The sequence below is a fragment of the Anaerococcus sp. NML200537 genome (assembly GCF_026131715.1).
GTDB classification, from domain to species: domain Bacteria; phylum Bacillota; class Clostridia; order Tissierellales; family Peptoniphilaceae; genus Anaerococcus; species Anaerococcus kampingae.
Window position 1 is genome coordinate 1 of record NZ_JAMXSL010000011.1, and the last position, 57,671, is coordinate 57,671.

The following is a 57,671-nucleotide window of genomic DNA, read 5'->3' on the forward strand; positions in this document are numbered from 1 at the left end:
ATTTAATTATTGTTTTAATGGGTTTTTATAAAAGATTTATTTTAAATTTTTATATGACTTAATTTCTATTATAGTAGACTCTTTTTTATCATTAGCATAAGAAGTACTAACGTTTAGTGTTAATAATATTGCAATTAGAAGTAATATATTTTTTTTCATAAAGCAACTCCTTTTAATATCGTTTGTAATATTATATAGTTGAATTAATTATAAAAAAGTGACATGGATGTCACTTTGAATATTTTAATTTGCTTGTAAAGTTTATATGCAAATTATTTGAATAGTAAAGGAGAAACTTATGAAAAATAAAAAAACAAAATATTTTGCCTGCTTATTAAGTGCTAGCATATTAGCTAGCCCAATTGGCCAAGCTTTTGCTAGCCAATGTAATATTGGAATGAATAAAGATGATATAAAAATCAATTCGATAACTCAAAGCTCAACAAAAGTTACAAACCAGAGTATATTAAATAATATAGAAATTAAAGATGAAGGTGATAAAAGAATCGTAACAATAACTGATAGTAAAACTGGAGAAAAAAATCAATTAATTGCGAATTTTAAAGATAATACCCTCTATTCTACAATCACCAATAAAACAATAGATTTGCCAGCTGATTTATCATTTTATAGGGTAGAAACAACTTATGAGACAAAAAGGCTTACCTATAAGCAGATAAGTGATTCCCTAGGTGATAAGATTGATGTTGCTAGCCTAGTTGGTCTTGTTATGTCTTATGTACCAGGACTAGAAGGAGCTGGTGGTGTAACTGTTGTGATTAGTGAAATTGTAAGGTATTATAATAATCATCTGGCCAATAAGTCAACTGAGCATGGTCTTATATTTAAGATAAAAAAGGTAAGACATATAAGGCGTAGGGGATCAAAACATAATGTAGCGTATAGAACTTCAAAAACAATTGTGGGTGTGACTAAGTTCTAAAAAGTAAATATTTATACGGAGCAAAATTATGCAAGAAAATACAAATAAATTAAAGATAGTCAACATAATATCTATAGCATTAACAGCACTTATTCTTTTATCTATATTTGATATATTTAAATTAAAAGAGTATAGGTCAGTTTTTGTAGGAGCTTTTTTAGTGACGTTATTTTTAAAAATCTTATTGTCTGATTTAAACAAAAAGGAGAAAATTTATTCACTGGTAGCTTTAGTGATAATAGCAATAATTTTTGTTTTTATATTTGTTAAGTTTTCCTATCTATGGGTTTTGTAAAATAAGGGGATTTATAGATTTAATAGTTACTATATAAATGCATGTTGCTTGAGCTTGTAGTAAATAAGGATCAATTTTACTAAGTTAAGAAGCTCTATGATTAGGTGAATACTCTAAAATAGGTGATGATAAAAAGCTTATAAGAGAAATTTAAGGAGACCTCGGATAAAATGAGGTCTTTTTATATGACTAATTTTAATGTAGCTATCAAGTTAAGGTGGTATGATATAAGTCAAAACGAAAGGAGGTTCTATGTCTATATATAAATTTGGAAATGACCTTACAAAAATCAGGGAAAACAAAAGAATTAGCCAGGAAGACTTGGCATTTTTATCAGGAATCAGCCGCAGGTCCATATCAAGGATAGAAAATGGCCTAATAAAGGAACCGAGCATTGACACTCTCCTAAAATTATCAGCAAGTCTTGATGCTGACATAGTTGATTTATACATAAAAGATATCTATGAATCCCAATATTTATATAGGGAACTTCTATCAAGTTTTGACATTCTTTCTAGCTTTAAATCCAGGGAGGAAATCCTATTATTAGAAAAGAAAGTCGATATTTTAGAAAAGGATCATAATTTTAAGGGAAAAGACTATGAACTAGCCTTAATGAAGCTTTTTATAAAATCCTTAAAAACTCCAATTTTACTTAGTTTAACAGAGGAGTTTGAGGATATCACGAGCGCTAGGATAAATAAAAACAATATACTAACTAGAGATTTGAGCTTTTTAGAAGCAAGACTTCTTATAAATGTTTGTAATAATAAAGCTTATTTTAAAAATATTGATAGGAAAGAGATTTTATCATCCATAATAGATAAAAACGACGAAAGTCTTATAAAATTAATTGCCTACTACTCACTTGTTAATGTCATGGATATAGAGAGGGATTCTCTTAATGGCTTAGAAAAAATTAACGAAGCTATATCTTTTGCAAAATATTCTAATCATAGCGAGATGTTTGCATTTTTATATTATCTGAAATTTTTATGCCAACATGAATTGGGAGATGAAAACTATAGAAATTCAATAAAATTATCGAGAATTTTTGCAAGCCACCTTGACAAAGATGGGGCACTAAAGTCAATAAATCAAGGCATAGGAGATGTTTTGGGAAATAATTAAAATTGGGACAGCCATGTCCCTTTTTAATTTACTAGACTTAAGTATATTGACCCTATATAAAAATAAAGGAGGTAGCCTATGTTGAGATTTTTTTATTTGACTGATAAGAAAGAATTTGTAAAACTTTTGATAATTAGGCTAATAGTAATCGGTTTGGGATTGTTAATTCCTATTAATACTGCCAGGGCCATTGACTTTGCGATTGCTAAGGACTTGGACCAGACCCTTAAGCATATTGGGATTATGGTTTTACTTGATATTGGCATCCATATTTTTTATGTCCTAGAAGATTATTTTTTTGGGAAAAACGACGCCAAGGCCTACCTTAATCAATTTCAAAGGCTTGATCAGGCGCTAAAATCCTATGACAGTAAGGTTTATAATATCGACCAGGCTAGGATAAACCAAGAACTTGGCCAAAATTTTGAAATAGTCCAGCCCTTTATCTACAAAAATACCTTGAGAATATTTTTAAACGCCCTAAAGTTTGTGGCAATTTGTATAATTGTATTTTTTATCTCACCTTATCTTTTGATAGCCTTTGTGATTATTGCTCCAATTGCAGCCCTTGTCTCCTACAAGAGTGAGGAGAAGATTTCGGATTATTCCTCAAATCATTTGGATGATATGAAAAATATCAAGGGTTATTTGCTTGATTCTAATAGTCTTAGCAAGGAAGAGAGGTTTTTGGAGGAAAAGCAATTACCGGAAATTAGGGATTTCTTTAAGGGATTTTTTAAAAATCTAATAACAAAGGTTCGATATGAAAGTGTGATTTATAATATTTTTGTCTATGGAACCCTAAATATGGCCATCACCCTTACAACCATTATTTCAATTATCCTTATCATAAAGGGCAAGATGACCCAGGCTCTTATGCTGCGGTGTCAATCTACATCAGCTCCCTTTGGGATCCTATGCTTGATACCTTTAACACAAGAAGGGAATATGTCTCAGGTAAGCCTGCCATGGACTCTTTTTATGAATTTATAAATATGACCCCTGTAAAATTTGATAAGGCAAAGATAAAATCTTTAGAAATAAAAGATTACATAAGCTTAGGAAGCAAGGGAGAAAGGCTCCATTTGCCTTTTAGCCAAAATATAGAAAAGGGGAAAATAAACCTCATTGTAGGGGATAATGGCATAGGAAAAACTACTCTAGTAGAGGCCATAATGAACCTAACGAGAAGATATGAGGGAGAAATATTAATAAATGGAAAACCTGTAGATAAGTCATCAGGTATATTATTTGACGATTTAGTTTATATCCCGGCCAACCCTCTTATAAGCGAGTATGGCAATTTAAAAGATAAGCTTAAGGGCTCATCAGGCCAGAAGAAACTCTCCCAATTAAAACACGCCATAAAGACTGACAAGTCCCTATACATTTTTGACGAACCAACAAATTTCCTAGACAAGGAAGTAAAAGGCAAGGTTTTAGACCTAATTATGGACCTTAATAGGGAAGGAAAATTGGTCATAGTTATAAGCCATGATGAGATATTTATGAAAAATTCTAATTTTAATATTATTAGGATTAAAAAATAAAGACTAAACAAAAAGACCTCGGCTGAGCTCTTTTGTATGATTTAAAGCACCCCAGCTAGGGCTGGGGTGTAGAGAACGTAATCTTTTTCAACGAACGCTCCTATACGTCGCGTTCTTATGAAAAAATTACATAAGGTTTCTCATCAATCTATCTTCACACTTCGTGTTTGATATATTGTGAGAACCGCAAAAAAATCGCTTACGATATAAAATCCCCGGCTAAGGCCGGGGTTAAGGAACGTAATGTTTTTAGAATCAATGCTCGTATTCCTCGCATCGCTTCTAAAAAATTACATAAGGTTCTTCATCAATTTCTACTTCGGTGCTTCGCACCTTGAGAAATTGTGAAGACCGCAAAAAAATCGCTTACGATTTTTTTGCTACCATTAGTATCCAGGTTTACCTAGTAGTTTAAACATTGCTTTCTTATATGCTTCTACTCCTGGTTGGTCGAATGGGTTTACTCCTAGCATGTAGCCTGATACTCCTACTGCTATTTCGAAGAAGTAGAAGAGTTCTGCTAGAGTTCTTTCGTTTACCTTGTCTAGTTTAATCCTAATATTTGGTACATTTCCTTCTACATGGGCCATTGCTGTACCTTCCATGGCTTGTTTGTTGACGAAGGACATTTTTTTGCCTGCTAGGTAGTTTAGGCCATCTAGGTTGTCGGCATCTGTTTTGATTTTTATGTCTTTGTCTACATTTTCGACTTCTATTACTGTTTCAAATAGGTTTCTCTTTCCGTCTTGGATCATTTGGCCTACAGAGTGGAGGTCTGTTGTGTTATTTACACTTGCTGGGAAGATTCCCTTGCCATCTTTTCCTTCGCTTTCGCCATAAAGTTGTTTCCACCATTCAGCTACATATTTTAGCTTTGGTTCGTAATTTACAAGGACTTCGATGTCTTTGCCAGATTCATGGAGCATATTTCTTACTGCTGCATATTTTATAGCATCATTTTCCATGGATTTAAGAGTGTATTTTTCTCTACCATCAGCAAAACCTGCCATAAATTCGTCTATATCAATTCCTGCTACAGCTAGTGGGAGTAGGCCTACAGCAGATATTACAGAAAATCTTCCACCTATATCATCTGGCACTACAAAGGTTTCGTAGCCTTCTTTTGTAGCTAGGTCTTTTAAGGCACCCTTGGCCCTGTCTGTTGTGGCAAAAATTCTTTCTCTTGCACCATCCTTGCCATATTTTTCCTCAATAGCTTCTTTTAGGAATCTAAAAGCTATGGCTGGCTCTGTGGTTGTACCTGATTTTGATATTACATTAAGGCTGTAGTCCTTATCCTTGAGGTAGTCAAGAAGTTCTACCATGTATTGGCCAGAAATTTGGTTGCCTGCATAGATTATTTGAGTTTTTCTATTTGAGTTAAAATAAGAATCGCAAGCCACATCCACAGCCTTGATACCTAGGTAGGATCCACCTATACCAATGGATACAAGAACATCTGAATTTGCTCTAATTTTTTCGGCTGCCTTTTTGATTCTTTCAAATTCTTCCTTGTCATAGTTAACTGGTCTATCAATCCAGCCTAGAAAGTCGTTGCCCTTGCCTGACTTATTAATAAGAGTATCGAAAGCATCAAGAGCTCTTTCTTCATAGTCTTTTAAATTTTCTAAGTTAACATTTTTTAAATCTAATTTCATGTTTCCTCCTATCCTTCTTTATATGATTATACCCTTAAAGGAAATTTCTTATAACAAATTATATTTCCTATAAAACACTTTAATCACTAGTTTGCATAATATTTCAAAATGAAAATCATTATCAATATCATAAGGGTAGAATCAATTATAAATACAATTCTTCTGCTTACATCTAGTCAATCTATGGAAATATGTATTTTAAAAGAATTTTGGAATTAATGCCTGCAAGTGATAATGATTATACATATCATACTTAGAAAGAATAAAACTTTAGAATCATTCTTGACATTTGTATAATTAATAATATAGTATGAATAACAGATGATATGAAGTCACAAAAAATATAAAGGAGATTATTATGGCAGAATTAAAAGGAACAAAAACAGCACAAAACTTAATCACATCATTCGTTGGTGAATCACAAGCTAACATGAGATATACATATGCTGCAAAAACTGCAGAAAAAGAAGGTTATAGACAAATCGCAGCTATCTTTAGAGAAACAGCAATGAACGAAAGAGAACACGCTGCAAGATTCTATAAATTCCTAAAAGAAGAATACAAACTAGAAACAATCGAACTAACAGAAGGTTATACAGCTTGGCCAGTAATTTGGCATGACACATTAACAAACCTACAAGGTGCTATCGATGGTGAAAACGAAGAATGCGAAGATATGTATCCAGCATTTGCTGACGTAGCAGAAGAAGAAGGATTTGACGAAATCGCTAGAGCATTCAGAAACATAGCAAAAGCTGAAGGAGCTCACAGAGATAGATACCAAAAACTACACGACAATGTAGAAAATGGCACAGTATTTGAAAAAGAAGAATCAGTAATCTGGAAATGTGGAAACTGTGGCTTCCTATATGAAGGCAAAAAAGCACCAAAAATCTGCCCAGCATGCCACCACCCACAAGAATGGTTCGAAGTAGCAGCATTTAACTATTAATAAAAATTTCGTAAGCGAAATTTTTATGGTTTTCACAATATAACCGAGTGCGTAGCACGAAGGTTAGATTGATGAAAAAATTTATGTAATTTTTTATTTATGATGCGACGAATAGGAGCATTATAAATAAAAAGATTACGTTCCTCACAAAATTTAACTTGTTAAATTTTGCAATATTAGCAATACTAATAAAAACACCAAACCTGGCCTCGGTCGGGTTTTTAATTGCGAAATTTTTATGGTTTTCACAATATAACCGAGTGCGTAGCACGAAGGTTAGATTGATGAAAAAATTTATGTAATTTTAAGCAAGCCTGCCCGGCTCTTTGAGGACATGCGACGAATATAATGGTAGTAAAAAAATCGTAAGCGATTTTTGCGATTCTCACAGTTTTTCAAGCAAGCACAGCTTGCGAAGTTAAAACTGATGAGAAACCTTATGTGACTTTTTATTTTAATTACGACGAATAGGAGTAATTTAAATAAAAATCACTGAGCATTATAAATAAAAAGATTACGTTCCTTATGAAGACCTATCACAATCCGATGAAATCGGATTGCATGAAGGTCTGATGCTTTAGCACAAAATTTAACTTGTTAAATTTTGCAATATTAGCAAGACTAAAATAAATATCAAACCCGGCCTCGGTCGGGTTTTTTATTTTGCCTATGATGGTAAAAATATTTAAAATGGGTATCTATATAACTATAAGGAAAGTAAGGCTTCCAGTTCGTTTTTCTTTGCACTTCGTGCTTGAAAAACTGTGAGAACCATAAAAATTTTATCTATAAAATTTTTATTACCATTAAAGGAGTTATATATGAAAGTTATAGTATGCAAAGATTATGATGATATGAGCAAGAAGGCTAGTGAGCTTGTTATTAGCAATATGATTGAAAAGCCTCAAATAAAGTTTGGTTTTGCGACAGGTTCTAGTCCTATCGGTCTTTACAAAAACCTGATAGCTGCCCAAAAAGAAGGGGAGATTTCTTTTAAATATGCAAAAAGTGTTAACCTAGATGAATATGTTGGCATAGATCCAGCAAATGACCAATCTTATTCTTACTTTATGCACGAAAATCTTTTTGATCATGTAAATATCAAGAAGGAAAATATTCACTTACCTTCTGCTCCAGAGGCAGATGACAAATATGCGAAAGAATATAGAAAGCTTCTTGAGGATTTTGGTCAAAGAGATATCCAAATTCTAGGCCTTGGTGTAAATGGCCATATAGCCTTTAATGAACCAGCTGATAAGCTTAATAAATACGCATCTATAGTTGAGCTTGAAAAATCTACTATCGAAGCTAATGCTAGATTTTTTGAAAGTGAGGAAGATGTTCCAAAACACGCCCTATCAATGGGTCTTGCAGAAGTTTTTGATGCAAGGATGATTATTGTCCTAGCTAATGGAAAGAGCAAACACGAGGCTGTTAAGAGGATACTAAATGATGAAAGCATCTCAACTGAGCTTCCATGCGGCCTTCTAAATCTTCATCCAAATGTTTATCTATTTGTAGATGAAGAAGCCTACAATGGTTAAAATTTCATAGAATTATAATAAAAAATCGCCTCTAAGAGCTTATGCTTATATTTTCATTTGCTAATAGGGGCGTTTTTATTTATGATTTTTAGATTATTTTTACTACTGGTTAGTTTTTCTGTAGGAACTTGGGCTTAGGCCTGTGAAATCCTTGAAGGCTCTGGTAAAGTTGGATGGATTTTTGAAATTAAGGTCATTGCTTATTTCAATAATGCTTAAGTTACTTTTTAGAAGTAGTTCTTGGGCCTTTATCAATCTTAGTCTTTGTATATATTTCATAGGTGTGTATTGAAAGGTTTTGCTAAATTTATCATTTAGACTTGATTTTGAAATTTTAAATTTCTTAGAGATTTCTTCTAGGCTTATATCATTATCAAGATTTTCTCTCATATATATTTCGATTTCATTAACGAGTTCAGTGTGATTTATCTTAAAATAGTTCATCTTATTTGGATTCATTCCTATTTTTCCAATCCTATAAATTAGCTCTAGGGTTAGCAATTTTATTAGTAAAAAATCTTCACTTTTTAGGGCTAGAATTAAGTTGTCGGCAAGATTTATTAGGCTTTTTTCTCTCATTACATAACCCATATTCTTTATATTTTTAAAGTTATAGAGGAATTTGCCAATGTAAGGGAAGAGCTTGGAGTTTTTATCTAGGACTTTATCTAAGATTATAATATTAAAGGCCCTAGTTCTGTGGCTAGTTGTGAAGGAAAATTTCGATTCTGGTATAGATCTTCCTATAAAGAGTTCATTTGTTGTTATTAAGACCTTTGAATCTTTTATATGGGTAAAGTAGTTTCCTTCATAGCAATAGCCTATCCTATAGCCTAAGTTGCCTTTAGAGGTTGAATTTTTGGCTTCATATTTTTTATTAAAGTTAATATATAAGACAAAGACACCGGGTATAAGCTCATAAGAAGTCATCTTATTTTCAGTATTTTCTATGCCCATGTAATTTATAACCCTAGGATCACTTGTTGGGAAGGATTCAAAACCCCAAGATTTTAATCTAGTATCTTTCATTTATAAACTCCACTATATTTTCGTCAGTATTTTTTTATAAATTCATAATCGTGACTTATGATTATTATAGTTTTTCCAGCATGTTTCATTTGCTTTATTATTTCAATAAGCCTTTGCATATTTTCATAGCAAAGACCAGATGTTGGTTCGTCTAGGATGACTATTTCTTTGGGACTTGCCATAGCAAGACCTAGGGCGAGTCTTTGTTTTTCTCCGCCAGATAGCCTTTGGGGATGGCAGTCTTTTTTGTCGGCTAAGTTTAAAGCTAATAGGCTTTTTTCTATTAGACTCTTATCATCGCTTACAATTGCCATCTCCATTTCAACTGATTCTGTAAAAAGCTGATAGTTTACATCTTGCATGACAAGGGAAATATAGGCTCCATGATTTTTTATAAGCTTATTTTTATAATAGATTTTTCCATTTTGTTTTTTATTTAGACCGCATAAGTTTCTAATAAATGAGCTTTTGCCTATACCATTAGCCCCAATTATAAAATATATGCCAGGCTCAAAACTAATGGAAAAATCAAAAATTTGGGGAGTGTCTTTGTAAGCACAAGAAAAATCCTTGCATAATAGACCTTGTGTATTATCGCAATTTTTGTCAAAGAGATTTTTTATTTGGTACTTATCAGACTTTAGGTCTTCTTTTCTTATTTCATCAAGAGTCCTTAATTTGTGGTCTTTTATGACTTTAGGAGTCAGTTGGTTTTTCGTGTATGTGATGGACTTTTTATTTTCTATTACTATTAGCTTATCCAAAATGTTTTTAAGATAATATAGCCTATGTTCAGCTATGATTATAATTTTGCCCATGCTTTTTAGGACCTCTAAGCATGAGGAAAGTTTTTTTATCGACTCTTTATCAAGGGATGCTGAAGGCTCATCAAAGATATAGACCTCATTATCCATAACAGCTACAGAAGTTATTGCAATTAGCTGTTTCTGACCTCCTGATAGGGTGAATAAATCTTTATCAAGTAGGCTATCACTTGAAAGAAGCTTGCTATAGTAAGAAATCTTCTTATATATATTATCCCTAGGCTCATTTCTATTTTCCAGAGCAAAGGCTATTTCATCAAGAGAATTAACAGCATAAAACTGGTTTTTAGGATTTTGAAAAACTGTTGCTATGAAATTTGATCTACTACTTATATCCTTGTCCAAAAGTGACTTGCCATTTAAGAGTAAGTCTCCAGCAATTTTTGCCTTATCAATTTCTGGTATTATTCCATTTATGCTTTTAATTAATGAGGATTTGCCAGCACCTGATTTTCCGGTGATGATGTTTATTGTTCCTTTTTCAAATTTAATATTTATTTGTTCGAGTATCTTATTTTCCTTGCCATTTTCACTAAAGCTTAGGGAAAAATTTTTAAATTCTAGCATAATTTTATCCTTATAAATAAGCTTATTATAAATATTCCAAAGGCAAGAAGTATATAGTCTATGCTTCTTAGCTGAGCACTTGAAATTGATGATCTCTCGCCATCTACTTTCATTCCCCTGGTCATGGCTGATATAGCGACATTGTCGGCAGTTTGGGATGTAATCATAAGCAGCGGAACAAACTTGTATTCGATAAACCTTGATGGGTTTTTGAAAAAACTTTTTAGGGTTAAATCGTGCATATACATGGCTTCTCCTATGATTTTGTAATCTTGCTTGATGGAGTAGAAAAACCTAAACATGACAGAAATGGGGATTATGATTGTATTTGGAAATTTTATCTTTTGAAGGGAGTAAACAAGGTCACTCATCTTTGTGGTGGTCATAGTATAATAACCCATAATAACTCCTGGTAGTATCTTAATTACTATGCCGGCATAGAGATTTAAAATCATTGCCCAAAAGCTATTTGGGAATTTTTCCATGATATTTTGCCCAAGAAAGGCCAAGCCAGTATAAAAAATACCCTTGGAGACAAGGGATATTTTTCTATCATATAGGGCAAAAAGATAGGGAAGGAGCGCTAGGAAGATACCCAGATAGTAGTATCTCCTAGCTAGTGAGCCTTCCATAGTGCTTATACCTATTATTAAGGTCAAAAAGAACTTGGTCCTAAAATCAATTTTCATTAAGCCATACCTGCTTTTTTGAAATGTTTATTTAATACCTTTATTCCTATGGTGCAACCCAGATAGCCACCAATCATTCCTAAGATTACAACAGGTAGGAAGGACCATGTAGGCATTACTGAGAGTAATTTTTCTACATAAGCTTCTCCATATCCTTGGTCTATTAGGGATTTAGCATAAGAATCTCTAGCTAGATACATAGGAATTAGATTTGCGGCTGCAAACATCATAAAGACTGTATAGGTAACTCTTGCGGTTTTGATTGACTTATAGGAGCCAGTTTTTAAGATAAATTCACAGATTATTGATAAGATAATTATGGCTGGTAGAACAATTGCACCATGGCCAGACATAGAAAATACAAGGCCAAAAATTATACCCATAATCAAAACCATGCCAAACTTATTTATCTTTGTAGAATAAAGCATAAAGATAGGACCTGAGACTAAGCCACAAGCAAAAGGGACAAGAGGCATTAAGACTGGCACAAAGCCAATCATACCTCCGCACCAAGTGGCCATTACAGTAAGTAGTGAAAAGACTCCTGCATTTACTAAATCACGTATTCCAAATTTATTCATTATTTCCTCCTAGTAGATAAATTCTTCTGATTTTTTGGAAGATTCAATCATTTTTTTATAAGTTTTGCTGTTTTTAAGAAGGTCATCGTGCTTGCCGAAGGCTTCTATTTTGCCATCATTCATAACAATTATCTGATCGACATTTTCTATTGATTTCATCCTGTGAGATATAATTATTACTGTTTTATTTTTTGTCAATTTGTTAAGGGATTCTTGGATATATTTTTCATTTTCCACATCAAGGCTTGCTGCTATTTCATCTAAAAGAATTATTTCTGCGTTTTTTAGAAAGGCTCTAGCTATTGATATTCTTTGCCTTTCTCCTCCAGATAGCTTGCTGCCATTTTCTCCTATTTCTGTTTGGTAACCATCCTTAAGCTTGTTTACAAATTCATCACAATTTGCAAGCTTAGCGGCTTTTAATACTTCTTCATCACTAGCATCAGCTTTTCCTATTCTAATATTATCCATGACAGAACCATTAAAGAGAATTACATCTTGAAAGACCATGGAAATATGCTTGAATAAATCAGCTGTATCTGTAGTTTTTATATCCTTATCACCAATAGAAATTATTCCTTTATCATAGTCGTAGAGTCTAGCTATTAGCTTTATTAGGGTAGATTTACCACAACCAGATGGGCCAACTAGGGCGCTTGTCTTATCTTGAAGGGCCTTAAAGGAAATCTTATCTATTACCTTTTTATCATCAAGGTAGGAAAATTCCACATCTTTTCCTTCAATATCATATGATTTTATATCAGCCCTATTTCCTTTTTTGATTTTTTCATTCCTAAGGGCCTTAATTTTTTCTATAGGGCTATCCATATACATTAATTCCCCATAGGCCTGGTTAAAGGCTGCCACTCCGTCAATAAGTCTTGCTCCTGCAAACAAGTAGCCTGCAAAGTATAAAATATTAATTTCTCCTGCCATAAGCTGTCCAAGTCCGACAAATATTACAAGGGCTATGGATAAGTTTGCAATAATAGTAGCTGATACTATCGGTATAATTTGTCCTAGTTCAGTCTTTATATGCTTTTTTTCAAGGTCTTTTACAAAGTTTCTTGCCTGTTTTTCCTTTTCATCTGATAGCTTGTAGGATTTGATTTCTGTAGACAAATCAATTAATTCTTGAAAAATTTTTGAGGACTTTCTTTGCTCTTGGTAATAGGTTCCAGTCGCCTTTATTTGCATTTTCCTTGAAAATAAATTTAAAATAATTGAAAGGCCAATAGGAATAATAATAGCAAGGCCTAGTTTGAAATTGCCAAGTAAAAGTAATATGGAAATAAGAGCAAAATTGATTAAAAATCCATAAAAACTAGGTAGAGAATGACTAAGGCCATGCTCAATTGTATCTACATCCTTCATAATGGTTTGGGAAAGATCGGTAATATCTCTTCTTGAGTAGAAGGAAAGGGGCAATTCCTTGATGATTTCTATAAGCTCTATCCTTAGATTAGCTGATTCCTTGTAGGTTTCGTTGTAGGTTGTGATATAGTCCTTATTAATTATAAAAAGCATCACTAGGCCTATTATGAAAAATGCTAGAATTGAAATTGCTAGCTTCATATCACCAAGACCAAGCAAGCCCTGGAGGACATACATCAAAAGCATAATAGGTAGCATGTAGGAAAGGCTTTTGAGTGTTGAATATTTAATTGCAACTATAGCTCCTTCTGCGCCCTTATCTGTTAGAGCGAAGCGGTTTTTAAGATATTTTTTCATTAGTTTACCCTCCATTCGTTTGCAGTCTCATATAGGTCTACGAAGTTCTTGTATTTACCATTTTCTTTTAGCAAGTTATCATGACTAGCTCTTTCTACAATCTTGCCATCTTCTACAAGGAGAATTTCGGAAGCTCCTCTAATAGAAGAAAGCCTATGGGCAATCATGATTGTAGTCCTGTTTTTAATTAGAGATTTAAAAGCGATTTGAAGTTCGTATTCATTTTCTGGGTCGGCAGCAGCTGATGCCTCATCTAGGATAATAATTTTAGGGTTTTTTAGGAAAATCCTTGCAATAGATATTCTTTGTTTTTCACCACCAGATAAGTTTATCCCATCTGCACCAATAACTGCATCATACTTATCCTTAAATTTTTCTATAAAATCATCGCATCTTGCAAGCCTTAAAGCCTCATAAACTTCATCCTTACTAGCATCTTTTTTTGCTAGCCTTACATTATCAAAAATTGAAATGCCAGAAAAAAGTTGAGGATTTTGAAAAACTATGCCTATCTTATCCATTAAGGCATCTTTTTTATAAGAAGAAATATTTTTGCCTCCTATAAGAATTTCCCCGCAATCAACTGGATATAGGCCTGAAATAAGCTTAGCTATTGTAGACTTACCAGATCCAGAAGAACCAACCAGTGCATAGACATTATCTTGGTCAAATTTGACAGAAAAATCCTCGAGGATTTTATGAGAGCCGTCATAAGAAAAATCTACATTTTTAAATTCTATATCGTAGGATGAAAAGTTTTCTTCCTTGCCAAAAGAGATTTCTTTGATTTTCATTTCTTCAAATAAACTCTCAAGATTGTCAACTGCAGAATTTGCTTGGAATATGTACATGGATACATACATAATTTTCATAGTGTTAGCAAAATACATCCCCATAAAAAGGGTGAAAAATAAAATTTTAGCCGCCCATATATGAGGATCTGCTCCCTTGCTTACCATAAAAATTGCAAGAAAAACTGGACTTATGATGAAAATATTTAAAATCCATTGGAATAAGACGAAGGGAATCCTGCAAGACATAGAATATTTGTAGACCATATCCTTGTAAGTAAGGATTGATTGGTGAAGTTTCTTAAAACCTACAAGAGGGGCGTTAAAAATTTTGACAACTGGCATATTTCTAACATATTCCACAGCTCCTGCATTCATTTGATCAAGCTTATCCATATAAATCTTCATAAAAGATTGGTCACCCATCATATTTTTGATTAGAACTAAGGATATGCCTATAATGATTAGGAAAAATATTCCCAAATACATATCGATAATAAAAGTTAAAATAATCATAAAGATGGGAGTGAGTATTGCACAAGTCTGATCTGGTATAAGGTGGGCAACAATCATATGGGTCTGTTCGACATTGTTGTCAATGATTTTTCTGACCTGGCCAGAATCGTGGGTGTCAAAAAAGCTATTAGAAGCCTTTAACAAATGTCTTATTCCCTTTTCACGAAGGCGAGTTTCAAGCCTAAAACCAGCTAAATGACTCATCCATGTACCGGAAAAATAAAAAATTCCATAGCTGATAAATAGGATTAAGATTTTAGTAGGAAAATTTGCTAAGTTTTTCAAATCTTGTCCAATAAAAACGTTTTTTAGCAAAATCCAAATGAGGTAATAAGCGTAAAATTCTAAGACTATGCCAAAAGCTGATAATATCACAGCTAATAATCCGTGGAATTTTCGCTCAGGCATATATGAAAATAATTTTTTATATAAGGTCATATCAAGCTCCTTTCATACTGATAATCAATATCATTATATAAGAAATTAAAAGTTTTGTCTTATCATAAAAAATAAATATGTCATAAATTTCAAAGAATATAGGATTAGTTAAAGAAAATAAGACTAAGTGCAAGTATTCTTAATTTACACTTGTAAGAAGAATATAGTGAACCTAGTAATTTCTAAGTAAATTTTAGTTTTTAAGACTTAAAAAAAGAGAACAAATGTTCTCTCAGAGTGTAGACTTATTAATATATTTTTAAATACTTAAATTTGGAATCCTGAATTCATGTCATTCTTCCTCACTTCGTTCGTCTGAATGACATCAGAAAATGATTTTGTCGATGGCTCGAGAGAAGATATGTTCTCTTTGAATTGATTATTAAATTTTATTCAAGGCTCATCTTGTATTAAGCAATTGAAAATAAGCTCGTAGATACAAATTCTAATATGGGTTTTTAAAAATATAATAATTTTATTTTCTATTTTATCTCATCTCCCAAGTGCCTTAGTTTTTCTACTTGCTCTTCGTGGCCTAGGACTATTAGGACATCGCCAATCTTAAAGCTATAGTCTATAGGTGGATTAAAGAGCATTTTATTGTCTTCTTTCTTTTTTATAGCAAGGATGGTAAGGCCTGTTTTGTTTGGGATTTGGGCTTCAAGGAGATTTTTATTTTCTAGGTAGGATCCCTTGTGGACTATTACTTCTTCTAGGTCTAGCTCTAGATCGCCCACCTTGGTTACTACATCCAAAAAGGCCATTATATTTGGCTTGGTTATGAGAGAGGCCATCCTCTTTCCGCTTATTTCTATGGCTGAGATGGTCTTGTTTGCACCGACTTTCATTAGCTTCTTGCTGCCTGATTTTGTGATGGCATTTGAGATTATATAGATATCCTTATTCATGTGTCTAGCTGTAAGGACTGTTACAATATTATCTACCTCTGTATCAAGGGTTGAAATTAGGCCCTTGGCCCTAGCTATCCCTGCCCGGTCAAGGATGTCTTCTTCTGTAGATTGGCCCTCGATTACGAGGATATCGTGGTGACTGTAATCGTCTAGGTCCGCATGATCATTTGTTATTACAACGAAATCCTTATTTTTCTTTATAAAATTATCTATGATAACTTCTGCTAGCTCCCCTGAACCGCATATTATGTAGTGGTCCTTTAGGGCCTTGATTTTCTTTTCCATCTTATTTCCCTTCCATAAATCTCCGATTTTTCCTTCTACAAACATGGCTACAACTGTTGTGAAGGTGTAACCGACTATACCTACTCCCATAAAAATCATAAATATCGAAAATAGTTCTGAGGCATCATTTGTCGTGCCTACCTCGCCAAAGCCTACTGTCGATATGGTTATAACTGTCATGTAGAGGGCATCTATCATGTCTATATTGGCCAGGGACATATAGCCTGTAACCCCTACAATTAACAAGCTTATGAAAGCTATTATTATAAGCTTGAATTTCCTTTTCTCATCCATAAGAACCTCTCCTTTATTTGATTATAGTATATTTTTAAACAAAAAGCTAGAGGAGGAAGTTTTTGGGTATTAATTAGTAAAAGAGAGGTGCATTTATGAAAAATTTTAAAAAGATGCTTCCATATTTATTAATCGATGCTGTGGCATTTTATATATCACCAAAGCTTATGATTGATACAGGCTCTGCCATGTTTCTTTTGCTCTTGGTAATACCGCTAATTTGTCTTTTTACAGCTCTAATTTATAGCTACAAAAATAATTTTTCTTGGGCATATCCGATTCTTGTCATGGTGCTTTTTGTCCCATCAGTCTTTATTGATTATAATGACAGCGCCTTTATTTATACCTTTATTTTTGGTGGGATAAGTTTAATAGGTTCATTTATTGGCAAGCTTTTTAATAAGTATAAATAACACATAAGGATGGTAAATTAGAGAGTTTTTATGAAAAGAAAGGGCATATCAGCTGTAGCTATGTCTACCCTAGCAGGAGTATCAGCTTCTGTGCCAATGCTTATGGCAGGGTCAAATCCAGAACTTGTCCCTTACGCAGGATCAGCTGCTGCCATAGTGAGCCTTTGCGTGGTCTTATCGGCTATAATTAGCCCAAGCCTTGCCAAAAAACTTCATAAATAAGCAAAAAAATATCCTCTAGCTAAGCTAGAGGTATTTTTATACAAATAAGCTTGCTCCTGGGCCTAGTGGAATTTTGAAGATCATCCACACTATTAATAGGATGGTCCAGAAGATTAAAAATGCTATGGAATAAGGAAGCATGGTTGATATTAGGGTACCAAGGCCTCTTTCCTTATCGTATTTTTGCATGAATACTACAATCATTGCAAAGTAGCTCATAAGCGGGCTTATGATGTTGGTTGATGAGTCTGCAATCCTGTATGCCATCTGGCTAAGCTCTGGTGATAGGCCCAGGCCATAAAACATTGGCACAAAGATTGGAGCCATGATTGCCCACTTGGCTGAGGCCGAACCTATGAAGAGGTTGATAAAGGCTGATAGGATTATAAATAAAATTATAAGCCCAATGCCTGATAGGCCGATTGATTCCAAAAATTCTGCACCCTTGACAGATAGGATGGTACCAAGATTAGTATAGGCGAAAAATGCCACAAATTGAGCTGCAAAGAAGGATAGGACTAGGAAGCTTCCCATGGATGCCATAGACTTGCTCATTGATTCCACTAGGTCTTTTGAGTTGTTGATTTTTCCTACAGTCTTACCAAAGATATAACCAGGTATTAAAAACATTAGGAAAATTGCGGCGATTAGGCCCTTTGATAGGAAGGCATCTAGGGTCATCTTGCCTTTTGCGTCAGCCTCTCTTAAGATAGCCCCTTGTGGGATTGTCAAAAATCCAAGGATAATTAAGAAGATTCCAAGACCTATTAGGGAATTCCTAAGGGCCTTTCTTTCAAGGTCTGTAAGAGGAGCATCTTCGTGGACATAGTCTCCTGTGTAGGTGCCCAGGTTTGGTATTACAATTTTTTCTGTAACGACAGTTCCTACTATAGTTAGGATAAAGGTTGAAACAAGAAGGAAATACCAGTTGCCAGCCACATCTACGCTTGCAGAAATATTGGCAGCCCTTAGGGCCTCGTTGGTAATGCCTGAAAGAAGGGCATCGGTTGGGCCAAAGATGAGGTTGGCTGAAAAGCCTCCAGAAACACCTGCAAAGGCTGCAGCAAGACCTGCAATTGGGTGTTTTCCAGCTTGGGCAAAGATCATAGCCCCAAGAGGGATTACAACTACATAGCCTGCATCAGATGCGATATTTGACACGATTCCTGCAAAAACAACAGCCCCTGTAAGGATGAGGGATGGGACATTTGATAGCATCCTTCTAAGACCTGCATCAAAAAATCCTGCATCTTCAGCCACACCTACCCCAAGCATAGCCACAAGGACAATTCCAAGGGGTGCAAAGGATGTGAAGTTTGGCACAAGTGATGAGAACATATAGCGGATGCCCTCAGGGGTTAAGAGGCTAATAGCTTTAATGGTCGCCTCGCTTTCTGCCTTGGCATCATAATAATTAACAGTAACTCCTGCAGATGCGCAAATTTGAGCAATCACAGCGAGAATAGCAATCATGATTACAAAGATAATAGCTGGATGGGGAAGAGCATTGCCCACTCTTTCTATCTTAGCTAAAATCCCGCCCGACTTCTTATCGGGAGATTTTTTTTATTTTAGTCATATTATTTCCTTTCTATTATTATAAAAATTATTGAATAAATTCATACCCTTCTTTATACCAGTTATTATACCAGTTATTAGCCTTTATGTCAATCTATTAGAATGTTTGGTAAATTTAGTCAATAAAAAACAAAGCTTAAGTTTAGGGTCATTTTGATAAAAAGGAAATATAAAGATAAATTTTTTAACCTCTTATCTTTCAATTTTAACCTTTTATCAGAAAATTAATGCATAGTTTTGAAATTGATATTATTATATAAGCAGGAGGTAGGGATGAAAGTTGACATAATTATTGACGAAACCATTGAAGAAACGAGGGTAAAAATATTTGCCAAGGAGTATTCTAAGGAAGTCGAAACCATAAAAGATTTACTTGCTGATAGATTAGTAGACAAGCTTGTGGCTTTTCGTGATAAGGAAGTTTTTATACTTTCACATGAAGAAATTATAAGAATCTTCGCCCAAGATAAAAGTGTTTTTATAAAAACAAAGAACGGAACTTTTTCATCAAGACTGGCTATTTATGAATTAGATCAGAGGCTTGATAAGAAAAAATTTATAAGAATATCCCGTTCAGATATTGTAAATCTCGACTTTGTCAAAAAGCTTGACTTATCTTTTACAGGAACAATCGCTGTTGAACTTAAAAACGGAGATGTTGCTTATGTTTCTAGGAGAAATTTAAAAGAATTTAAGAAGGCTCTCGGCCTTTAGGAGGACTTATGGAAAAATTTAAAAATTTATTAGGTGGATTCTTGGCTGGTGTAGGAATAGGTTCCTTAATTGAGGCAATTTTATCTATGATAATTAAAGAAAATTTAGTTGGTGTTCCAGACTTTGTAGCAAATCAAGCGCCAGGTTATGCAAAAATTATCCAATGCCTTGTTTACGGTGGCTTTGGTTTGATATCTGTCCTAATGTCGAATATTTTCGAAAACAAGAATAGGGCGGTTTATTTAAGACATGCCATCCATTTCTGTGCAATGTTTATCTATTTCATTTGTGCAGGACTTTACCTAAAGTGGTTTAATTATGATTTCTCTATTGTAATTTCCGCCATCTTCTTTGTTGGAATTTATTTATTAATCTCTTTCGCTTTTTATATTTCTGAAAAAAATATGATAGGAAAAATCAACAATAAATTATAAAAACACAAAAATGGTCCCAGATTCGGGATCATTTTTACTTTTAAATTTAATTGTCTTATAGTATTAGTTTAAATTCAGGTTTTAGCTCCTAGATTTATATGGGAAAAAATAGGACAGGCAAGCGCACAGCTATCAAACTTATCTTGCTTTCCTTAAGATTAATTGTTGGAGCGATTGAAATACAAATAGAAGAAGCCCCATAGTCGGGGCTTAGCAGTTTCCTAATTCTTATATCTTTATAAATTTAAATCTATTTCATAGGTCCTCTTGGCCTTTTTAAATAAAAATTCACCACATCTTACACTGGCTAGGCACTCTGCCCTATTTCTGATGGCTTCATATGGGCTATCTGCATCTAGGATGATGAAGTTGACTGACTTTCCTATATCTAGGCCGTAAGTTTTTTGATGTTCATTGCCCTTGCCCCATTTATGGTTACAAGGTCAAGGTCCTTGTCGAAATCTTCTTCCTTCATAAGTTGGGCCATGTGGATACCATTATCTAGGGTATTCATGAGCTTGCCATTGCCGGCTGGATACCATAAATTACTGCGTTTATAAATTTCTTTTTCAATTTTATCACTCTAATTAAAAGTATTTACATATATTATATAACAAAAGAGCGAGCCTATGCTCGCCCCTTTCTTTGAGATTTAGTATTTTGGCCTAGCCTTATAAGAAGTGTGTAAAAGCTTGTGGGCCTTTTCTGAGCCTGGCTTTTCTAAGAATTCTTGGTAGAGGATTTTGATGGATGGGTTTTCGTGGGACTTTCTTAGGGTCTTTTTCCTATCGATTCCATAAAGGCCCTCGGCTCGTTTTTTGATAATTGTGAGGTCACCCTTGTGGAATGGCTGGCCACCGCCTGCTACACATCCTCCAGGACAAGCCATAACTTCGATGGCATGGATATTTTCCTCGCCGCTTCTTATCTTTTCTAAAAGCCTTCTGGTATTGCCCAGACCGCTTACTACCGCTATGTTAAGCTCTTTTTCGCCGATTTTTACAGTAGCCTTCTTACTTCCTCTAAGACCTCTGAGGTCTTTAAATTCGACTTCTTCAAGAGATTCGCCTGTGAGGGTGTCGGCAGCAGTTCTTAGGGCTGCTTCTATTACACCGCCACTTGCCCCAAAGATGGTGCCTGCTCCTGTTGATTCTCCCAAAGGATTGTCAAAGTCATCTTCATCGAGATTTACAAGGTCAATCCCGCTTTCCTTGATCATGCCCGCAAGCTCTCTGGTACTTATGACTATATCAACATCAGAAAGGCCCTCGTTATAAAGCTCATCCCTCTTTGCCTCGTATTTTTTGGCTATACATGGCATAACTGAGACAACTGTCATGTTTTCAGGCCTTATTCCGATCTTCTTAGCATAATAGGATTTAGCAATGGCCCCAAACATTTCGTGCGGACTCTTGCAGGATGATGGGATGTCGATTAGGTCTGAAAATTGGCTTTCCATGAAATTTACCCAGCCTGGACAGCAAGAGGTAAGGATTGGGAGCTTGCCATGACCATTAAGCCTTTCGACAAGCTCGTTGGCTTCTTCCATGATGGTTAAGTCTGCTGCAAAATTTGTATCAAAAACCTTGTCAAAGCCTAGTTTTCTGAGAGCTGTGACCATTTTTCCTGTCATAGGTTTGCCGGGTTCTTCTCCAAATTCTTCTCCAAGAGCCACTCTAACAGCTGGAGCCACCTGGACAATGACCATCTTCTCATCATCCTTCTTATGTAAGATTTTCCAGAGGTCGGCCACATTTGACTTTTCTGTAAGGGCACCTGTTGGGCAGACTGCCAGGCACTGGCCGCAGAAGGTGCAGGTTGTCTCAAACATTGGTCTGTTAAAGGCAGAGCCCACATGGGTCTTAAAACCACGGCCAATTTCTGCAAGGGCGCCCACAGTTTGGACCTCGTTGCACATGTTCTCGCAGCGCTTGCAAAGGATGCACTTGTTTGGGTCCCTGACTAGGGAATAGGAAGAGGCATCTATTGGTAGGTTTTTCTTCTCGCCTGGATATTTTATCTCCCTTATATTTAAGTCGCTTGCAAGCTTTTGGAGCTGGCAATTGAGATTTTTGGCACATTTTAGGCAATCATTTGGATGGTCAGAAAGTAAAAGCTCGACAATTACCCTCCTAGCCCTGACAACTCTGCTTGAATCTGTAGAAATTTCCATCCCGTCCTTAACAAAGGTCGCACAGGAAGGTACTAGCTTATCTTTTTTCAAATCTTCCACCAAACACACCCTGCAGGAGGCGATTTTATTTATGAAATTCACTCCGGATAAATCCATGTGGCAAAGGGTAGGAATCTTTATATTTAGCCTTCTAGCGGCCTCTAAGATTGTGGTTTTTTCTCTGACTTCTATTTCTTTATTATTGATTAAAATCTTTGGCATATTTCCTCCTATCCTAGGCTAATGGCAGAAACTGGACAGTTGGCCATACAAGTTCCACACTTGATGCAGACATCTTGGTTGATTAGGTGCTTAGTCTTTTTCTCTCCACTAATAGCTTCTACAGGACAAGATCTAGCACACTTGCCACAACCGATGCACTTATCTGTGATATGGTATTTTAAAAGGTCCTTGCACCTGCCAGCAGGGCAAGTTTTATCGCCCGTAACATGGGCAAGGTATTCATCGTAGAAATAGTGGAGGGTAGATAAGACTGGATTTGGACTAGCTTGGCCAAGGCCGCAAAGGCTAGCATCAGAGATAATTTCTGATAATTCCTTAAGCTTATCTAAAGTTTCGACACTTGCCTTACCAGATGTGACTAAATCAAGCATCTCAAGGAGTCTTTTGTTTCCAATCCTACAAGGGGTGCACTTGCCGCAAGATTCATCGCAAGAAAATTCTAGGAAAAACCTTGCCACATCGACCATACAATCAGTCTCATCCATTACAACCATGCCGCCAGAGCCCATGATTGAGCCGATGGCCTTGAGAGATTCAAAGTCACAAGCTGTATCAAAAAGTCTTTTCGGTATGCAGCCGCCAGATGGGCCACCGGTTTGGACAGCCTTAGCCTCCCTGTCATCGGTGATTCCACAGCCTATGTCATAGACAATGGTCCTAATAGGAGTGCCCATGGCTACTTCTACCAGGCCAGAATTCTTGACCTTGCCTGAGAGGGCAAAGACCTTAGTGCCTGGAGAATTTTCTGTCCCGTAGGCTCTGAAATAATCTGCTCCCCTTAGGATGATTTGTGCCACATTGGCAAGGGTTTCGACGTTATTAATTACAGTTGGCTTTCCCCAAAGACCCCTGACTGTGGTCCTATATTCCTTATTTCTAGGCTGGCCACGCTTGCCTTCGATTGATTCCATAAGGGCGGTACCTTCGCCGCAAACAAAGGCCCCAGCCCCTAGTCTTAGCTCTATATCAAAGGAGAAATCAGAACCCATTATATTATCTCCCAAGAGATTTAAGTCTTTAGCAGCCTTGATGGCTATATCTAGAGCTTTGACAGCCTTTGGATATTCTGCCCTAACATAGATAAAGCCCTTATTTGACCCCACAGCGTAGCCGGCTATGGCCATAGCTTCAAGGACGGAGTGGGGGTCATATTCAAGGACAGACCTATCCATAAAGGCACCAGGATCGCCCTCATCGGCATTGCATATTATGTATTTGGTAGGGTTATCTTGCCTAAAGGCTGTATCCCATTTGCGACCAGCTGGAAAACCAGCCCCACCACGACCCCTTAGGCCAGAATCTGTAATGACCTGGATAATTTCTGCCCTATCCATTTCAAAAAGTGCCTTGGCAAGGGCAAAATAGCCATCACGGCCTATGTATTCTTCAATGTCAGCAGGATTGATTATGCCGCAGTTTCTAAGGACAAGCCTTACTTGCTTTTCGTAAAAATCTCCCCTAAGCCTTATATCTTCGCCATTTATTTCGTAAGAGTCATCGTCTTTTATCCTGGAAATAAGCCTAGCAAGGCCTCTTTCTTTTATTTTATTAAGGTCAACTTTCATAAACTTCCCCCAAGGTCTCCGCAATTATTTCATCTGCCATAGATGGGTCAGCCTGGCTAATAATCCTGTCATTGTCGATGCTAACAACAGGTGCCTTGCCGCATTCGCCAATACATCTGGCCTCCACAAGCGAAATCTTGCCATCAGGTGTAGTCTCGCCCACTCCTATGCCAAGTTTTTTAGAAAGCTCTGCCAAAATCTTATCAGAACCTTTGACATAGCAGGCTGTGCCTAGGCATACACAAATCTCATGGTCTCCCTTAGGGATTAGAGAAAATTGAGAATAGAAGGTTGCAACTCCGTAGATTTCTGAAGAGTGGACCCCCATCTTAAGGGCCATCATGTCAACGATTTCTTCAGGTATGTAGGTAAAAAGCTCCTGGGCCTTTTGAAGGATTGGCATAATAGCTCCCTTCCTATCCTTGTTATCTTCTAAGAAGGTTAAAAACTCATCGAGCTTAGCCTGATCTTTTTTTAAACAAAATCCCATAGACAAACTCCTTTCATCATATTCTTAATTTCATTGTATCATATTAAAAGTCTTATGAAAACTATTTCATTATATATTATTTTAATCACTAGGATTGTTATTATAATAGAACCTTAGAATACATAGATAAATAAATAACGATTTCATAAAAGGAAAAGAAAAAAGCAGGATAACTCCTGCTTTGATTTAAGTTTAAATTGTTTGTAATAGATTTCTCCGCTCGCTTTGCTCGGTCGAAAAAAGGGGTGTGGTGCTTTGCTTGGTCGAAAAATGATTTTTAGTTTATTTTTATAAAGTTATTTACTTCTCTATATCTTTAAGCAAAATTACCATTCACAAAGATTGGGTATTCTTTTCCGTCCTTGTATCCTTTTATTTCTAGATCGCTTGTTCCTACCATGAAGTCTTCGTGGATTAGGGAATCATTTAGGCCGGCGCTTTTTACCTCATTATCAGCTAATTCTGTTCCTCCCTTAACGCAGGTAGGGTAGGCCTTGCCTAGGGCGAAGTGGCAGGAGGCATTTTCGTCAAATAGGGTGTTGTAAAATAAGATATTTGAGTTAGAAATTGGGCTATCATAAGGCACTAGGGCGATTTCACCTAGGTATTTTGAGCCCTCATCAGAATCTAGCATCTTAGCTAGGGTATCCTTGCCTTCCTTAGCATCAAAATCAATAACCTTTCCATCTTTGAAGGTAAATTCAAAATTATTTATAACTACGCCATTATAAACAAGTGGCTTAGATGCGACAAGTCTGCCGTCTACGCCGTCATATTGTGGGGCTGTAAAGACTTCTTCTGTTGGCATATTTGGTATGAAGGCATCTCCCTTGGCATTGGTAGATCCTGCACTCATCCAGATGTGGTCTTTTGGTAATTTAACCTTAAGATCTGTGCCATTGGCTGCCTTATAGGTCACATAGTCAAATTGGTGGCTGTTTAAAAATTCTGCCTTTTCATTTAAAGTAGCTATGTGATTTTCCCAATTGGCCTTTGTTTCTTCCCAAGAATCAGCTACTCTAGACACATCAAGGATGACTTCCCAAAGCCTATTTACAGCTTCTTCACCCTTAAGGTCAGCAAAGACCTTTTCTGCCCATTTTACTGATGGAACAGAGATAACAAGCCAAGATACAATGTCATTCATGGTGTATTTTACAAAGTCTTTCATCTTTAGGGAACGAGATCTGATAGCCTCAGAAATCTTTGCCTCATCAAGGCCAGCCAAGAGGTCTGGGTCTTCAGAAACTATAGATATCCTATTTGACTTCTTCTCAGCTATCTGGTAGCGGCTCTTTTCAACCACCCAGTCAGGCACTTCGTTAAGAGTCTCCTGGCTTTCATATTCGTAGGAAAGTCTAGTAAGGGTATCATCAACCCAATTTATAGACACCTTGCGAGCTCCCTTTTCATAAGCAGCCTTAGTCATAAGACGGGCAAGTTCAGGTGCTTCCACAGGGCTAGTAATTAAAACATCCTCGCCCTCTTGCACATTAACACCAAACTCAACAGCAAGCCTGGCAAAATTTTCAATTCTTTTATTCATAATCTTCTCCTAACATATTAATCTAATCTAACTATACCTTTTCTAACATGGATATGGGAAGCCTCAAGACAAAGCCCAAATCCATCCCACTCATCTCGAACGAAGTGAGAGAACTTATGGGTATCTATATCAAAGGTTTTGTAAGTTCATCGTCATTAGCAATGTCCTATCACACAAAAAAGACGAGCGTAGGGGCTCGTCTTTTTTTGGTTGAGACCATGCAATATTCTTGGAATTCATGGTTGATGTTAATATACCAACATTTAAGAAAAATTAAATAACAAAGTCGATTAGAAAAACCATCCCCATCTCCCAGACAAAGCCCAAAGCCCGCCCACCCATCTCGAACGAAGTGAGAGATCTCATGGTTATCTATATTAAGGGTTTTGTAATTACATCGTCATTAGGAATATATCGAAAATTCTAAAAATTATCCTCAATCAATAATCAAACCCTATCTCCCAAAACAAAGCCCAAAGCCCGTCCACCCATCTCGAACGAAGTGAGAGATCTCATGGTTTTTTATATCAAGGGTTTTGCAATTACATCGTCATTAGCTCACTACTTCCTACAAAAAACCTTTTAATAGTAAAAATCTTTATCAAAGCCAAGAAAGGGATATAATATAAATAACTTAGAAAAGATTTATTAGGTAAATTTTAAAAGGAAGGTAATCTTTTTGCTAATAATGCTCCTATTCGTCGCGTCATTAGCAAAAAATTACATAAGGTTTCTCATTTGTTTTTCTTCGCACTTCGTGCTTGATAAACTGTGAGAACCATAAAAATTTTACCTATAAAACAAAGCACCCCAGCTAGGGCTGGGGTGTAAGGAACGTAATGTTTCTCATCAATCTAGTCTTCGTGCTTCGCACTCGACTATATTGTGAGAACCATAAAAATTTTATCTATAAAATTTTTATTACCATTAAGGAGGATTAACATGAAAAAAAGAAACGAAGTTGACCCAAAGGAAATTTGGGCTATTGAAGATTTATATGCTACAGATGAAGCCTTTTATGCTGATATAAAAAAACTTGGCGATATGGCTGATAAATTCAAGGAAGATTTCAAAGACCTAAAGACTGCTGATGATGTTTATAAGTCCCTTGAGGCCTATGCTGAGATTTCTGGCCTTACAGATAGGCTTGGCACTTTTTCTGGAATTTCTAAGGAAACAGACGCCACAGATGATGCCATGGCCAAAAGAGATGCCAAATTTGGCAGCGAATATGCAAAAATTGCGGCCACACTCTCTTTTTATGATTCAGCCTTAGTCAAGGTTGACCCAAAAATCCTAGACCAAGTGGCCAAAGACCACCCAGGCTATGAATATTACCTAAAAAGAGTGAAGGATGAGGCCAAATACCTATTAGATGAGAAGACAGAAGCAGCCCTTGCAGCCCTTGCCCCAACCTTTGATGCCCCATATGTAAACTACAATGACATGCGCTATGGGGATATGGAATTTGAAAATATAAATTACAAGGGCGAGGAAGTTGTCCTAAACCACAACACCTTTGAGGAATACCTAGAAGGCGAGACCGACACAGAGCTTAGACGTAAGGCCTTTGCAGATTATCACAAGGTCCTAGGAGCCTATCAAAACGCAGACGCATCAGTCTACAACACCCTTATCCAAAACGAAAAAATCATGGCAGACCTTCGTGGTTACAAGTCAGTTTTCCATTATCTCTTAGCTCGCCAAGACGTGGACTTTGATATTTATGAAAACCACATCGACATAATCATGGAAAAACTTGCCCCAATCATGAGAAAATATGCTACAATCATCAAAAACCACTACGGCCTAGATGAAATGACCTATGCAGACCTAAAACTTGCCATAGATCCAGAATATGAGCCACAGGTATCAATCGACCAGGCTAGAGATTATATAGCAGATGGCCTATCACCACTAGGCGAAGAATACATCGGATACATGAAAAAGGCCTTTGCCGACAAGTGGATAGACTATTCACAAAACATAGGCAAGAGAACCGGTGCCTTCTGTGCATCCCCTTATGGATCCCATCCATTTATCATGACTACTTACAACAATTCCATGAGCCAAGTCATGACCCTCGCCCACGAACTAGGTCACGCAGGCCAAGGAATTTTGTCAAATGACAATCAAAATGCCCTATCAAATGACATGTCCATGTACTTTGTAGAAGCTCCATCCACAGCCAATGAAATAACCATGGAAAGATACCTCCTAAAGAAGGCAGAAGATGACAGGGAAAAGCTCTGGGTCCTAGCCACAATGATAGGCAAGACCTACTACCACAACTTCGTAACCCATTATCTTGAGGCAGCCTTCCAAAGAGAAGTCTACAGGAGAGTAGATAGGGGTGAAAGCCTAGGAGCAGAAGACTTTAACACAATTTTTAAAGAAAAACTAGAACAATTCTGGGGAGATGCTGTAAAACTAAATGAGGGAGCAGAACTCACTTGGATGAGACAACCTCACTATTACATGGGCCTTTACTCCTTCACCTACCAAGCAGGCCTTACAGTAGGAACAGCCATTTCAGAAAAAATAGTCCACGGCACAGAAGAAGACAGAAAAACCTGGCTAGAAGTCCTAAAAATGGGCGGCTCACGTGGTCCAATAGACCTAGCCAAAGCAGCTGGAGTAGACATGAGTACTACTAAGCCAATAGAAGATGCCATCGACTTTATCGGGGAAATTATTGATCAGATAGATGAATTGATGGGTAAGCTTGATATGTATAAATAAAGTGGTTTTCCCATCCGAGATAATGGTAGTAAAAACTTTTACTAAAGTATCAGACCTTCCATCAATTTGATTTCATCAAATTGGGATAGGACTTCAGTTTGCAAAGTTTTTACGGTTTTCAAAATTTCTCAAGGTGCAATGCACTGCAGAAGAAATTTTAGAAAAACCTTATGTAATTTTGAACTAGCCCGTCCGGCTCGGGGAGGACCGATGTGACGAATAGGAGCATTGATTGTAAAAAGATTACGTTCTCTACAAAATTTTCTCGAAAATTTTGCGTTTATTTGTTTTTAATAACAAATTCTATATCTTTTATATGTTTGCTTTATTTACAACTGAATCTTCGTCCAAGGGGGAGAGCCAAGGGAAGAATTTGCCCAAGCGGCTTAGAGCGCCGCATGTTCCCTCACCGGACGGAAACCCGTTTGCTACGCAAACTTCTTCGTGCTACCTCACTATGTTTCCGGCATAAACGCCCCAAATCAAGGGGCGTTTATGTCCCCCTTGCACCCCTCTCGGCTACACCCTCCAAGCGGCCCCTTAGCGGGGAGCATGAGCATATGTTTGCCTTTGGCAAACTTACATTGGATTGGTGGATTGGTCTTCGGAGTTTATATTAACATCTTAATAGGTGTTTAATTAGATTTTTTGGGTTCTATCACCTTTACAATGTTTAATAAATAGGAACCTTTATCTTTTCCTGTCATTCTGATGAACGGAGTGAGGAAAAATCTTATATAGGCTAGTCATGTAAGCTATTAGTAAAAATAAACATTATCAAAATCTTGCCTCCCTTCTTTGAGAGGTTTTTGGTTTTAAAAATCTTTTTATCTCTTTTAATTCTCTACAACAAAACTTAGAGTAATATGATAAAAAACTTGTCAATATCTTTAAAATTTGAAAATGGTGTATTTAGCTCTTTTACTTGCTTTTTTGGAAAGCTTTTCAATAAAACTAAAAAGATGCTGAATTAGTGAGTTGAAGTGATTGTTAAATTCGTGTTAAGTATTGAAATTAAGAGGGTTTGGCCCTTGAATTGTTTTCCCTATTCCGGTATGATATTTAGCATGTAAATTTAGAATTATTTTAATATATATTGTAATAATTAAATGGAAATAAAAGAAAGGAATTCTATGAACAAGAAACAAAACCTCCTAGCCATAGCCATATCCGCCTCCTTTATTTTAGGTGGTGCAAATGTGGCTCAAGCTAGTGATAATCCGACAGCCACGGTTGTTGAAGAAGAAAATATCGGTAGTCAAGTCGATAAAAATGTAGTCGAAAACAATCCAGCAGCAACAACTCCTCAAAAAACCGAGAAAGATGAGGAAGGCAAAGATGCTGGAAAAGAAGAAGCTCTATCAATTAGCACAGCACAAAATAATAAGGAAACAACAGCTGATTCTACAAATAGGTCAGCCAATATAAACGAAAATGCTGATCCTGAGCCAGTTTCTCTTCAAATTAGTGAAGAAAAAACTCCAGAAGCTCAAAAAGCTTTTGAATTAAAAAAACCAACCCCGGTAGGAGTATATGATCCTAAGAATTTGACAGAGGAAGAAATTGAAAATGTCAAAAAGGCTGTAGTTAAAGCAAATCCAGATGTTAAAGCTAGTTCTATAACTGTTTCAAATGACGGCGCAGTTAAATTTACTGACCCTGATGGCAATGAACAAACTTTAACTCCGGCTGAAACAGTAGTCAAAGACTATAGCATAGATGAAGCAAAAATAAAAAACTTCAATGAAAATGAACGCTACCGTTCTACCCAAATGGAACAAGGAAATGGTCCTACAGCATCTTTTGATAATCTTGATAAAGAAAATAGTTTTATAGACGGCTATCGTTATAAAACCTCAGAACCTAGTGCATCTAGCCCTGACAAGAAAAAATGGGGATATGAGATTGAGATAGACAAGGAAAAAGGTCAAAGAACCTATACAGATTTTGCATTTACAAATTCTGGTCTTATGGGTGGAGTGCTTGGTACTGGAAATGTACCTGCAAAGTCACCAGAAGATGGAGCTCTTGCAGATGGCTTTAAAACCCCTAATTATAAAGCTAGCACAGAAATAATAATAGATGGAAGTAGACAACAAAGAAATTTGAATGCAAATGCTACTGAAAAAGACCTAGAGCATATTAATAATATTAATAACAAGAACACAACTATGGCTTGGGAAGGCCATTATTTAAAAGACAATGCTAATGGATTAAAAGCTACTCAAGGTGATAATGCTGCATTCAGCTTCACAGTCAACCCATGGCCAAATGAAAATGATAAGCTTAATCTAATTAAGTTACAAGGTGAGTATAAGGACAAGGTCTTTGTACAAGGTCAAAAAGTAAACACAGGTGTCAAAGTTCAAAATCTTGATGAAAATGCCAAGAAAAGACTTGTAGGACAAGTCTATAATCCAAACACTGGTAAGGTTGTTCCTGGAGCAAAGGCTTATATAGATGAAAATGGCATCGTTCAAGTCGAAATGCCACAAGGTGTAATTAACAAAGATGGTACACTAAACAAAGATTCTATTTTCTATAAAGATAATGACTACAAAGGTATTCAATCCCTAGATGTTAGATTCTTTGCCCGCCCTAGAACAGAAGCAGAGTTTAGAGCAGTCGGTAAGGAAGCAAACTTTGGTGAAGATAAATACACATCAACAGGAGCTGGTACAAAGACAATCAACCACAATGGAGAAGACGTTAAAGTAGATTTACAAGGTATAGACCGTTACGACCACTATAATCTTATCGGTAATTTAAAACTAAATCTTGACGATACAAGGTACTACGACCAAGGCTTTAAAGATGGTAATGAAGATGACACTTCTAAACACACATCATCTGAAGTAAAACCAGGTGAAGAGTTTGAAGTTAATCTTTATGTACCAGAAGATAAAAAAGATAAGGATGCATTTCCAAATCAAAAGACACCAGATGAAATGGAAGCTGCTAAGAATGATAAGCAAGCTATAGGTTCTATTGATTGGCAATTTATAAATAAAATAAATGAAGGTAAGAAAGAAAAAGATAAATGGAAGCTTGAATATGATGAAAGTACTCTTCCTACGAAATTTAAAATTACACCACCAAAATCCGCTAAGGCAGGAGACTTTGTAGCTGTACCATTAACTTATACCTACACAAATGGATCTACAGATACCCACTGGTTCCACTTTGTAGTTCAAGATTCAACTAATAATAGACCAGAATATCATGTACAGATTGATTATCCAGCTATAGAACAAAAATCAACTCCTAAGCTTCCTGAAAACCCTGATAACAAGAAGCTTGAACCAGTAAAATACGAACTTAAAAAAGGTGTTGAGTTTAAGGACGATCATGGTAATGAGTGGGATGTTTCTATTGATGAAACAACAGGTGTAGTGACAGCTAAACCAAAAAATCAATCAAACTTTAGTGGTGGAGAAAAGCTTGAAGTACCTGTAGTAGCTCATTATCAAGACAAGAATGACCCAGAAAAGGTTATAACAGAAGAAGATATAATTGCTGAATTTTCTATTAAAGAGAGATTCAATAAAACTCCTCGTTACAACGCCAAGGCAGGTAAGACAGGAGATGAACTTTCTTCAGATATTATTCTTGATAAAAATGACACTTATAATAGAGAACCAGGTAAGTTTTCTCTTGCATCTAATACATTTGTAGATGATAAGGGTAATACTTGGAATGTAAGTATAGATGAAAATTCAGGTAAGGTAACTGCAACTGTACCAAATGCAGAAGAAGGAAAGACTGTAGACGGAGCCCTACTAAATGTCCCAGTAACAGCTCACTACTATGAAAAACAAGGTGACAAACTAGTTGAATCTGGAACAAAAGAAGTAGAAGCCCAATTTATGGCCTATGGTACAAATGGTAAAGTTGAAAAAACAGTAGAAGTTCCTTTTGAAACTAAGGTAGAAAAAGATCCAAAACTTAAAAAAGGTGAAATCAAAGTTATCACCGAAGGTGAAAAAGGATCTAAGAAAGTAACCTATACTATCGAAGATTCTAAAATCATAAAAGAAGAAGAACAAGAACTAAAAGCGCCACAAGAACGTCTAATCCACGTTGGTGAAGGTGTGAATGATGGCACTCACAAGATTGAAGAAAAGGTTGAAGTAGGATTTGAAACTGAAATCCAATTTGACGACAGTCTTGCTCCAGGCGAAACCAAAGAAATTCAAAAAGGCGAAGCCGGAGAAAAGAAGAGAGATGTAAATCTTACAATAGAAGATGGCAAGGTAACAAAGACTGAAACAGGTGAGTTTACTGTAACTAAGGCTCCTAAAAAGAGAATTATAAAAGTAGGTAGAAATACCGAAGGTAAGGTAGAACACAAGGAAGAATTGCCATTTAAATATAAGGTTGAAGAAGTAGACACACTCAAAAAAGGCGAATACAATATTGTAAAACCAGGTAAGGTTGGAACAAAAACAACAACTTGGACAATCAAAAACTCCAAAGTCGATGGAGAGCCAACTGTAACAGAAGTTGCTGCAGAAGATGCCCTAATCCAAGTAGGTAAGGGAACTGTTGAAGGAACTCACGAAGTAGTTGAAAAGAAAAATATAGATTATAAAACTATAATCGAATACGATGAAAACCTAGACGCTGGCCAACAAGAAGTTGTTAAAGAAGGAAATCCAGGAGAACAAGAAAGAACAAACACACTTGTTATCAAGGATGGCCAAGTAACTGAAACTAAAGAAGGCGAATTCAAGACAACTAAAGACGCAACTGACAGAGTTGTAAAAGTTGGTACAAAACCAGTGACAAAAGTTGTAGAAAAACCATTTAACACAGAATATGTTTATGACGAAAACCTCGAATCTGGAAAAACTGAAGAAGTGACCCCAGGTAAAAATGGTAAAGTTACTATCACAACAACTTACGACAAGGACCAAAAGAAGGTTGTAACTTCTGAAACTGAAGAAAAAGGTCAAAATAGAGTTGTTAAAATCGGTGGTAAGACTAACGGAACTGAAAAAGTTAAGGAAGAAATTCCATTTGAAGTAGAAGTTAGAAAAGACCCATCACTTAAGAAGGGCGAATGGAAATACGCCAAAGATGATGAAGGAAATGAACTAAAGGGTGAAAAGGGTGAACAAGAAAAGACCCTAACTATAGAAAACTCTAAGGTAACAAATACTTCTGAGCCAACAGTAACTAAGAAAGCTAAAAATGCGGTAATCCTAATTGGTGAAGGAACTAACGACGGTACTCACGAAGTAGTTGAAAAGAAATCTATCGATTATAAAGTAAAAGTAGAATACGATGAAAATCTAGATGCTGGCCAATTGGAAGTTGTTAAAGAAGGAAATCCAGGAGAACAAGAAAGAACAAATACACTTGTAATCAAGGATGGTCAAGTAACCGAAACTAAAGAAGGTGAATTTAAGACAACTAAAGAAGCGACTGATAGGGTTGTAAAGATTGGTACAAAGCCTATTACTAAGGTAGTAGAAAAACCATTCAATACAGAATATGTCTATGACGAAAACCTTGAATCTGGAAAGACAGAAGAAGTAACACCAGGTAAGAATGGCAAGGTTACTATTACAACATCTTATGATAAGGACCAGAAGAAGGTTGTAACTTCTGAAACAGAAGAAGCTGGTCAAAATAGAGTTGTAAAAATCGGTGGAAAGACCAATGGTACAGAAAAAATCGAAGAAAAAGTCGAAGTACCATTTAAGACAATAGTAGAATTTGATGATAGCCTAAAACCAGGTGAGCAAAAAGTGACCCAAGAAGGTGAGCCAGGTGAAAAAACTAGAACTACAACCCTAACCATAGAAAATGGCAAGGTTGTGAAGACTGAAAATAGTGATTATACCGAAACCAAGAAGCCTACAGATAGGATAATCAAAGTGGGAAGAAACACAGATGGCAAGGTAGAACACAAGGAAGAAATACCATTTGGCTACAAGGTAGAAGAAGTAGATGACCTTAAGAAGGGTGAATATAGAATTGTAAAACCAGGTAAGGCCGGTACAAAAACTACAACATGGACTATCAAAAATTCTAAGATTGATGGAGAGCCAAAAGTTGATATCGAACCAGCAGAAGATGCTCTTATCCAAGTAGGTAAGGGAACTAAAGATGGATCTCATGAAATAATTGAAAAGAAAGAAATTCCTTTCAAGACAAAGATTGAGTACGATAAGTCCCTTAAACCAGGTGAAGAAAAAGTTGTTCAAGAAGGTGAACCAGGCGAGAAAGAAAGAACTAATACTGTTATCATCAAGGATGGTGAAGTAGTAGAAACCAAAGAGGGCGAATTTAAGATTACTAAAGAGCCTGTTGATAGGATAGTAAGAGTTGGTAACAAGCCATCTGATGGTGAAATCACAAAAACTTTCGAAAGAGAGATACCATTTGAAACTGAGTATATCTACGATGAAACTCTTGAAGCTGGTAACCAAATTATAGAAAAAGAAGGTAAGCTAGGTAAGGAAAAAGTAACTATCACTCAAAAGGTAGAAGATTCTAAACCTGTAGGCGATCCAAAAGAAACTACAGAAAAGATTACCGATAAAGAAGACAGGGTAGTAAGAGTAGGTATGAAACCAGTAGTAAGGGAAACTGAACTTGGTCACAATACAGAATACAGACACAACCCAGAGCTTAAAGCTGGAGAAGAAAAGGTAATCGAAGAAGGATCTAAGGGATCTGTAAAATATACAACATTCTTTAACAAGAAGACAGGTAAGCTTGAAGTCAAAGAAGAAAGAACTGAACCAAAGAATAGAGTCGTAGAATACGGTTCTAAGACTGATGGCGAGTTCAAATTTGAAAGCGAAAAAGCTTATGATGTAATAATCAGGGAAAATCCTAACTTAGATGCTGGTAAGCACAAGGTTGTTCAAGAAGGTATACCAGGTAAGACTGAAACTACTGTTAAGGTAGAAAACAGCAAGGAAGTATCAAGGGATACAAATACAATCAAAGAAAAACAAGACATGATTATTGAAATCGGTACAAGAAATGTCTGCGAAATCCCACCTCAACCAGAAGGTCCAAAACCAGATCCAAAAGATCCAAAGCCAGAAGAAGATCCAAAGAATCCTCAACCAGAAGGACCAGAAGATCCAAAGGACCCTAAACCAGAAGGACCAAAAGATCCAAAGGACCCTAAACCAGAAGGACCAAAGAATCCAAAGGATCCTCAACCAGAGGGACCAAAGAATCCAAAAGACCCTCAACCAGAGGGACCAAAGAATCCGAAGAATCCTCAACCGGAAGGACCAAAGAATCCAAAAGATCCAAAACCAAATGAACCAGGCACACCAGGCGAGACACCAAATAGGCCAAATGAGCCAGGTGAAGATCCTAAGACTCCACAAGGTCCAAAGGAAAATCCAAAGGCTGAGGAAAAAGGAGAAGTAAGTACTCCAGTTGCTGATGAAAAACTTGCTAAGAAAGAAAACAAGTCAACAAATCCAAAAACAGGTATAGGATCAGTTGCACCAATTGTAACAAGCATGGGCATATCAATAGCTGGACTTCTAGCGACTAAGAAAAAGAAAAAAGAAGACTAATAAGTTTTCATTTAAAAAGTAGGTAGGCAAAAGCCTCCTACTTTTTTCATGGAAATTATTAGATTAAAAGTCAAGACCCTGTCGTTATTCTTAAGAGTAAAGCTAGGGGGGATTTCTATAATCATAAATTTTCCCACAAAAAATCAGCTACCAAGCACTTGCCTGGAGCTGATTTTTCTTTAATAGGTTTTTATTTTATTAAGTGGGTAGATTCTCATTATGGCTTCGCCAACGAAGTTGTCTTTGGATACCGGGCCAAAGTTTCTGGAGTCGTTTGATTTAACCCTATTATCTCCTACTAGGAAATACTCATCATCTCCTACAAACCAACCTGTCGTTTCGCTTGTGGCTTCTGTTATCATTCCCTCATCTAGGTAGTCTTCTTCTAGCTTCTCATCATTTATATAAAAGCTTCCATCTTTAATCTCGACCATATCGCCTGGTAGGCCGATTACCCTTTTGATGTAAAGCTTCCAAGGCTCAGTTGGGGAGTGGAAGATTACTATTTCGCCTCTCTTATAGCCTTTATTTAGGCTTTGTGGTAGCTTATTTACAAGCATTATATCTCCTGTGGCTAGGGTGTGGTCCATGGAGTGGCCTGATACTGCTGTAAGGCCCAAGACGAAGAATTTGATGGCAAAGACTATTAGAAAGATTGCCGCAAAGCTTTTATAAAATTCCCAAATTCTGCTAAGTAGGCCTTGTTTATTTTTATTATCTTTATTATTTTCCATCTTTATCTCCTATCTTTGGATGAAGTCTACTAAGAGGTCAAAGAGGCCCTTGATTGCCTTTTCGTGAGTCCTCTCATAGCCGTGGCTAGCTGCTACACCGCATCCCACTAGGGCGTGCCTATAGTCATAATCACTTGCCACAGCAGCTGATGCATCAGATCCGTAGAATGGGTAAATATCTACTCCGTAGTCTATGCCGACCTTTTTGGCGGTGGCTATTAAATCATTGGTTAGGTCATAATTATAAGGACCTGACGAATCCTTGGCACAAATTGATACCTTAAGCTCATCGCAGGTTAAATCATCGTGGACTACTCCCATATCGACTGCGACCATATCGGAAATGCCAGCAGGGTGTCCTGAGCTTGCCCCGTGGCCTACTTCTTCATAGACTGTAAACATCATGTATAAAGGACGGTTTATCTTTATATCCTTATCCTTAATTTCCTTGGCTAGGGCAAGGAGGATGCCTGCTGAGGCCTTATCATCTAGGTGGCGGCTTTTGACAAAGCCATTGTCTATCCTAAATCTAGGGTTAAGGGAGATGAAGTCCCCATTTTCTATGCCTAGGGCCTGAGTTTCTTCCTTAGAATGGGTGATGGCATCTATTACTACTTCCATGGTGGTATCATCACGTTTGGCCTCTCTTGGGTCGGATGAACCGTGGACTGCTGGATTATTTAGCCTGCATACTCCAGTATATTCCTTGCCAGATCTGGTGTGGATGGTGACATTTTCAAATTCTACAAAATTATAAGGAAAACCACCGATTGTAGTAAGCTTTAGGGCGCCATTGGCCTTTATTGACCTAACCATAAGACCTAAAGTATCGACGTGGGCTGATAAGAGTAGGCCATTATTTCCTTCCATTTCATTTATTGGGACTATGACATTGCCCTTCTTATTTGTGTAAGGCTTATAGCCTAGCTTTTCAAACTCATCGCAAAGGTATTTTGTGGCCTTCATGGTAAAGCCTGTTGGTGATGGAGTATTTACCAAGTCTTTTATATAATTTGTGATTGTATTCATATTCTTCCTTTCTTTTCTCGGGTATAATCTAATATAAATACTATATTATAAATTGTGATAAAACCAAAGGAGTTTTATATGAAAAAATACTATTTTAAGGAAAAATTTTTTAAAATAACTGACAAATATTGGATTATGGATGAAAATAATGACAAGGCCTTTTATCTGGATCAGGATTTTACCTTTTTTGGCTATAGGTCAAGGGTTTTTGACAAGGATATGAAGGAGGCCTTTAAGGTTGAGAGAAAAATCCTATCCTTTTTGCCTACTTATTTTGTAGATTTTAAGGACGGAAGCCAAATGACTATCAAGTCTAGGCTAAGTTTTTTGAGAAGAAAGGTCGATATAGAGACAGATTTTGGGACTATTTACCTAAAGGGATCTATTTGGGATTATAATTTTGATATAAGCCTTGATGGCAAAAAGATTGGGGAGATTTCTAAGGTATTTTTCGCCATGACTGACCAGTACGAGCTAAGGGTCCTAGATGAGGACTATACTGAAGCCATGCTTGCCCTTGTAATATGTTTAAATAATATCAAGGACAGCGAAGCGGCTGCAGCTGCAAATTCTGCTAACAACTAGGAGGACTTATGATATTTATCTTAGCGGGGGTTTTTGCCCTCTTAGGTCTTTATAACCTCTATCTTTTTTCAGGGATTGAAATTAGGGTTAAATTTACCAAGGTAGACTTGGCTGTATATCTAATGATGCTAGTCATGTTTGCCATCTACCAATGGGTTTTTAAGCCTTATATTATAAACACCTTAGCCATTGGCCTTGCTATAATTTTTTGGAACTATTCGGGCATAATTGCCAGGGGCTTTAGCAAGGATTTTCTTTATACCAATAAGCTAAATCCCTTTTTAAATAAAAAAGTAAGCCTTGATGAGATTAAGTCTGTGACCCTGTCAAGAGCTGAGAAAAACCTCCTTCTTATAGTATATTTCAAGGAGGCCAACGCCCAGGATAATATGAGATTTGCCTATAAGAAGGAAAAGGACCTTATTAAACTTCTCAAGGGGCAAAAAGTAAATGTGATTAATTAGAAAAACAAAACACCTAGAAGGAGCAAAGTCCTTAGCTAGGTGTTTTTGTTTTAAATTTTAGCGGCCGCCGCCACCTCCACCACCGAAGGATCCGCCGCCTCCGCCTACTGATGTGGCACCGCCAAAGCCGGCATTTGAAAAGCCGGTGGCCTCACCATAAGATTGGTTGATGGATTTTGAAAAGCCTCTGGAGTTTGTAAATAAATATGGGTAGTAGATGAAATTATTCATATAATAGTCATCTCTTTCTACTATTTTTTCAAAGCTTTCTCCAAGGCCTAGGATTTGGGCATAGACTAGAAAGCCCTTCCACTTAGGCATCTCTTCTTGGCTTTTTTCTCCAACAAGCTCGTAAGATGCAAGGTAGTTTTTAAACTTGCATAGGTCCTCATAAAGGCTTATGCCCTTTTGGGTCAACCTTAGCTCTGTGCCTGTCCTTGATGAAGATAGGAAGGTCTTTTCGTACTCATAGTCTTCGATGTAGCCTTTTTCCTTGAGAGTCGCAAGAGAAAGATCTTCTAGGTCCTCATAGAAATTATCGAGGGCGTCCTTATTTTTTTCTAGGTATTTTTGATAGGCATAATCTGTAAGGAAGCCATCATGACTTCTTAGACTTGCCTTATAGAGGGTGTCGAAATATTTGCTTTCAAGGGCTCCCATATTGTCTGGTCTTTCTAGGATTTTGATTTTCTTTTCACTAACTAGGCCATACTTATCCTTGCCCAGGTCGATTTTTTTAGCAAGGGCCCATTTGAGGATGAAGGCATTTACATAGTCTTCGGCTAGACCTATGGAATTGATATAGGTCTTTTCTATAATAAAGGCCAAGTCTTCGATGTGGCCATCATATGGGATATCTTTTAAATATTCCCTGCCAAAGTCCTTTGGCTTTCTAAGGTCTTTGAGATTTGTTATTCTTTTTTCAGAAAAAGATAATTTGGCGGCACGGATTCCTGCAAAGGCTCCTGCAAGACCCGTGGCACTAGCAAAACCTATTAGAATTTTAGCCCAAACTGGCATCGGGGGCTTGTAGGCCTTGCCTTGGTTTTCTTCCCATTTAGAGCCCTTCACAGCCTGGTCGGCATAGTCTTTGAAATTCTTATCTTCCCTGTAGGAAGCAGCAAAGGTCCCCTTTGGAAATTTGATCATGACTGTGGCATAGTCAATCCCTCCAGTAGAATTAAGTTCTATGACCCCGTCCTTATTTTCTATATTGCCCTTAAGGCCAAAGCCCCAAAACTTCACATCCCTTTCTATTGGCTTGTAGGAGGTGATTTTGATATTGACTTTTTCTGGCATGGGGTCAAAATCATCTCCCACAAATTTGAAAAAGACCATGTCAGAATCATTTAGGCCTATGGCTAGGGGGCTTATCTTGTATCTAAGGTCGTAGACATTATCTTCATACTTGCTTATGCCCCAGCAAAGCTCGTATCCATCGTCTTTTTGGACTGTGCCGTAGCGGAAGGCCTTTTCTTCAAAGGACTTGTCAATATCCCAAGGGTCGGCTTTTTCAAAATCCTTGCCAAAGGCAGATACAGAAAAATCTTCGATTTTAAGGCCCCTTAAGTTATTTATGGCCTTGTATCTTTCTGTATAGTCTGTGTCATTTTCATCTATATGCCAAGTTTCCTTTATAGAGCCGATTCCCTTTTCATCGAGGCTTGCTTCTATATTTATTTTCTTAAATTCATCAGCCAAAGCCTCTTTGGGCAGGAAAATTATTAGGCTTAGGGCTAAAATTGTGAGTATCTTTTTCATGGTCATCCTTTCTTTGTGTCTTCTTATATATTATTTTACCCAGAATGAAAATTTTTGTGCTATTTTTTAACAAATAGCCTTTGACAAATCTATAAAAAACTGTAGAATTTAGCTAGTTACTCCCTTTTCTTTTTATGAAAAAGGGCTTTGTTTAGGAGTTAATATGGAAAAGAATTTTTTATCCAAAATATATGACAATATAACCCACAACCCGCCTATGGTCCTTACCCTGGGCTTTGCCATTGTGATTACAATCGGAGCTTTGCTATTAAGGATGCCATTTTTTTCTCGTAGTGGTAATGAAACGAGCCTTATTGATGCCTTATTCGTGGCAGCTTCTGCTTCTTGTGTTACAGGCCTTACCCCTGTCAATACCCTCGAGCATTGGAATTCTTACGGTCATCTTCTACTTATTGTCCTTATCCAAATTGGAGGCCTTGGGGTGATGAGTATTACCTCAATGATTCCTCTAATTTTGGGCAAGAAAATTGGCCTAAGCTCTAGGCAAATTCTTAAGGAGCAGCTAAATGTGGAAAGCCTGGAGGGCATGATTGCCTTATTTAAGTATGTGCTTTTCTTCTCTTTTGGGGTTGAGCTGATCGGGGCTATGATTTTAGCTATCAGGTTTGTTCCGATTTTTGGCCTTGCTAAGGGCCTATGGGTTTCTATTTTTCACTCTATATCAGCCTTTTGTAATGCTGGCTTTGATATTTTGGGTGATAGTATCTATCCTTTTAGGGATGATTTGCTTGTAAATTTCACCCTGGATGGCTTAGTTATTATCGGTGGTCTTGGCTTTGTGGTGACAAGTGAGCTTTTTAGGAGGAGGTCTTTTGAAAAGATTTCAACCCATTCTAAGCTTGTCCTAAGCCTTACAGGCATCCTTCTAGCTGTGGGTACCCTTGGATTTTTCATCCTTGAAAAGGACGGAGGAGTCCTTGTTGGGGAGGGCCTTGGGGCATCTCTTACAGAATCCTTTTTCCAATCCACTGTAGCAAGGACGGCAGGCTTTTATTCAGTTAAGCTTGAAAATATCAAGGATTCTACAGCCCTTCTTTTGGCAGGTCTTATGTTTATTGGAGGCTCTCCAGGTTCAACTGCAGGAGGCATTAAGACTACAACCTTTGGTGTGCTTGTCTTATCAACTATTGCAGTTATAAGGGGAGAAGATGAGCCGGTTTTATTTAAAAGACACATAGGAGAAGAAACAGTAAGAAAGGCCCTTGCTATCTTTGCTGTTTCTGTGACAATTATCATTTCTGTAAGCTTTATCCTTACCATTACAGAAAAGGCAGGTCTTGTAGAAATTTTCTATGAGACCGTATCAGCCCTTGCCACAGTAGGAGCCAGCATGGGAATAACCTCGAATCTTTCAACTATCGGCAAGCTTCTTATAACCATTTGTATGTACCTAGGCAGGATTGGCCCAATGACCATGGCCTTTGCCTTTGGCATGAAGACTAGAAAATCACTAATCAGATATCCAGAAAGTTTTATATCTATAGGATAAAGGAGTAAATATGAAAAATGTTATCGTACTAGGCCTAGGCAGGTTCGGATCTGCCCTAGCCCGCAAGCTATCAGAAAAAAACATAGAGGTCATGGCTGTAGATATGGACTATAACAAGATCCAAAAGCTAGCAGACGATGTGGCCTATACCGCCCAAGCAGACATCACAGACCCTGATGCCCTAAATGAATTGGGAATCAAAAACTTTGATATAGCTATAATTGCTACAGGATCAAATCTTGAATCAAGTATAGAGGCGACCCTTCTTTGCAAGGATGCCGGTATTGAAACTGTAATTTCCAAGGCTACATCCCTTGTTCAGGCTAGAATTCTTAAGAAAATTGGGGCAGACAGGATAATTTTCCCAGAAAGAGACAGCGGGGAAAGGCTTGCAAGGCTTATTTCTGGATCAAATCTTATGGAATATATCCAATTTTCAAATAAATTTTCTATGGCCGAGGTCAAGGCTCACGAGACTTGGGTTGGCAAGAGTCTAAAGGATTTGGATTTTAGAAATAAATTTGACCTAAATGTGGTGGCCTTTGAGAGAAATGGCGATATGATCGTATCTCCTCGCCCTGATGAGGTTATAGAAGAATATGACCTCCTTGTAATAATTGGAGAAAATAAAGACATAGAAAAAATCGAAGAATGTGATAATTAGGAAAACGAAAGCTTTTATGTAAAGAGCATGGATTAAATATGAAAAAAAATTCGTGAAATAGTTTGCATAAGATAAAATTTGTGTTATAATAATAGCAGCTATCAAATTAGCTAGGTTTTTCATTATTAATTCCTTTATGTTTTCCCTTATGAAAACAAGGACTAACTTATTCTTTTCTATGTGAAGGGTCCCTTATGGGGCCCTTTTCATATTTAATAAATCTTTTAAAAAACATTTTCTTATGTTATAATAATATCGTAATCTTCTATTAGGGGGAATTTATGAAAATACTAGTAATAGATGCCCAGGGCGGGGGTCTTGGCAAAGAGCTTATAACAAAATTAAGGGCCCGCCACAAAGACCTTGATATAACATGTGTTGGGACAAATTCTCTAGCCACAAGCGCCATGCTAAAGGCTGGGGCAAATAGGGGAGCTACTGGAGAAAACCCAGTAGTGGTAAATGCCGCCAAGGCTGATATAATCCTAGGACCCATTGGGATTATGCTTACAAATTCCCTATATGGAGAAATCACAGAAAAGATTAGCCAGGCTGTATCCTTATCGCCTGCAATCTAAATCCTAATTCCCTTCAGGCACGATGACAATATAATTGTAGGAATTTCCGATTATTCGATTAAAAAACTTGTCGACCTTGCCATGATAGAAGTTGAAAAGAATTTATAAAATGCAGGGAGCATTTTAGGTCGCAGAAGTGGCCGGGATAAGAATATCCAAATTCCCTCGCTAAAGAGGGGCAAATATTTAAGCAATTATACTAAGAAGGTATAGGAAACTCAGACGGGCTACCTATGCCTATTTTTATTGTAAAAGGAGAATTTATGAAGAAAATACTAGGAAAAGTCGTTGGTCTTTTGGCCCTAAGCCTTGCACTCACAGCTTGTGGGGCTTCTAAAGATGAAAGTAAGACTGAGACAAAGACAGAAACAAAGACAGAAGTAGCATCAAGCCATCCAAAGGATGAACTAATACTTGGCATCGGCTCTGAGCCGGAAAAGGGCTTTGACCCAATCCATGAGGCAAGCCATTCATCAAGCTTACTTTTCCACTCATCCCTACTTAAGAGAGACTTGGACCTAAATATAGTAAATGATTTGGCAGAAGATTATAAAATCTCAGATGATAAGCTTACATACACAGTCACCCTCAAGGACGGTCTTAAATTTTCTGACGGTACAGATTTAACAGCTGATGATGTTGTCTTTTCCTACAATAAGGCTAAGGAAGAAAATACTGCCGGAATCAACCTCACCCGTTTCATAAAGGCTGAAAAAGTCGATGATAAAACTATAAATCTTATCCTAGAAAAGCCAGATATTTCTTTTACAACCACCATGGCATCTCTTGGAATTGTAAGCAAGGACAAATACAAGGAAGGCTATGGGGAAAATCCTGTAGGCTCAGGTCCTTTTAAGCTTGTCGAATGGAAAAAGGGCCAAGAGATGATAGTAGCACCAAATGAATACTATTATGGTGATGCGGTCCCATTTAAGAAAGTGACTTTCATTTTCTTTAAGGATGATGACGCTGCTCTTGCCACAGCCAAGGAGGGCCTTTGCGATATTATTAGAATCCCTTATACAGCCAAGGATATGGAAGTAGAAGGCTTCCACCAGCTTTCAGTTAAAACCGTAGATAATAGGGGAATCTCCCTTCCAGTTGTGGCTAATACTGGAGAGGTCACAGACGATAAGACCCTAGCCCCAGGTGCACCAATTGGAAATGATGTTACAAGCGATATAGCCATAAGAAAGGCCCTAAACATAGCCATGGATAGGCAAGAGATAATAGATCATGTCCTAAATGGAGAGGCCACCAAGGCTACATCCATAGCAGATAATCTTCCTTGGTATAATGAGGAAACAGCTGATATCAAGGATGGAGATACCGAAGCTGCTAAGAAAATCCTAGATGAGGCAGGCTGGATGCAAGGCCCTGACGGCATCAGGGAAAAGGACGGAGTGAAAGCCAAATTTGACCTCTACTATGCCTACCAAGATAGGGAAAATCTCGCAGTATATTTCGCTGAAAAGGCTAAGGAAATTGGCATCGATGTAAATCCAATCTATGGAGACTGGGACTTTTTTGCAGATAAGATGTATAGCCAGGCAGTCCTCTTTGGTTGGGGCGGCTACGACCCACTAGATATGTATTATTCTTATGCTTCAAAATTTAGGGGCTATGACTATTACAATACCAATTTCTATGCCAATGAAAGGGTTGATAAATATTTTGAAGATGGCCTTTCAGCAGATAATTTGGAAGACTTTTATGATAATTTCAAAAAGGCCCAATGGGATGGAGAGAATGGATTTTCTTGGAAGGGTGATTGTCCTTGGGTATGGCTGGTAAATGAAAACCACTTATATCTTGTAAGAGATGGCCTAGAGCTTGGCAAGACTAAGATTGAGCCACACTCATCTCGCTACACCCTCATAGATTCTATAGCCAACTGGAAATGGGAATAAGATGGGGAAGAAAATTTTAAGGGAGCTTGTCACCTTTATTCTTTTCATTCTGGCAGTATCTTTTATAAGTTTTTTGCTCTTAGACCTTTCGCCAATTGACCCCATAGCCTCCTTTGCAAGGGCTAAGGGAAGTGGGCTTGATCAAAGTCAAAAGGCAGCCCTAATTGCCAAGTGGGGCCTTGATAAGCCCCTTTTTGAAAGATACCTAAGCTGGCTTGCCAATCTTGTTAGGGGAGATTTGGGGATTTCAAATATTTATAATAGAGAGGTTATTGCCATAATAAAAGAGGGCTTTGCTAATTCTTTTGTGCTAATGGCCCTAGCTTGGATTTTGCAAGGGGTCTTGGGTATTTTCTTGGGCCTTGTGGCAGGGGCAAATATTGGAAGTCTAAAGGATAAATTTATCAAGGCCTATGCCATAATTTTTGCATCGACCCCTAGCTTTTGGCTGGGCCTGGTCTTGATTATGGTTTTTTCCCTTAAGTTTAAGCTTTTTCCAGCCTCTATGGGATCTCCTGCAGGAGTTTTGACAGAAGATATCAGCTTTGCTGATAGGCTCTACCATATGGTCCTTCCTTGCCTTTGCCTAAGTCTGGTAGGGTCTTCAAATATCATCCTCCACACCAGGGCTAAGACTGAAGATATCCTAAATGAAGACTTTGTCAGCTATGCCAAGGCTCGTGGAATGACAAAGAGTGAAATTATTAGCAAGTACGCCCTTAAAAATTTGATTTTACCAGGTCTTAGTTTGCTCTTTACGTATTTTTCGGAGCTTTTTTCTGGGACCATTTTGGTTGAAAATGTCTTTTCCTATCCAGGCCTTGGGTCTCTGACTGTAGAAGCTGGCCTTAGGTCTGATGCACCGCTGCTTTTGGGCCTTGTCCTTTTTTCGTCGATTTTTGTCTATCTGGGTAATAGGCTTTGGGATTTAATCTTGCCAAGGCTAGACGTAAGACTAGGAGGGGCCTATGAATAGGAAATTAATCGGAAAATCTCCAATGAGCCTTAGAAAAAAGACCTTGATAGAGATTGGCCTTGCCATATTATTTGTGGCCTTTATCTTTATCAGAGGGGCAATGATTAATGAAGGAGACCTATCAATTGATTTTGCAAATAAATTACAAGGGCCGAGCCTTTCCCACATTTTTGGGACAGACCAAACTGGCAGGGACATGTATTTAAGGACAATCAAGGGCCTTGCTACTTCCATACAGATTGGCTTTTTGGGTTCTCTTTCAGCTCTTCTTGTGGCAAGTGTCTTTGCTCTTTTCTTAAGCTTTGGCAATAAGTATCTGGATAAGGTCATTAACTTTATAATTGACCTAAGCCTTTCCATTCCCCACATGATGGTCCTAATCCTTGTGGCAATCGCCGCAGGCAGGGGCCTTAGGGGCGTGATTTTAGGAATTGGTCTTACTCACTGGACAGGCCTTACCAGGCTTTTGAGGGGAGAAATCCTTGCCCTTAAGGATGAAAATTATATAAAGATATCAAGGGCTTTGGGCAAATCTAGGTTTTATATTTTTAAAAACCACATCCTGCCAAAGATTTTCCCACAGATGCTTGTAGGACTTATTTTGCTCTTTCCCCACGCCATCCTTCATGAGTCAGCCATTTCCTTTCTGGGCTTTGGCCTTTCCCTATCTAGTCCATCTATAGGGATAATCCTATCAGAATCGATGAAATACCTTATAGGTGGATCATGGCATCTGGCCTTTTTCCCAGGGCTTTTGCTTTGCTTTTTGGTTTTTGCCATAAATAGGCTGGGTGAAGATGTCAAACATTTGCTAGATCCTTACTCATATCACAGGTGATTTTATGAATATATTAGAAGTTAAAAATTTAAAGGTGTCATTTGACCAATATACAAGGGGCCTTAGGCGAAGAAGGCTTGATATAATTAAAAATATAAGCCTAGATGTAAGGGAAGGTGAAATTATGGCGATTTTTGGGGCATCAGGCTCTGGAAAAAGCCTCTTAGCTTCCGCCATCCTCGGACTTTTACCCTACAATGGCTTAAGCGAGGGAGAAATCTTTTATAAGGGGAAAATCTTAGACCAAGCTCTTTTGGAAAGGGTCAGGGGCAGGGAAATATTTTTCATTCCCCAGTCAATCACATCCCTTAACCCTCTTTTAAAAACCAAGGACCAGGCAAGGATGACCCTGGCAAGGCATGATTATCATAAACAAAGAGAGGTCTACCAATCTTTTGGTCTGGGGAGTGATGTTGATGATATGTATCCAAGAGAGCTTTCTGGTGGCATGGCTAGGAGAGTCCTTGTAAGTGATGCTATATTAAGTGGGGCAGATTTTATAATTGCAGATGAACCGACCCCTGGCATGGATAAGGAGGCTACAGATGAGATTGTCAGCTATTTTAAAAAGATGAAAGAAGCTGGCAAGACCCTACTTCTTATAAGCCACGACATAAATATGGCTTTGTCATGTGCTGATAGGATTGGGATTTTTTATGATGGAGAGATTATAGAAGTAGGGGATAGGTCCGCCTTTGCTAATAAGGGGGCAGGTCTAGCCAATCCCTATTCTAAAAGGCTCATAAGGGCCTTGCCTGAAAATGGCATGGACTTAGATAGGATAGAAAATGATTGAAGTAAAGAATTTGTCCTTTTCCTATGATGGGAAGAGGGATATTATAAAAAACTGTAGCCTCACGCTAGAGAGGGGTGAGGTCTTGGGCCTTGTGGCCCCATCAGGTTACGGAAAGTCAACTCTCGGTAAACTTATAGCAGGCTATATCAAGGCACCGAGGGGGACTGTCCTTGTGGATGGCAAGGACATCAGAGACCTTAAGGGATTTCTACCAGTCCAGATGGTCCACCAAAATCCAGAAAAAAACGTAAATATCACTTGGAAGGTGGGAAAGATTTTAAATGAAGGCTGGCAAGTGACTGGCGAAATAAAAGAGGCCTTTGGCATCAGGGAAGAATTCTTAGACAAGTTCCCCATAGAGCTATCAGGCGGAGAGCTCCAAAGAATTTGCCTGGCAAGGGTAATGGGAGATCCTTGCAAATACCTAATAGCAGATGAAGTCACAAGTATGCTTGATACTATAAACCAGGCTGAGATTTGCAAGATTTTGCTAGACTTTGCCAAAAATAAAAAGGTTGGTATCCTCTTCATTTCTCATAACAAGGCCCTTCTAGACCTTGTAGCAGATAGGATAATCGACCTTAGGGAAATAAATAAGGAAAGCTGCGACAAAAAATAAGATGTTGTGGCTTTTTTTATGATTTAAAAGGCAATTAAAAAAATACTGCAAAGTTTTAAAAAATATGTTAAAATATAGTTAATAAAACTTTATGGACACAAAAGGAGTAAATTATGGCAAAAAATTTCAGAGGTAAATCATTTCTAAAACTTCTTGATTTCTCATCAGCAGATATCAGATACCTTTTAGACCTAGCAAAAAACTTCAAAGACATGAAAAGAGCTGGAGTTCCTCACAGATATCTTGAGGGCAAAAATATAGCAATCATCTTTGAAAAAACATCTACAAGAACCAGATGTTCCTTCGAAGTAGGAGCTTATGACTTAGGTATGGGAGTAACCTACCTTGACCCAACAGGTTCACAAATGGGCCATAAGGAATCTGTTGCCGACACAGCCAGAGTCCTAGGCAGGATATATGACGGTATAGAATTTAGGGGCTTTAAGCAAGAACACGTCGAAGAGCTTGCAAAATACTCAGGAGTCCCTGTTTGGAACGGTCTTACAGACCAGTGGCACCCAACCCAAATGCTAGCCGATGTCCTAACAATCGAAGAGCACTTTGGTTATTCTAAGGGCCTTAAATTCGTATATTTCGGCGATGCTAGAAATAATATGGCAAATTCTCTAATGGTAGTTTGTGCAAAACTTGGTATAAATTTTGTAGCCTGCGCTCCAAAAGAGCTCTTCCCAGAAGAATGGCTAGTTGAAGAATGCAAGAAAATTGCGAAAGAAAACTTCTCGACAGTTACCCTTACAGAAGATGTCAAGGAAGCAGCTACAGGTGCTGATGTAATCTACACAGATGTCTGGGTATCAATGGGTGAGCCAGCTGAAGAATGGGAAAGAAGAATTAAAATCCTTAAACCTTACCAAGTCACTAAAGAAATCATGGCTATGGCAAACAAAGAAGCCATCTTCCTCCACTGCCTACCAGCCTTCCACGACAAGGAAACCAAGGTCGGCAAGGAAATCTTTGAAAAATACGGTCTTGACTCAATCGAAGTTACAGATGAAGTCTTTGAATCAAAACAATCCCTAGTCTTTGACGAAGCAGAAAACAGGATGCACACCATAAAAGCAGTAATGTATGCAACTTTATGCTAGATAGTAAATATCACCTGGCCCTAGGATGATCCTAGAGCTGGGTTTTGTTTTAAAAAATTTTTTAGGAAAGGCTCTTTGATAAGCCTTGCCCTAGTTTTTAGCCATATGATTGGTATGGTAGAAGTAGTCTAATAAATTTAAAAGAAAATAAGCGGTAATAATCGTATATTTTTTAAAATCTCTACATAAGGAAATAAGATGGACAAGCTTGATGTAAATAAAAATATAAAAAAAGATATAAGCGCCGAGGTCTTTATATTTTTGGGCCTCTTTTTGGGACTTTTTATCTATATGGCAAATATAATGGGTGGGACAAACATGGTCAAGACCATGATGCTCACCTCCTTTGACCTCTTGATGAATGTATGCTTCTACCTGATGGCGGTGGCAGTACTTGCAGGGGGCCTATCAGCGATTTTTTCAGAATTTGGGGTAATTGCCCTGGTAAATAAAATCCTTTCTAAGCTCATGGGTCCTATTTATGACCTACCAGGAGCAAGCTCTCTAGGAGTTTTATCCTGCTTTATGTCTGATAACCCAGCCATCCTTACCTTGGCTAGGGATGATAATTTTAGGATGTATTTTAAAAAATACCAGATGCCAGCCCTAACCAACCTAGGCACAGCCTTTGGCATGGGCCTTATCACAGTCACATCTATGATGGCCCTGCCTGTTGAGGCTTCCCTAAAGGCGGCCATGGTAGGCCTACTGGGGGCAGTTTGCGGATCAGTTGTATCGGTAAGGCTTATGATTAGAAAGACCAAAAAATATTACGGGACAGAAGAGATGGTAGAAACCAAGTCAGTCAAAGCCATCCCTGCTGGCTTTAGGCAGGTAAGAGAGGGCTCTGTCGGCTCTAGATTTATCACAGCCCTCCTTGATGGGGGCAGGGTCGGAGTAGACATGGGAGTGGCTATAATTCCTGGAGTTTGCCTAATCTGTACCCTAGTAATTATGCTAACAAATGGGGCAGGAGCAAATGGCTATACAGGCGAGGCCAACCAAGGCATAGCCCTCTTGCCAGTAATCGGTGAGAAATTATCCTTTATAATAAATCCAATTTTTGGCTTTAAAAGCCCAGAAGCCATAGCCGTTCCAATCACAGCCCTAGGCTCAGCCGGTGCTGCCATAGGTCTTGTAGCAGATATGGCAGGCAGGGGAATAATTTCAGGCAATGACATAGCAGTTTTCACATCTATATGCATGTGCTGGTCAGGCTATCTATCAACCCACATAGCCATGATGGATGCTCTAGATACCAAGGAAATGACAGGCAATGCCATAATTTGTCACACCATAGGCGGTCTATGTGCAGGATTTTTTGCCCATTTGCTTTGGACTTTGCTTGCCTTCTTGTAAGATTGACGTTAAATTTTAAAAATAAAAAGGAGTAGACATGGAATTTAAACTAGCAGAACTTGCCTTGCCAGATTTTTCTAAGGAAGAATTTACCAAGGCAGAAAATATTAAAACATGCCCAGCAGAAGCTGATGGCATAGCCCCAGATGGCTTTTACCTTACCCACCACAAGCCTACATTTTATAAGGTAGATGGCAAGTTTATCCTACCAGACCACAACAGCCTCAACTGTGTGGCAAGTCTTGTTGATGGAAAAATTTTAATTAAGGAAATTAGGGAAATTAAAAAGGGCGACCAAATAGTATTAGGTAGGGAAGGAAATCTAGAAGAAGGGATTTTTGTCGATAAAAATGCCTTTGGAGCCGATGCCTACTCCAAGCCAGGCAGGTCCGTTGAGACTTCTTCTTCAAGAGACTATGACTATTTATTTGAACTTTTAAAACACGAAAGAGATTCTGAAGATGGCTATATTGTTTGGGTCCTAGGCCCTGCAGTAGTCTTTGACTATGATACAAGAAATGCCTTAAATGCCTTGGCAAAAGAAGGCTTCATAGATAGCCTCTTAGGGGGCAATGCCATGGCAACCCACGACCTTGAGGGAGGATATTTAAATACAGCCCTTGGCCAAAATATCTACACCCAAGAAAACCAACCAATGGGCCACTACAACCACCTAGACCTCTTAAATGAAGTAAGGATAGCAGGCTCTATCAAGGAATTTATCAAAGAAGGCCATGTCAAAGACGGCATCATCAAGACCCTAGCAGGAATGGATGTACCTTTTGTCCTTTCAGGGTCAATTAGAGATGACGGCCCACTTCCAGAAGTTATTGGTGATACAGATAAGGCCCTTACAGAAACTAAAAAAGAGCTAGATAAGGCCACAGTTATAATTTGTATAGCAACCATGCTTCACTCACTTTCAGTGGCAAATATGGCCTCATCTTATAGGAAAAGAGCCGACGGCAAGGTTTCTCCAGTCTACCTATACTCTGTTGATGTTACTGAAAATGTCGTTCACAAGGTAGAAGCAGCTAGGGAAAACCTCGCAGTAGTGCCAATGGTGACCAATGTCCAAGACTTTGTAGTCAACCTCCAAAAGGCCCTAGTAGATGATAAAAATAGCCAGGAAGGAGAAAAGTAATGAGCCTAGAAATGCCAAAATACCATCATCCAGATTTTGATCAGGATTTTCTAAAAAATGCTCCGAATGTGACCCTAGAGGAAGTTACAGTTGATGGCCTAAGCCCTAGAAATTACCACGCCCTATCAGTTTATCCAGAATATTTCAAGATAAATGGCAAGTGGGTCCTAGCCGGCCAGTCAAGGATGGATACAGTCTGTGTAGCAAATGACACAGAGGGCGGGGAGAGCGTGGATATAGTCGAATTTAGAAATCTTAAAAAAGGCGATAAGGTAGTTATCGGCCGCACCGAAGACGCTTCTGAGGGAATTTATGTGTGGACAGAAGGCTTTTTAGAGCCAGATGAGCACGTTGATACCTTCGCCTTTAGGGCAGGAAGGTCTCGTGAAACAGCCTTCTCCATGGATTATGACAATCTTTATGAAGTCCTAAAACACGAAAAGGAAAATGGGGGCTATGTGACCCTAATTGTCGGCGCTGCCCTAGCCTTAGACCGTGACTCAAGACTTGCCCTAGAAAGGCTAATAAGAAATGGCTATGTAAATGCCATCTTTTGCGGGACAGAAACAGCTGCCTTTGACCTAGAAAAGGGAATTTATGGCACATCTTGGGGCCAAGAACACTTTGAAAAAGAGCAAAACACCACAAGAAACCTCTTTGAGACTATCAACCTTGCCAGAAAATATGGGTCAACTAAGGCCCTTGTAGAAAGTGGCTTGGTCAAGGATGGCTTTATGAAGGCAAGTGTGGAGATGGATATACCTGTTGTAATTGCAGGCACCATCAGAGATAGGCTTGGCTTACCTGAGACAATTAACAATGTCTACCAGGCCCAAAATGAGATGAGAAAGCACGCCAGAAAGACATCCACAATCATAATGATGTCTGCGATTCTTTATACAATCGCCACAGGCAACATGACCCCATCCTATAATATCTTTGATGAAAAGGTCAGACCTGTATATATGTATACAATCGACATCCAAGAATTTGCTGTAAACAAGCTCTCAGACAGGGGGACAGTAACAGCAGTATCAATGGTAACCAATGTTCAAGATTTCATCAGAAACGTGGACAGGGCCCTTAATTTATAGAAATTCAGCCGGTAGAATCCGGCTTCAGAGCGTAGACAAAATCCAAAAACGCTTATCCAGCTACAGAAATTTAGAAATTCTAAATCTCATAATGCTGTAAATCGCAAACTCGCTAAGGCTCAAACAGTGCGATTTACGGGCGCATTATTTCGATTTGAATTTCTTAAAATTTCTTCCGAATGGAACGCTTATTTTTGGATTTTGTCACTTTGCAGGTAGTCTGTAGCCGGTAGAATCCGGCTTTTCTTTTGCCTTAAACTTCCTTGAAAACTTTTGCATTATAATGGTAATTAATGCTATAATTATTACAAGAGATAATATTTATAAATTTTTATCATTATTAGATTTATAAATATTGTTCAAATTTTACGAAAGGAATTATTATGAACAATCAAGAATTGGCGAAAATTATCGTCGACAAGGTTGGTGGCAAGGATAATATTATATCCTACCAGCACTGCGCCACAAGACTAAGGCTAGTCCTCAAGGACTTTGATAAGATTGACAGAGATTTTATCGATGACCTAGAAGGTGTTCAAGGTACAAATATTGCCAATGGCCAATATCAAATAATCCTTGGCCCTGGCAAGGTCAACCTAGTTACAGGAGAGGTCGGAAAAATCGTTGGAGAAAGCGGAGCCTCTGAACCAAGCGACGCACCAAAGGGTAATATCCTCCAAAGAGGGGTCAAAGTCCTATCAGATATCTTTGTTCCAATCATTCCAGCTATAGTTGCTGCCGGTCTTTTGATGGGGATTAATAACATCCTAACCAGTCCATTTTTTAATGGCAGGACAGATTCGATTATTAGCCTTTATCCACAAATAGCAGACCTTGCTAATATGATCAATGTCTTCTCATCAGCAGCCTTTGCCTTCCTACCAGTCCTTATAGGCTTTTCTGCAACTAAGAAATTTGGAGGCAATCCATTTTTAGGAGCTGCCATGGGTATGATTATGGTCCACCCAGAGCTTTTAAATGCCTATGTCCTAGGTACTACAGCCCCTGCTGATGTGCCTGTTTGGAATATTTTAGGCCTTGCAATTCCAGCGGTTGGCTATCAAGGAACAGTTTTACCAGTTCTTGCCGTATCTTGGATACTAGCAAAGATTGAAAACTTCCTCCACGATAAGACCCCAATCTGGCTAGACAACCTAACAACCCCACTTCTAGCGACCCTAATTACTGGTTTTATTACCTTTATCCTAGTTGGTCCAATCATGAGAAACGCTGGTGACATGCTTACAAACGCCATCACCTTTATCTACACCAAGCTTGGTTTTGTGGGCGGGGCAATCTTTGGTCTTCTTTATGCACCTATTACCCTTACAGGTATGCACCACTCCTTTATACCAATTGAGACCCAACTTATTGCAAATCAAGCTGTGTCAGGCGGATCTTTTATCTTCCCAACAGCATCAATGAATAACGTTGCCCAAGGAGCGGCTGTAATAGCTGTCCTTCTTACAACAAAGAATGAAAAAATGAAATCAACCGCTGCTGCATCAGGTGTATCAGCCATGCTTGGAATCACCGAGCCTGCTATGTTTGGTATCACCCTAAGGCTAAGATATCCATTTATAGCTGCAATCATCGGCTCTGCAGCAGGTTCTGCCTATATTGCCCTAAGACATGTCCTTGCCATTGCCCTAGGAGCTGCAGGTATACCTGGTATCATCTCAATTAGACCAGAAAACTGGCTTGACTTTATAATTGGCCTTTTAATTGCAATGGTCGTAGCCTTTGGCCTAACAATTTTCTTTGGCAAATCAAATATGTTTGCTGCAAAAGAAAAACCGGACCCAAAAGCAAAAGATCAGCCAAAAGTTCCAGAAAAGCCAGCTGAAAAACCAGCAGAAAAAGAAGAAATAAAAGCAGCCACACCTAAAAAGGAAATAATCGAAATCTTTAACCCTGTAAAGGGAGAGGTCTTTAATGTCAGCCAATCAGTTGACCAAACCTTCGCATCAAAGATGATGGGTGATGGGGTTTGCATCAACCCAAGCGAGGGAAGAGTTTATGCCCCATTTGACGGTGAAGTTGCATCAATTTTCCCAACAGGCCATGCCGTAACCCTAAGTTCAGAAGATGGAATCAATGTCCTAATCCACGTTGGAGTAGACACAGTTTCCCTAGATGGAGCAGGCTTTACCAAGCATGTAAAAGATGGGGATAAGGTAAAGACAGGCGACCTTCTAATAGAATTTGACCCAGATCTTATAAAATCCAAGGGCCTATCTGACCAAACCATGGTAATAATAATGGATTCAGATGGTATGGATATCAAATTTAAACAGGGCCTAAGAGATAAATCTGCCAAGATAATGGAGATTAAAAATGCTTGATAGGAAAATCTACCAAGAAAATTTTAAAAAATTACAAAAAATGAAGGAAGAAGTGGAAAAAGATCCGCTTCTTCTAGCTTATCACATCTATCCAGAGACAGGTTGGCTAAATGACCCAAACGGTCTCTGCCAGAAAGACGGGACCTATCATTTTTATTACCAAGCCTCACCCCTTGATGAAAATAGGGGAGATATAGGCTGGGGCCATGTATCAAGCAAGGACCTCATAAATTATAAGAGGGAAGATTTTTTCATCTTTCCAGATAGTAGGTATGACAAAAATGGGGCTTATTCAGGCTCAGCCTTCATAGAAGATAATAAGCTTTCATTCTTTTATACAGGCAATGTCAAATATCCGGGCGATTTTGATGGAATCAACGAAGGCAGGGAACACAACACCCTAAGGATAGATTCTGATGCCTATACCTATGATGAAAAAATCCTCATAATGGATAATGACGATTATCCAGCTGACATGACCAAGCACATCAGAGACCCTAAAATTTACAAAAAAGACGGAGCCTACTATATGTTTTTGGGGGCCAGGTCCAAGGCTGATAAGGGCATGGTACTAGTTTTTAAATCAGATAATTTAAGAGATTTTACCTACCATATGAGGATAGAAACTGACTATGATTTTGGCTTTATGTGGGAGTGCCCAGACTTTTTTGACCTAGGCGAAAAGCAAGTCCTAATTTGCTGCCCGCAGGGGCTCGCAAGTGAAAAATATAGGTTCCAAAATATTTACCAGTCAGGATATTTTTTCATAGACCTCGATCTAGAAAATAAGACCTACAAGCTGGGAGATTTTGAAGAGCTTGACTACGGTTTTGACTTCTACGCCCCACAGACCTTTGAGGATGAAGCCTGTAGAAGAATCCTTGTAGGCCGGATGGGAATCCCAGATGCAGACTACACCAACCCATCAGCCAAATACAAATGGCAGCACGCCCTAACTATCCCAAGAGAGCTAAAAATCAAAAACGAAAGACTAATCCAAGAACCAATCAAGGAATTAGAGGCCTTAAGAGGCCAAAAAATAGACCTAGAAAAGGGAAAGATTTACGAAGAATTGACCTTTGAAGCCAGCATTTACAATATAAAGGGTGATTTTAAGATTTTCTTAAGATCTGATGTCACCCTATCCTATAAAGATGGAATCCTAGCCCTAAAAATGGGCGAGTCCGGCTCAGGTAGGGCTGAAAGACTCATAAAAATAGATGAAATCACAGATTTTAGAATATTTTCAGACAGGTCATCCCTAGAAATATTCATAAACGACGGCGCCTACGTCATGACAAATAGGGTCTATGCCAAAGAAGGATATTTCAAATCAGAAGACCTAGATTTAGCCATCTATCCTCTAGGTGCCTTTACATTTTCTTAAAATCAAGCAAAAGCTCCCAGCCGGGAGCTTTAATTTTTAAAGGAGATTTATGGAAACTTATACAAATAAATTTCATTCTAAAAATCTATACATAAAAATAAAAGACATAAATCAAATAAGACCAGAAGACTTTGATAAGCTCATAAAAAAATCTGGCAAGGCTCTACAAATCGGCCTTTATTCTGAAGAGAGGGATTTCATAGACTTTTTAAAAAAGAGCGGCTTTTGCCTAAGGCGAGTAACTTACGAACTAGAAGTAGGAAAAGCTGACCTAAAAAACCCACTCATAGCTGATGACATAAAGCTTAAAAAGACCACAAAGGGCCAAAAAGCCTACGATATTTGTTTGAAACTCCTCTATAATTATTAC

48 protein-coding genes (1 of these 48 running past the window's edge) are annotated in these 57,671 nt (G+C 37.8%); 30 read left to right on the forward strand and 18 right to left on the reverse strand.

Going from position 1 to position 57,671, the window contains the following annotated elements; all coding sequences use genetic code 11:
• Nucleotides 1-36: 36 nt before the first annotated feature.
• Nucleotides 37-159 carry a hypothetical protein gene (locus NH288_RS04400; protein ID WP_265213392.1) on the reverse strand — a complete coding sequence of 41 codons (123 nt, stop codon included), beginning with the start codon at nt 157-159 and terminating at the stop codon, nt 37-39.
• Nucleotides 160-298: 139 nt separating this feature from the next.
• Between NH288_RS04400 and NH288_RS04405 the strand changes: the two genes are divergently transcribed.
• From NH288_RS04405 to NH288_RS04425, 5 genes are all read left to right on the forward strand, one after another.
• Nucleotides 299-943 (forward strand): hypothetical protein, encoded by a 645-nt coding sequence (locus NH288_RS04405; RefSeq protein ID WP_106461323.1) that lies wholly within the window; start codon nt 299-301, stop codon nt 941-943.
• Nucleotides 944-971: 28 nt separating this feature from the next.
• Nucleotides 972-1,238, forward strand: coding sequence for a hypothetical protein (locus NH288_RS04410; RefSeq protein WP_106461324.1), 267 nt, complete (start codon nt 972-974; stop codon nt 1,236-1,238).
• Nucleotides 1,239-1,490: 252 nt separating this feature from the next.
• Complete coding sequence (locus tag NH288_RS04415; RefSeq protein ID WP_106461325.1) at nt 1,491-2,369, forward strand: helix-turn-helix domain-containing protein; 879 nt, start codon at nt 1,491-1,493, stop codon at nt 2,367-2,369.
• Nucleotides 2,370-2,447: 78 nt separating this feature from the next.
• On the forward strand, nt 2,448-3,362 hold the full coding sequence (locus NH288_RS04420; RefSeq protein WP_265213393.1) for a hypothetical protein: 915 nt from the start codon (nt 2,448-2,450) through the stop codon (nt 3,360-3,362).
• Nucleotides 3,338-3,919 (forward strand): ABC transporter ATP-binding protein, encoded by a 582-nt coding sequence (locus NH288_RS04425; RefSeq protein ID WP_265213395.1) that lies wholly within the window; start codon nt 3,338-3,340, stop codon nt 3,917-3,919. Before NH288_RS04420 ends, NH288_RS04425 begins: the two co-directional genes overlap by 25 nt.
• Before the next feature lie 386 nt (nt 3,920-4,305).
• Here NH288_RS04425 and NH288_RS04430 read toward each other — a convergent pair whose 3' ends face one another.
• Nucleotides 4,306-5,577, reverse strand: coding sequence for a glucose-6-phosphate isomerase (locus tag NH288_RS04430; RefSeq protein WP_265213397.1), 1,272 nt, complete (start codon nt 5,575-5,577; stop codon nt 4,306-4,308).
• Between the two features lie 358 nt (nt 5,578-5,935).
• Here NH288_RS04430 and rbr point away from each other — a divergent pair, with 358 nt between their 5' ends.
• The gene (gene rbr / locus NH288_RS04435; RefSeq protein WP_106461328.1) at nt 5,936-6,529 is read left to right on the forward strand and encodes a rubrerythrin; all 594 of its coding nucleotides are present in this window, start codon (nt 5,936-5,938) and stop codon (nt 6,527-6,529) included.
• 821 nt (nt 6,530-7,350) lie between these two features.
• Complete coding sequence (nagB, locus tag NH288_RS04440) at nt 7,351-8,073, forward strand: glucosamine-6-phosphate deaminase (RefSeq protein ID WP_265213399.1); 723 nt, start codon at nt 7,351-7,353, stop codon at nt 8,071-8,073.
• Between the two features lie 102 nt (nt 8,074-8,175).
• Here nagB and NH288_RS04445 read toward each other — a convergent pair whose 3' ends face one another.
• The 7 genes from NH288_RS04445 to NH288_RS04475 form a co-directional block, all read right to left on the reverse strand.
• Nucleotides 8,176-9,102 carry a helix-turn-helix domain-containing protein gene (locus tag NH288_RS04445; RefSeq protein WP_265213401.1) on the reverse strand — a complete coding sequence of 309 codons (927 nt, stop codon included), beginning with the start codon at nt 9,100-9,102 and terminating at the stop codon, nt 8,176-8,178.
• A gap of 23 nt (nt 9,103-9,125) precedes the next feature.
• On the reverse strand, nt 9,126-10,493 hold the full coding sequence (locus NH288_RS04450; RefSeq protein ID WP_265213403.1) for an ATP-binding cassette domain-containing protein: 1,368 nt from the start codon (nt 10,491-10,493) through the stop codon (nt 9,126-9,128).
• Nucleotides 10,487-11,182, reverse strand: coding sequence for an energy-coupling factor transporter transmembrane component T (locus tag NH288_RS04455; protein ID WP_265213404.1), 696 nt, complete (start codon nt 11,180-11,182; stop codon nt 10,487-10,489). Before NH288_RS04455 ends, NH288_RS04450 begins: the two co-directional genes overlap by 7 nt.
• Nucleotides 11,182-11,763 carry an MptD family putative ECF transporter S component gene (locus NH288_RS04460; RefSeq protein ID WP_265213406.1) on the reverse strand — a complete coding sequence of 194 codons (582 nt, stop codon included), beginning with the start codon at nt 11,761-11,763 and terminating at the stop codon, nt 11,182-11,184. The genes NH288_RS04455 and NH288_RS04460 overlap by 1 nt, the downstream gene beginning before the upstream one ends.
• Nucleotides 11,764-11,772: 9 nt before the next feature.
• Nucleotides 11,773-13,494: an ABC transporter ATP-binding protein gene (locus tag NH288_RS04465; RefSeq protein ID WP_265213407.1), complete on the reverse strand. Its 1,722-nt coding sequence runs from the start codon at nt 13,492-13,494 to the stop codon at nt 11,773-11,775.
• Nucleotides 13,494-15,239: an ABC transporter ATP-binding protein gene (locus NH288_RS04470; RefSeq protein ID WP_265213409.1), complete on the reverse strand. Its 1,746-nt coding sequence runs from the start codon at nt 15,237-15,239 to the stop codon at nt 13,494-13,496. Before NH288_RS04470 ends, NH288_RS04465 begins: the two co-directional genes overlap by 1 nt.
• Nucleotides 15,240-15,721: 482 nt before the next feature.
• A complete protein-coding gene (locus NH288_RS04475; RefSeq protein WP_265213410.1) occupies nt 15,722-16,729 on the reverse strand; it encodes a potassium channel family protein in 1,008 nt (335 codons plus the stop codon).
• A 95-nt stretch (nt 16,730-16,824) separates the two neighbouring features.
• On the opposite strand from NH288_RS04475, the gene NH288_RS04480 reads away from it, so the two are divergent.
• A complete protein-coding gene (locus NH288_RS04480; protein WP_106461337.1) occupies nt 16,825-17,142 on the forward strand; it encodes a hypothetical protein in 318 nt (105 codons plus the stop codon).
• Nucleotides 17,143-17,172: 30 nt separating this feature from the next.
• Nucleotides 17,173-17,364, forward strand: a complete 192-nt coding sequence (locus NH288_RS04485) for a 2-keto-3-deoxygluconate permease (RefSeq protein ID WP_265213414.1) — start codon at nt 17,173-17,175, stop codon at nt 17,362-17,364.
• Between the two features lie 36 nt (nt 17,365-17,400).
• Here NH288_RS04485 and NH288_RS04490 read toward each other — a convergent pair whose 3' ends face one another.
• A complete protein-coding gene (locus NH288_RS04490) occupies nt 17,401-18,900 on the reverse strand; it encodes an AbgT family transporter (RefSeq protein WP_265213469.1) in 1,500 nt (499 codons plus the stop codon).
• 315 nt (nt 18,901-19,215) lie between these two features.
• On the opposite strand from NH288_RS04490, the gene NH288_RS04495 reads away from it, so the two are divergent.
• Nucleotides 19,216-19,656: a LytTR family DNA-binding domain-containing protein gene (locus NH288_RS04495; RefSeq protein WP_265213416.1), complete on the forward strand. Its 441-nt coding sequence runs from the start codon at nt 19,216-19,218 to the stop codon at nt 19,654-19,656.
• Nucleotides 19,657-19,664: 8 nt separating this feature from the next.
• Nucleotides 19,665-20,090: a DUF3021 domain-containing protein gene (locus NH288_RS04500; RefSeq protein WP_265213418.1), complete on the forward strand. Its 426-nt coding sequence runs from the start codon at nt 19,665-19,667 to the stop codon at nt 20,088-20,090.
• 388 nt (nt 20,091-20,478) lie between these two features.
• Here NH288_RS04500 and NH288_RS04505 read toward each other — a convergent pair whose 3' ends face one another.
• The 5 genes from NH288_RS04505 to NH288_RS04525 form a co-directional block, all read right to left on the reverse strand.
• Nucleotides 20,479-20,604, reverse strand: a complete 126-nt coding sequence (locus tag NH288_RS04505) for a hypothetical protein (RefSeq protein ID WP_265213420.1) — start codon at nt 20,602-20,604, stop codon at nt 20,479-20,481.
• 138 nt (nt 20,605-20,742) lie between these two features.
• Complete coding sequence (locus NH288_RS04510) at nt 20,743-22,485, reverse strand: NADH-dependent [FeFe] hydrogenase, group A6 (RefSeq protein ID WP_265213422.1); 1,743 nt, start codon at nt 22,483-22,485, stop codon at nt 20,743-20,745.
• An 8-nt stretch (nt 22,486-22,493) separates the two neighbouring features.
• Entirely contained in the window at nt 22,494-24,071 is a 1,578-nt protein-coding gene (locus NH288_RS04515) for an NADH-ubiquinone oxidoreductase-F iron-sulfur binding region domain-containing protein (protein WP_265213423.1), read from the reverse strand.
• Entirely contained in the window at nt 24,061-24,561 is a 501-nt protein-coding gene (locus NH288_RS04520; RefSeq protein ID WP_106461342.1) for a complex I 24 kDa subunit family protein, read from the reverse strand. Before NH288_RS04520 ends, NH288_RS04515 begins: the two co-directional genes overlap by 11 nt.
• A 316-nt stretch (nt 24,562-24,877) precedes the next feature.
• Nucleotides 24,878-26,107, reverse strand: coding sequence for an aminopeptidase (locus NH288_RS04525; RefSeq protein WP_265213426.1), 1,230 nt, complete (start codon nt 26,105-26,107; stop codon nt 24,878-24,880).
• A 942-nt stretch (nt 26,108-27,049) separates the two neighbouring features.
• Between NH288_RS04525 and pepF the strand changes: the two genes are divergently transcribed.
• On the forward strand, nt 27,050-28,849 hold the full coding sequence (pepF, locus tag NH288_RS04530; protein ID WP_265213428.1) for an oligoendopeptidase F: 1,800 nt from the start codon (nt 27,050-27,052) through the stop codon (nt 28,847-28,849).
• A 1,133-nt stretch (nt 28,850-29,982) separates the two neighbouring features.
• A complete protein-coding gene (locus NH288_RS04535) occupies nt 29,983-36,402 on the forward strand; it encodes a G5 domain-containing protein (RefSeq protein WP_265213430.1) in 6,420 nt (2,139 codons plus the stop codon).
• A gap of 179 nt (nt 36,403-36,581) precedes the next feature.
• Here the strand turns inward: NH288_RS04535 and lepB are convergent, their stop codons facing one another.
• The gene (gene lepB / locus NH288_RS04540; RefSeq protein WP_265213432.1) at nt 36,582-37,136 is read right to left on the reverse strand and encodes a signal peptidase I; all 555 of its coding nucleotides are present in this window, start codon (nt 37,134-37,136) and stop codon (nt 36,582-36,584) included.
• Between the two features lie 9 nt (nt 37,137-37,145).
• Entirely contained in the window at nt 37,146-38,165 is a 1,020-nt protein-coding gene (locus tag NH288_RS04545; protein ID WP_265213434.1) for a M42 family metallopeptidase, read from the reverse strand.
• Nucleotides 38,166-38,243: 78 nt separating this feature from the next.
• On the opposite strand from NH288_RS04545, the gene NH288_RS04550 reads away from it, so the two are divergent.
• Both NH288_RS04550 and NH288_RS04555 read left to right on the forward strand, forming a co-directional pair.
• Entirely contained in the window at nt 38,244-38,750 is a 507-nt protein-coding gene (locus NH288_RS04550; protein ID WP_265213435.1) for an LURP-one-related/scramblase family protein, read from the forward strand.
• 8 nt (nt 38,751-38,758) lie between these two features.
• On the forward strand, nt 38,759-39,214 hold the full coding sequence (locus tag NH288_RS04555; RefSeq protein ID WP_265213437.1) for a hypothetical protein: 456 nt from the start codon (nt 38,759-38,761) through the stop codon (nt 39,212-39,214).
• 57 nt (nt 39,215-39,271) lie between these two features.
• Here the strand turns inward: NH288_RS04555 and NH288_RS04560 are convergent, their stop codons facing one another.
• Entirely contained in the window at nt 39,272-40,975 is a 1,704-nt protein-coding gene (locus NH288_RS04560; RefSeq protein ID WP_265213439.1) for a DUF2207 domain-containing protein, read from the reverse strand.
• A 163-nt stretch (nt 40,976-41,138) separates the two neighbouring features.
• Here NH288_RS04560 and NH288_RS04565 point away from each other — a divergent pair, with 163 nt between their 5' ends.
• The 15 genes from NH288_RS04565 to NH288_RS04635 all read left to right on the forward strand — a co-directional run.
• Nucleotides 41,139-42,485: a TrkH family potassium uptake protein gene (locus tag NH288_RS04565; RefSeq protein ID WP_265213440.1), complete on the forward strand. Its 1,347-nt coding sequence runs from the start codon at nt 41,139-41,141 to the stop codon at nt 42,483-42,485.
• A gap of 10 nt (nt 42,486-42,495) precedes the next feature.
• On the forward strand, nt 42,496-43,149 hold the full coding sequence (locus NH288_RS04570; RefSeq protein WP_265213441.1) for a potassium channel family protein: 654 nt from the start codon (nt 42,496-42,498) through the stop codon (nt 43,147-43,149).
• A 281-nt stretch (nt 43,150-43,430) separates the two neighbouring features.
• Nucleotides 43,431-43,727 carry a DUF3842 family protein gene (locus NH288_RS04575; protein ID WP_265213442.1) on the forward strand — a complete coding sequence of 99 codons (297 nt, stop codon included), beginning with the start codon at nt 43,431-43,433 and terminating at the stop codon, nt 43,725-43,727.
• Nucleotides 43,728-43,990: 263 nt separating this feature from the next.
• Complete coding sequence (locus NH288_RS04580; RefSeq protein WP_265213444.1) at nt 43,991-45,637, forward strand: ABC transporter substrate-binding protein; 1,647 nt, start codon at nt 43,991-43,993, stop codon at nt 45,635-45,637.
• Between the two features lies 1 nt (nt 45,638).
• Nucleotides 45,639-46,613, forward strand: coding sequence for an ABC transporter permease (locus tag NH288_RS04585; RefSeq protein WP_265213445.1), 975 nt, complete (start codon nt 45,639-45,641; stop codon nt 46,611-46,613).
• Nucleotides 46,606-47,451, forward strand: coding sequence for an ABC transporter permease (locus tag NH288_RS04590; protein WP_265213447.1), 846 nt, complete (start codon nt 46,606-46,608; stop codon nt 47,449-47,451). The genes NH288_RS04585 and NH288_RS04590 overlap by 8 nt, the downstream gene beginning before the upstream one ends.
• Before the next feature lie 4 nt (nt 47,452-47,455).
• On the forward strand, nt 47,456-48,247 hold the full coding sequence (locus tag NH288_RS04595; protein ID WP_265213449.1) for an ATP-binding cassette domain-containing protein: 792 nt from the start codon (nt 47,456-47,458) through the stop codon (nt 48,245-48,247).
• On the forward strand, nt 48,240-48,866 hold the full coding sequence (locus tag NH288_RS04600) for an ABC transporter ATP-binding protein (protein ID WP_265213451.1): 627 nt from the start codon (nt 48,240-48,242) through the stop codon (nt 48,864-48,866). The genes NH288_RS04595 and NH288_RS04600 overlap by 8 nt, the downstream gene beginning before the upstream one ends.
• Before the next feature lie 113 nt (nt 48,867-48,979).
• Entirely contained in the window at nt 48,980-49,972 is a 993-nt protein-coding gene (gene argF / locus NH288_RS04605) for an ornithine carbamoyltransferase (RefSeq protein WP_265213454.1), read from the forward strand.
• A 198-nt stretch (nt 49,973-50,170) separates the two neighbouring features.
• Nucleotides 50,171-51,331 carry a hypothetical protein gene (locus NH288_RS04610; RefSeq protein WP_106461360.1) on the forward strand — a complete coding sequence of 387 codons (1,161 nt, stop codon included), beginning with the start codon at nt 50,171-50,173 and terminating at the stop codon, nt 51,329-51,331.
• Nucleotides 51,332-51,368: 37 nt separating this feature from the next.
• Complete coding sequence (locus NH288_RS04615) at nt 51,369-52,475, forward strand: hypothetical protein (protein ID WP_265213457.1); 1,107 nt, start codon at nt 51,369-51,371, stop codon at nt 52,473-52,475.
• Nucleotides 52,475-53,569: a hypothetical protein gene (locus tag NH288_RS04620; RefSeq protein WP_106461361.1), complete on the forward strand. Its 1,095-nt coding sequence runs from the start codon at nt 52,475-52,477 to the stop codon at nt 53,567-53,569. Before NH288_RS04615 ends, NH288_RS04620 begins: the two co-directional genes overlap by 1 nt.
• Nucleotides 53,570-53,952: 383 nt before the next feature.
• The gene (locus NH288_RS04625; protein ID WP_265213458.1) at nt 53,953-55,914 is read left to right on the forward strand and encodes a sucrose-specific PTS transporter subunit IIBC; all 1,962 of its coding nucleotides are present in this window, start codon (nt 53,953-53,955) and stop codon (nt 55,912-55,914) included.
• Nucleotides 55,907-57,301 carry a glycoside hydrolase family 32 protein gene (locus NH288_RS04630; protein WP_265213459.1) on the forward strand — a complete coding sequence of 465 codons (1,395 nt, stop codon included), beginning with the start codon at nt 55,907-55,909 and terminating at the stop codon, nt 57,299-57,301. The genes NH288_RS04625 and NH288_RS04630 overlap by 8 nt, the downstream gene beginning before the upstream one ends.
• Nucleotides 57,302-57,350: 49 nt before the next feature.
• Nucleotides 57,351-57,671, forward strand: partial view of a hypothetical protein gene (locus NH288_RS04635; RefSeq protein ID WP_265213461.1) — the 5' end (the start) only. Its footprint extends 324 nt past the window's final position; the window shows 321 of its 645 coding nt (coding positions 1-321); the start codon lies at nt 57,351-57,353; its stop codon lies off the right edge, out of view.

Excerpts from the sequence above, each read along its gene's own strand:
- NH288_RS04400 (WP_265213392.1), bottom strand. The coding sequence starts at position 159 with ATGAAAAAAAATATATTACTTCTAATTGCAATATTATTAACACTAAAC.
- NH288_RS04405 (WP_106461323.1), top strand. The coding sequence starts at position 299 with ATGAAAAATAAAAAAACAAAATATTTTGCCTGCTTATTAAGTGCTAGC.
- NH288_RS04410 (WP_106461324.1), top strand. The coding sequence starts at position 972 with ATGCAAGAAAATACAAATAAATTAAAGATAGTCAACATAATATCTATA.
- NH288_RS04415 (WP_106461325.1), top strand. The coding sequence starts at position 1,491 with ATGTCTATATATAAATTTGGAAATGACCTTACAAAAATCAGGGAAAAC.
- NH288_RS04420 (WP_265213393.1), top strand. The coding sequence starts at position 2,448 with ATGTTGAGATTTTTTTATTTGACTGATAAGAAAGAATTTGTAAAACTT.
- NH288_RS04425 (WP_265213395.1), top strand. The coding sequence starts at position 3,338 with ATGGACTCTTTTTATGAATTTATAAATATGACCCCTGTAAAATTTGAT.
- NH288_RS04430 (WP_265213397.1), bottom strand. The coding sequence starts at position 5,577 with ATGAAATTAGATTTAAAAAATGTTAACTTAGAAAATTTAAAAGACTAT.
- rbr (WP_106461328.1), top strand. The coding sequence starts at position 5,936 with ATGGCAGAATTAAAAGGAACAAAAACAGCACAAAACTTAATCACATCA.
- nagB (WP_265213399.1), top strand. The coding sequence starts at position 7,351 with ATGAAAGTTATAGTATGCAAAGATTATGATGATATGAGCAAGAAGGCT.
- NH288_RS04445 (WP_265213401.1), bottom strand. The coding sequence starts at position 9,102 with ATGAAAGATACTAGATTAAAATCTTGGGGTTTTGAATCCTTCCCAACA.
- NH288_RS04450 (WP_265213403.1), bottom strand. The coding sequence starts at position 10,493 with ATGCTAGAATTTAAAAATTTTTCCCTAAGCTTTAGTGAAAATGGCAAG.
- NH288_RS04455 (WP_265213404.1), bottom strand. The coding sequence starts at position 11,182 with ATGAAAATTGATTTTAGGACCAAGTTCTTTTTGACCTTAATAATAGGT.
- NH288_RS04460 (WP_265213406.1), bottom strand. The coding sequence starts at position 11,763 with ATGAATAAATTTGGAATACGTGATTTAGTAAATGCAGGAGTCTTTTCA.
- NH288_RS04465 (WP_265213407.1), bottom strand. The coding sequence starts at position 13,494 with ATGAAAAAATATCTTAAAAACCGCTTCGCTCTAACAGATAAGGGCGCA.
- NH288_RS04470 (WP_265213409.1), bottom strand. The coding sequence starts at position 15,239 with ATGACCTTATATAAAAAATTATTTTCATATATGCCTGAGCGAAAATTC.
- NH288_RS04475 (WP_265213410.1), bottom strand. The coding sequence starts at position 16,729 with ATGGATGAGAAAAGGAAATTCAAGCTTATAATAATAGCTTTCATAAGC.
- NH288_RS04480 (WP_106461337.1), top strand. The coding sequence starts at position 16,825 with ATGAAAAATTTTAAAAAGATGCTTCCATATTTATTAATCGATGCTGTG.
- NH288_RS04485 (WP_265213414.1), top strand. The coding sequence starts at position 17,173 with ATGAAAAGAAAGGGCATATCAGCTGTAGCTATGTCTACCCTAGCAGGA.
- NH288_RS04495 (WP_265213416.1), top strand. The coding sequence starts at position 19,216 with ATGAAAGTTGACATAATTATTGACGAAACCATTGAAGAAACGAGGGTA.
- NH288_RS04500 (WP_265213418.1), top strand. The coding sequence starts at position 19,665 with ATGGAAAAATTTAAAAATTTATTAGGTGGATTCTTGGCTGGTGTAGGA.
- NH288_RS04505 (WP_265213420.1), bottom strand. The coding sequence starts at position 20,604 with ATGAATACCCTAGATAATGGTATCCACATGGCCCAACTTATGAAGGAA.
- NH288_RS04510 (WP_265213422.1), bottom strand. The coding sequence starts at position 22,485 with ATGCCAAAGATTTTAATCAATAATAAAGAAATAGAAGTCAGAGAAAAA.
- NH288_RS04515 (WP_265213423.1), bottom strand. The coding sequence starts at position 24,071 with ATGAAAGTTGACCTTAATAAAATAAAAGAAAGAGGCCTTGCTAGGCTT.
- NH288_RS04520 (WP_106461342.1), bottom strand. The coding sequence starts at position 24,561 with ATGGGATTTTGTTTAAAAAAAGATCAGGCTAAGCTCGATGAGTTTTTA.
- NH288_RS04525 (WP_265213426.1), bottom strand. The coding sequence starts at position 26,107 with ATGAATAAAAGAATTGAAAATTTTGCCAGGCTTGCTGTTGAGTTTGGT.
- pepF (WP_265213428.1), top strand. The coding sequence starts at position 27,050 with ATGAAAAAAAGAAACGAAGTTGACCCAAAGGAAATTTGGGCTATTGAA.
- NH288_RS04535 (WP_265213430.1), top strand. The coding sequence starts at position 29,983 with ATGAACAAGAAACAAAACCTCCTAGCCATAGCCATATCCGCCTCCTTT.
- lepB (WP_265213432.1), bottom strand. The coding sequence starts at position 37,136 with ATGGAAAATAATAAAGATAATAAAAATAAACAAGGCCTACTTAGCAGA.
- NH288_RS04545 (WP_265213434.1), bottom strand. The coding sequence starts at position 38,165 with ATGAATACAATCACAAATTATATAAAAGACTTGGTAAATACTCCATCA.
- NH288_RS04550 (WP_265213435.1), top strand. The coding sequence starts at position 38,244 with ATGAAAAAATACTATTTTAAGGAAAAATTTTTTAAAATAACTGACAAA.
- NH288_RS04555 (WP_265213437.1), top strand. The coding sequence starts at position 38,759 with ATGATATTTATCTTAGCGGGGGTTTTTGCCCTCTTAGGTCTTTATAAC.
- NH288_RS04560 (WP_265213439.1), bottom strand. The coding sequence starts at position 40,975 with ATGAAAAAGATACTCACAATTTTAGCCCTAAGCCTAATAATTTTCCTG.
- NH288_RS04565 (WP_265213440.1), top strand. The coding sequence starts at position 41,139 with ATGGAAAAGAATTTTTTATCCAAAATATATGACAATATAACCCACAAC.
- NH288_RS04570 (WP_265213441.1), top strand. The coding sequence starts at position 42,496 with ATGAAAAATGTTATCGTACTAGGCCTAGGCAGGTTCGGATCTGCCCTA.
- NH288_RS04575 (WP_265213442.1), top strand. The coding sequence starts at position 43,431 with ATGAAAATACTAGTAATAGATGCCCAGGGCGGGGGTCTTGGCAAAGAG.
- NH288_RS04580 (WP_265213444.1), top strand. The coding sequence starts at position 43,991 with ATGAAGAAAATACTAGGAAAAGTCGTTGGTCTTTTGGCCCTAAGCCTT.
- NH288_RS04585 (WP_265213445.1), top strand. The coding sequence starts at position 45,639 with ATGGGGAAGAAAATTTTAAGGGAGCTTGTCACCTTTATTCTTTTCATT.
- NH288_RS04590 (WP_265213447.1), top strand. The coding sequence starts at position 46,606 with ATGAATAGGAAATTAATCGGAAAATCTCCAATGAGCCTTAGAAAAAAG.
- NH288_RS04595 (WP_265213449.1), top strand. The coding sequence starts at position 47,456 with ATGAATATATTAGAAGTTAAAAATTTAAAGGTGTCATTTGACCAATAT.
- NH288_RS04600 (WP_265213451.1), top strand. The coding sequence starts at position 48,240 with ATGATTGAAGTAAAGAATTTGTCCTTTTCCTATGATGGGAAGAGGGAT.
- argF (WP_265213454.1), top strand. The coding sequence starts at position 48,980 with ATGGCAAAAAATTTCAGAGGTAAATCATTTCTAAAACTTCTTGATTTC.
- NH288_RS04610 (WP_106461360.1), top strand. The coding sequence starts at position 50,171 with ATGGACAAGCTTGATGTAAATAAAAATATAAAAAAAGATATAAGCGCC.
- NH288_RS04615 (WP_265213457.1), top strand. The coding sequence starts at position 51,369 with ATGGAATTTAAACTAGCAGAACTTGCCTTGCCAGATTTTTCTAAGGAA.
- NH288_RS04620 (WP_106461361.1), top strand. The coding sequence starts at position 52,475 with ATGAGCCTAGAAATGCCAAAATACCATCATCCAGATTTTGATCAGGAT.
- NH288_RS04625 (WP_265213458.1), top strand. The coding sequence starts at position 53,953 with ATGAACAATCAAGAATTGGCGAAAATTATCGTCGACAAGGTTGGTGGC.
- NH288_RS04630 (WP_265213459.1), top strand. The coding sequence starts at position 55,907 with ATGCTTGATAGGAAAATCTACCAAGAAAATTTTAAAAAATTACAAAAA.